General features: G+C 61.6%; 45 protein-coding genes. 18 read left to right on the forward strand and 27 right to left on the reverse strand.

Annotated features, from left to right (window positions below; translation table 11 throughout):
* Window positions 1–3 precede the first annotated feature (3 nt).
* A complete protein-coding gene (locus CQ020_RS04555) occupies window positions 4–939 on the forward strand; it encodes an SGNH/GDSL hydrolase family protein (RefSeq protein ID WP_105690734.1) in 936 nt (311 codons plus the stop codon).
* Window positions 940–1,049: 110 nt separating this feature from the next.
* On the opposite strand, the gene CQ020_RS04560 is transcribed toward CQ020_RS04555, so the two are convergent.
* The 5 genes from CQ020_RS04560 to CQ020_RS04580 all read right to left on the reverse strand — a co-directional run bounded on the left by CQ020_RS04560 (window position 1,050) and on the right by CQ020_RS04580 (window position 7,317).
* Window positions 1,050–2,765 carry an ABC transporter ATP-binding protein gene (locus CQ020_RS04560; protein WP_258141707.1) on the reverse strand — a complete coding sequence of 572 codons (1,716 nt, stop codon included), beginning with the start codon at window positions 2,763–2,765 and terminating at the stop codon, window positions 1,050–1,052.
* A gap of 11 nt (window positions 2,766–2,776) precedes the next feature.
* Window positions 2,777–3,760 (reverse strand): ABC transporter permease, encoded by a 984-nt coding sequence (locus tag CQ020_RS04565; RefSeq protein ID WP_062072945.1) that lies wholly within the window; start codon window positions 3,758–3,760, stop codon window positions 2,777–2,779.
* Entirely contained in the window at window positions 3,750–4,679 is a 930-nt protein-coding gene (locus CQ020_RS04570; RefSeq protein WP_062072947.1) for an ABC transporter permease, read from the reverse strand. Before CQ020_RS04570 ends, CQ020_RS04565 begins: the two co-directional genes overlap by 11 nt.
* A gap of 210 nt (window positions 4,680–4,889) precedes the next feature.
* Window positions 4,890–6,527 carry an ABC transporter substrate-binding protein gene (locus tag CQ020_RS04575; RefSeq protein WP_105690736.1) on the reverse strand — a complete coding sequence of 546 codons (1,638 nt, stop codon included), beginning with the start codon at window positions 6,525–6,527 and terminating at the stop codon, window positions 4,890–4,892.
* Between the two features lie 322 nt (window positions 6,528–6,849).
* Window positions 6,850–7,317, reverse strand: a complete 468-nt coding sequence (locus tag CQ020_RS04580; protein ID WP_105690737.1) for an SRPBCC domain-containing protein — start codon at window positions 7,315–7,317, stop codon at window positions 6,850–6,852.
* Here CQ020_RS04580 and CQ020_RS04585 point away from each other — a divergent pair.
* Window positions 7,316–7,504: a hypothetical protein gene (locus CQ020_RS04585; RefSeq protein ID WP_105690738.1), complete on the forward strand. Its 189-nt coding sequence runs from the start codon at window positions 7,316–7,318 to the stop codon at window positions 7,502–7,504. The genes CQ020_RS04580 and CQ020_RS04585 overlap by 2 nt on opposite strands.
* A gap of 120 nt (window positions 7,505–7,624) precedes the next feature.
* On the opposite strand, the gene ychF is transcribed toward CQ020_RS04585, so the two are convergent.
* The gene (ychF, locus tag CQ020_RS04590) at window positions 7,625–8,710 is read right to left on the reverse strand and encodes a redox-regulated ATPase YchF (protein WP_105690798.1); all 1,086 of its coding nucleotides are present in this window, start codon (window positions 8,708–8,710) and stop codon (window positions 7,625–7,627) included.
* Between the two features lie 111 nt (window positions 8,711–8,821).
* Here ychF and CQ020_RS04595 point away from each other — a divergent pair, with 111 nt between their 5' ends.
* Window positions 8,822–10,096, forward strand: a complete 1,275-nt coding sequence (locus CQ020_RS04595; RefSeq protein ID WP_105690739.1) for a DNA recombination protein RmuC — start codon at window positions 8,822–8,824, stop codon at window positions 10,094–10,096.
* Window positions 10,097–10,183: 87 nt separating this feature from the next.
* On the opposite strand, the gene CQ020_RS04600 is transcribed toward CQ020_RS04595, so the two are convergent.
* Window positions 10,184–11,269 carry a 4-hydroxy-3-methylbut-2-enyl diphosphate reductase gene (locus tag CQ020_RS04600; protein ID WP_024817476.1) on the reverse strand — a complete coding sequence of 362 codons (1,086 nt, stop codon included), beginning with the start codon at window positions 11,267–11,269 and terminating at the stop codon, window positions 10,184–10,186.
* Between the two features lie 50 nt (window positions 11,270–11,319).
* Window positions 11,320–12,183, reverse strand: coding sequence for a hypothetical protein (locus tag CQ020_RS04605; protein WP_105690740.1), 864 nt, complete (start codon window positions 12,181–12,183; stop codon window positions 11,320–11,322).
* A gap of 183 nt (window positions 12,184–12,366) precedes the next feature.
* On the opposite strand from CQ020_RS04605, the gene xseA reads away from it, so the two are divergent.
* Together xseA and CQ020_RS04615 are read left to right on the forward strand one after the other, a co-directional pair.
* Window positions 12,367–13,644 carry an exodeoxyribonuclease VII large subunit gene (gene xseA / locus CQ020_RS04610; RefSeq protein WP_105690741.1) on the forward strand — a complete coding sequence of 426 codons (1,278 nt, stop codon included), beginning with the start codon at window positions 12,367–12,369 and terminating at the stop codon, window positions 13,642–13,644.
* A 73-nt stretch (window positions 13,645–13,717) separates the two neighbouring features.
* Window positions 13,718–13,993, forward strand: coding sequence for an exodeoxyribonuclease VII small subunit (locus CQ020_RS04615; RefSeq protein WP_181151746.1), 276 nt, complete (start codon window positions 13,718–13,720; stop codon window positions 13,991–13,993).
* Window positions 13,994–14,054: 61 nt separating this feature from the next.
* Here CQ020_RS04615 and CQ020_RS04620 read toward each other — a convergent pair whose 3' ends face one another.
* From CQ020_RS04620 to CQ020_RS04660, 9 genes are all read right to left on the reverse strand, one after another.
* Entirely contained in the window at window positions 14,055–14,909 is an 855-nt protein-coding gene (locus CQ020_RS04620) for a polyphosphate kinase 2 family protein (RefSeq protein WP_105690742.1), read from the reverse strand.
* Between the two features lie 53 nt (window positions 14,910–14,962).
* Complete coding sequence (locus CQ020_RS04625; RefSeq protein ID WP_105690743.1) at window positions 14,963–16,183, reverse strand: pyridoxal phosphate-dependent aminotransferase; 1,221 nt, start codon at window positions 16,181–16,183, stop codon at window positions 14,963–14,965.
* 120 nt (window positions 16,184–16,303) lie between these two features.
* A complete protein-coding gene (locus tag CQ020_RS04630) occupies window positions 16,304–17,260 on the reverse strand; it encodes an ABC transporter substrate-binding protein (RefSeq protein WP_105690744.1) in 957 nt (318 codons plus the stop codon).
* Complete coding sequence (locus CQ020_RS04635) at window positions 17,257–18,000, reverse strand: ABC transporter permease (RefSeq protein ID WP_105690745.1); 744 nt, start codon at window positions 17,998–18,000, stop codon at window positions 17,257–17,259. Before CQ020_RS04635 ends, CQ020_RS04630 begins: the two co-directional genes overlap by 4 nt.
* On the reverse strand, window positions 17,997–18,737 hold the full coding sequence (locus tag CQ020_RS04640; protein WP_105690746.1) for an ABC transporter permease: 741 nt from the start codon (window positions 18,735–18,737) through the stop codon (window positions 17,997–17,999). Before CQ020_RS04640 ends, CQ020_RS04635 begins: the two co-directional genes overlap by 4 nt.
* Window positions 18,737–19,831: an ABC transporter ATP-binding protein gene (locus tag CQ020_RS04645; protein ID WP_105690747.1), complete on the reverse strand. Its 1,095-nt coding sequence runs from the start codon at window positions 19,829–19,831 to the stop codon at window positions 18,737–18,739. Before CQ020_RS04645 ends, CQ020_RS04640 begins: the two co-directional genes overlap by 1 nt.
* Window positions 19,832–19,985: 154 nt before the next feature.
* A complete protein-coding gene (gene rsgA, locus CQ020_RS04650; protein ID WP_105690748.1) occupies window positions 19,986–21,170 on the reverse strand; it encodes a ribosome small subunit-dependent GTPase A in 1,185 nt (394 codons plus the stop codon).
* A 211-nt stretch (window positions 21,171–21,381) separates the two neighbouring features.
* Window positions 21,382–21,834, reverse strand: coding sequence for an NUDIX hydrolase (locus CQ020_RS04655; RefSeq protein ID WP_105690749.1), 453 nt, complete (start codon window positions 21,832–21,834; stop codon window positions 21,382–21,384).
* A 29-nt stretch (window positions 21,835–21,863) separates the two neighbouring features.
* Window positions 21,864–23,660, reverse strand: coding sequence for a beta-galactosidase family protein (locus CQ020_RS04660; RefSeq protein WP_105690750.1), 1,797 nt, complete (start codon window positions 23,658–23,660; stop codon window positions 21,864–21,866).
* Window positions 23,661–23,710: 50 nt separating this feature from the next.
* Here CQ020_RS04660 and CQ020_RS04665 point away from each other — a divergent pair, with 50 nt between their 5' ends.
* Window positions 23,711–24,742, forward strand: a complete 1,032-nt coding sequence (locus tag CQ020_RS04665; protein ID WP_105690751.1) for a pirin family protein — start codon at window positions 23,711–23,713, stop codon at window positions 24,740–24,742.
* A 62-nt stretch (window positions 24,743–24,804) separates the two neighbouring features.
* On the opposite strand, the gene CQ020_RS04670 is transcribed toward CQ020_RS04665, so the two are convergent.
* The gene (locus CQ020_RS04670; RefSeq protein WP_105690752.1) at window positions 24,805–25,740 is read right to left on the reverse strand and encodes an N-acetylglucosamine kinase; all 936 of its coding nucleotides are present in this window, start codon (window positions 25,738–25,740) and stop codon (window positions 24,805–24,807) included.
* A 41-nt stretch (window positions 25,741–25,781) separates the two neighbouring features.
* Here CQ020_RS04670 and CQ020_RS04675 point away from each other — a divergent pair, with 41 nt between their 5' ends.
* On the forward strand, window positions 25,782–26,813 hold the full coding sequence (locus tag CQ020_RS04675; RefSeq protein WP_181151747.1) for a nitronate monooxygenase family protein: 1,032 nt from the start codon (window positions 25,782–25,784) through the stop codon (window positions 26,811–26,813).
* On the opposite strand, the gene CQ020_RS04680 is transcribed toward CQ020_RS04675, so the two are convergent.
* Window positions 26,788–27,762, reverse strand: a complete 975-nt coding sequence (locus CQ020_RS04680; RefSeq protein ID WP_181151762.1) for a LysR family transcriptional regulator — start codon at window positions 27,760–27,762, stop codon at window positions 26,788–26,790. The genes CQ020_RS04675 and CQ020_RS04680 overlap by 26 nt on opposite strands.
* A 94-nt stretch (window positions 27,763–27,856) precedes the next feature.
* Between CQ020_RS04680 and CQ020_RS04685 the strand changes: the two genes are divergently transcribed.
* The 3 genes from CQ020_RS04685 to CQ020_RS04695 are packed head-to-tail and all read left to right on the forward strand — an operon-like array spanning window position 27,857 to window position 30,320.
* Window positions 27,857–29,086 carry an MFS transporter gene (locus tag CQ020_RS04685; RefSeq protein WP_105690755.1) on the forward strand — a complete coding sequence of 410 codons (1,230 nt, stop codon included), beginning with the start codon at window positions 27,857–27,859 and terminating at the stop codon, window positions 29,084–29,086.
* A 31-nt stretch (window positions 29,087–29,117) separates the two neighbouring features.
* Window positions 29,118–29,759, forward strand: coding sequence for a TMEM175 family protein (locus tag CQ020_RS04690; protein ID WP_105690756.1), 642 nt, complete (start codon window positions 29,118–29,120; stop codon window positions 29,757–29,759).
* 54 nt (window positions 29,760–29,813) lie between these two features.
* On the forward strand, window positions 29,814–30,320 hold the full coding sequence (locus tag CQ020_RS04695) for an Lrp/AsnC family transcriptional regulator (protein ID WP_024817495.1): 507 nt from the start codon (window positions 29,814–29,816) through the stop codon (window positions 30,318–30,320).
* A gap of 7 nt (window positions 30,321–30,327) precedes the next feature.
* On the opposite strand, the gene CQ020_RS04700 is transcribed toward CQ020_RS04695, so the two are convergent.
* Window positions 30,328–31,563 carry an MFS transporter gene (locus CQ020_RS04700; protein WP_105690757.1) on the reverse strand — a complete coding sequence of 412 codons (1,236 nt, stop codon included), beginning with the start codon at window positions 31,561–31,563 and terminating at the stop codon, window positions 30,328–30,330.
* 173 nt (window positions 31,564–31,736) lie between these two features.
* On the opposite strand from CQ020_RS04700, the gene CQ020_RS04705 reads away from it, so the two are divergent.
* The 4 genes from CQ020_RS04705 to zapE are packed head-to-tail and all read left to right on the forward strand — an operon-like array spanning window position 31,737 to window position 34,848.
* Window positions 31,737–32,252: an Lrp/AsnC family transcriptional regulator gene (locus CQ020_RS04705; RefSeq protein ID WP_181151748.1), complete on the forward strand. Its 516-nt coding sequence runs from the start codon at window positions 31,737–31,739 to the stop codon at window positions 32,250–32,252.
* Window positions 32,253–32,271: 19 nt separating this feature from the next.
* Window positions 32,272–32,697 carry a DUF1761 domain-containing protein gene (locus CQ020_RS04710; RefSeq protein WP_105690758.1) on the forward strand — a complete coding sequence of 142 codons (426 nt, stop codon included), beginning with the start codon at window positions 32,272–32,274 and terminating at the stop codon, window positions 32,695–32,697.
* Between the two features lie 10 nt (window positions 32,698–32,707).
* A complete protein-coding gene (gene corA / locus CQ020_RS04715) occupies window positions 32,708–33,703 on the forward strand; it encodes a magnesium/cobalt transporter CorA (RefSeq protein ID WP_105690759.1) in 996 nt (331 codons plus the stop codon).
* Entirely contained in the window at window positions 33,700–34,848 is a 1,149-nt protein-coding gene (gene zapE / locus CQ020_RS04720; protein WP_258141708.1) for a cell division protein ZapE, read from the forward strand. The genes corA and zapE overlap by 4 nt, the downstream gene beginning before the upstream one ends.
* Window positions 34,849–34,889: 41 nt before the next feature.
* On the opposite strand, the gene CQ020_RS04725 is transcribed toward zapE, so the two are convergent.
* From CQ020_RS04725 to CQ020_RS04750, 6 genes are read right to left on the reverse strand one after another with little or no spacing between them, the layout of a single operon-like run.
* Window positions 34,890–35,420: a ferritin gene (locus CQ020_RS04725; protein WP_024817501.1), complete on the reverse strand. Its 531-nt coding sequence runs from the start codon at window positions 35,418–35,420 to the stop codon at window positions 34,890–34,892.
* Between the two features lie 54 nt (window positions 35,421–35,474).
* On the reverse strand, window positions 35,475–35,846 hold the full coding sequence (gene crcB, locus CQ020_RS04730) for a fluoride efflux transporter CrcB (RefSeq protein ID WP_105690761.1): 372 nt from the start codon (window positions 35,844–35,846) through the stop codon (window positions 35,475–35,477).
* Complete coding sequence (locus tag CQ020_RS04735; RefSeq protein ID WP_105690762.1) at window positions 35,843–36,286, reverse strand: CrcB family protein; 444 nt, start codon at window positions 36,284–36,286, stop codon at window positions 35,843–35,845. Before CQ020_RS04735 ends, crcB begins: the two co-directional genes overlap by 4 nt.
* Window positions 36,273–36,794: a universal stress protein gene (locus CQ020_RS04740; protein WP_105690763.1), complete on the reverse strand. Its 522-nt coding sequence runs from the start codon at window positions 36,792–36,794 to the stop codon at window positions 36,273–36,275. The genes CQ020_RS04735 and CQ020_RS04740 overlap by 14 nt, the downstream gene beginning before the upstream one ends.
* Window positions 36,795–36,822: 28 nt before the next feature.
* On the reverse strand, window positions 36,823–38,493 hold the full coding sequence (locus CQ020_RS04745; protein ID WP_258141709.1) for an AarF/ABC1/UbiB kinase family protein: 1,671 nt from the start codon (window positions 38,491–38,493) through the stop codon (window positions 36,823–36,825).
* Window positions 38,494–38,531: 38 nt separating this feature from the next.
* Window positions 38,532–39,068 carry a PadR family transcriptional regulator gene (locus CQ020_RS04750; protein ID WP_105690765.1) on the reverse strand — a complete coding sequence of 179 codons (537 nt, stop codon included), beginning with the start codon at window positions 39,066–39,068 and terminating at the stop codon, window positions 38,532–38,534.
* A 338-nt stretch (window positions 39,069–39,406) separates the two neighbouring features.
* Between CQ020_RS04750 and CQ020_RS04755 the strand changes: the two genes are divergently transcribed.
* Window positions 39,407–39,754 carry a PadR family transcriptional regulator gene (locus CQ020_RS04755; RefSeq protein WP_105690766.1) on the forward strand — a complete coding sequence of 116 codons (348 nt, stop codon included), beginning with the start codon at window positions 39,407–39,409 and terminating at the stop codon, window positions 39,752–39,754.
* Window positions 39,751–40,278, forward strand: coding sequence for a hypothetical protein (locus CQ020_RS04760; protein WP_105690767.1), 528 nt, complete (start codon window positions 39,751–39,753; stop codon window positions 40,276–40,278). Before CQ020_RS04755 ends, CQ020_RS04760 begins: the two co-directional genes overlap by 4 nt.
* Window positions 40,279–40,332: 54 nt before the next feature.
* On the opposite strand, the gene arr is transcribed toward CQ020_RS04760, so the two are convergent.
* Window positions 40,333–40,743: an NAD(+)--rifampin ADP-ribosyltransferase gene (gene arr / locus CQ020_RS04765; protein WP_105690768.1), complete on the reverse strand. Its 411-nt coding sequence runs from the start codon at window positions 40,741–40,743 to the stop codon at window positions 40,333–40,335.
* 185 nt (window positions 40,744–40,928) lie between these two features.
* On the opposite strand from arr, the gene CQ020_RS04770 reads away from it, so the two are divergent.
* Entirely contained in the window at window positions 40,929–41,537 is a 609-nt protein-coding gene (locus tag CQ020_RS04770) for a TasA family protein (protein WP_105690769.1), read from the forward strand.
* 175 nt (window positions 41,538–41,712) lie between these two features.
* On the forward strand, window positions 41,713–42,095 hold a 383-nt coding region (locus CQ020_RS04775; protein ID WP_146116611.1), incomplete at its 3' end, for a S26 family signal peptidase.

Consider the following 42,095-nt stretch of genomic DNA (forward strand, 5'->3'; position numbering starts at 1 on the left):
CGAATGTTGTTACGTAAACGCAAGTCCAGATGCTGGATTTTCTTTGCCGGGTGCACCATGATGGGCAGCAGAACCAGTGCCACGTGGAGAACAACGATGCGACAAGCTCCGGCCGTGTTCCGCATGCTCGCACCACTGATCGCCGCAGGCGTTCTCCTGGTGGGCTGCGGACCAAGCCCAGCGCCAATCACGGCCCCCTCTGGATCAACCGTGCCCGGGCCCGCGCAGACAGCAGCCGCGGATAAACCGCTGCGGATTGCGCCTGCCCCCAGTTCCCTCAACCTTCCCGTGGGCTCGCTGTACAAGAACCCCGCCAACAACCGCAGTGAACTGGTTCTCGCCGACGTACTGCACACCGCGGTACTCATTGGCGATTCCCAGTCGATGCCGAAGGACTCCTGGCCGCAGCAGGGCATCGCAGCCATGGGCTACAAACTGCATGTAGTGGGCATGGGCGGCACCGGCTATGTGGCAAGCAATGGGAAGACCGGCAACTACATCGATGCGTTGCAACGCGGTGACTGGGTGCTTCCCTTCGGCGATCCACCGTTGATCGTGATTCAGGGTGGCGGCAATGATGCCACCCAACGTGCCACAGACGCGCAGATCTCCAGCAACGCCGAGCGACTTCTCGCTGCACTGAAAAAGAGGTACCCGGGAACCACCTTGGCCATGATCGGAACCCTCGCCAGGGGTGTGGGCAACGGCGGAGGACGTCGTACGGAAATAGATGCCCTCCTGGGACGCATCGCGGCCAAGCACGCCATACCGTTCGTCAGCGCGGGCGACTGGCTCACCCGCTACAACGCGATCGGGGATCTTCAGGACGGCGTGCATTTGAAGCCTGCCGGGCACGCAAAGCTGGGCGCCGCACTGGCTCGCGAATTCACCGCCCTTGGCCTCACGGCACGCCCGGACAGTTCCGAGCCGGCCAAGTAGCCCGCGGCGTCGTCGATCAACCGTCATGGACTAACGGCAAGAGCCGGTGGTTCCCATCCAAAGGGAACCACCGGCTCTGTTGCCAGTCAGCCGTTAACGCTCGACGCCGGTCAGGCCACCTCGGGTGGCAACAGCAGCGAACCACCCGGAATCGCGTCCAGGAGTGCTTGCGTGTAGGCCTCGCGCGGGTTGTCGAAGACGTCATCCGTGCTGCCCGTTTCCACAAGCTTGCCCTTCTGCATCACACAGACGTGGTCCGCGATCTGACGGACAACCGCGAGGTCGTGGGTAATGAACAGGTAGGTCAGGCCAAGGTTGTCCTGAAGATCCGCCAACAGGTTCAACACCTGAGCCTGCACCAGGACGTCAAGCGCGGACACAGCCTCATCGCAAATGATGACTTCCGGGTCCAAGGCCAGCGCACGGGCAATGGCAATACGCTGCCGCTGGCCACCGGAGAGTTCGTTAGGGTACCGGCGCATGGTGGACTGTGGCAGGGCCACTTGATCCAACAGCTCACGGACCTTCTTCTCGCGGCTGGCCTTCGTTCCGATCTTGTGCGTCCTCAACGGTTCTTCAATGGTGCGGAAGATGTTGTACATGGGATCGAGAGAACCGTAGGGATCCTGGAAGATGGGCTGCACCCGGCGACGGAACTTGAACAGGTCCTTGCTGTTGAGCGTCGAGGTATCCACCCCATCAAAGATGATCTTCCCTGAGGTCGGTTCCAACAGGTTCAGAACCATTTGCGCCACAGTGGACTTGCCGGATCCAGACTCACCAACAATGGCCGTGGTGGTTCCACGCTTGACGGCAAAGGAAACGGAGTCAACTGCGGTGAAGTCCGTGGACTTCCCAATGCCGCCGCGAAGCTTGAAGACCTTGGTCAGGTTTTCAACCTTCAGGACCTCCTCCGGGAGCGAAGCCTCGACGACGACCGGCTCTGTGGGAGCCAGGAGCTCCTCCGATTCGATGCCCTGTTCCTTGGCCACCTGGATACGACGTGAAGCCAGCGACGGCGCCGAAGCCACCAGTCGCTTCGTGTAGGGGTGCCGCGGGTTGCGGAGCAGCTCGAGTGAAGGGCCGGCTTCAACAACCTGGCCCTTGTACATGACAACCACTTTGTCCGCACGCTCAGCTGCGAGGCCGAGATCGTGGGTGATGAGAAGCACGGCTGTTCCCAGCTCGGACGTCATCTTGTCCAGGTGATCCAGAATCTGGCGCTGGACCGTAACGTCAAGTGCCGACGTCGGCTCGTCAGCAATGAGCAGGCGCGGCTGGCATGAAAGCCCGATTGCAATAAGGGCACGCTGGCGCATACCTCCGGAGAACTCATGGGGGTACTGTTTTGCCCTGCGCGACGCATCAGGCAGCCCGGCCTCGGAGAGCACCTTGGCTACGTCTTCAGGCCCTGAAGGGAGCCCGTTCGCTTTCAAGGTCTCTTTGACCTGGAAGCCGATCTTCCATACGGGGTTCAGGTTGGACATGGGGTCCTGTGGAACCATGCCAATGGAATTGCCGCGGAGCTCGATCATGCGCTTCTCGCTGGCATGGGCAATGTCCTCGCCGTCGAAGAGAATTTCTCCGGCAGCCACCCGACCGTTCCCTGGAAGCAGCCCAATAGCAGCAAGGGCTGAGGTCGATTTTCCTGAGCCCGACTCCCCCACGATAGCGACTGTCTCGCCCGGCATGACAGTGAGGTGTGCGTTCCTCACTGCATTGACTTCTCCATTGCTCGTGGCGAAGTTGATTGCGAGGTTCTTGATCTCCAGCAGCGGACGCTCGGAGCCAGCGACTTCTTCCTTGATATGAACTGAAGAGTTCATGGCTTCGCCTTTCATCGTTTGCGGGCCTTGGGATCCAAGGCATCACGGAGGGCATCGCCGAGCATGATGAAGCTCAGGACTGTGATCGACAGTGCGATAGCCGGGTAGAGCAGGGGCATCGGGTTGGAACGGAGAGATGCCTGTGCAGCCTGGATGTCATTGCCCCATGACATAACGCTTGGCGGCAGGCCAATACCCAGGAAGGACAGTGTCGACTCAGCAACAATGAACGTGCCGAGGGAAATGGTTGCCACCACGATGATTGGTGCCAGGGAGTTGGGCAGCACGTGACGCAGCAGTGAACGGAAGCGCGAAACACCCAGGGATCGTGCAGCAACTACAAAGTCGGCATTCCTGACTTCAATCACTGCACCTCGGGTGATGCGGGCAATTTGTGGCCACCCAAAGACGATAAGAATCAGCACCAGCGTCCACACCGTACGGTTCGCACGGAAAACGGGGAGCTGCATCATGACGATTGCGCCAAGGATCAGCGGCAATGCGAAGAAGATGTCCGTCAGGCGGGCCAGAAGCGCATCTGCCCAACCACCGTAGTATCCGGCGAGGGCACCAACAATGCCACCGAAAAGAACGACGCCGATGGTAGTGAACAGACCAACGGTCACCGAGGATCGGGTACCGAAAATGACGCGGGCATAAACGTCACACCCCTGCTGTGTGAAACCAAGGGGGTGGCCCGATGCCGGTCCCCCATCGGAGTTGGACAGCTGGCAGGCCTCGTTGGAGGGATCAATTTGTGAGAACAGGCCGGGGAAGAGCGATACAACCACAACGGCCAGAATCATGATGGCCGAGATGATGAACAGTGGCTGCTTGCGCAGGTTCTTCCACGCCTCACCCCACAGGCTTGAAGGAGCACTGTCTTCCTTGACCTTGTCGGTGGCCTGAAGCGGCGTTTCGTCAAGGTCGGCAACAAAGTGCTCGATGTGTCGCCGGGTGGTGTCCTGCCCGGTCAGATTACTTTCAGGAGTCATAGCGGATCCTCGGGTCAAGCCAGGCGTAAAGGAGGTCAACAAGCAGGTTGGAGAGGCAATAGATCAACACCAACACCGTGACAATGGAGACCACCGTGGGTCCCTCACCCGACAAGACGGCTCGATACAGCCTGTTGCCAACGCCGGGGACGTTGAAGATACCTTCTGTGACAATAGCTCCGCCCATCAAGGTGCCAAGGTCTGCGCCGAGGAACGTCACCACTGGAATAAGCGAGTTCCGCAGAATGTGGACGTTGACAACCCTGAAACGGGACAACCCTTTAGCGGTGGCTGTCCGGACATAGTCGGCGTTCATGTTTTCAATGACGCTGGTCCGGGTCAAGCGTAGAACGTAGGCAAACGATGCCAGGCCAAGAACGATTGCAGGCAGGATCAAGTCCTGCACTGGCGCGGCCGCGCTGACAGTTGGTTTAGCCCACCCCAGCTGCACACCGATGAAGAACTGAAGAATGAAGCCAAGAACGAAGATCGGGATACCGATGACGATCAGCGAGGCAATCAGAACGGTGCCGTCGAAGAACTTGCCCTTGCGAAGACCTGCGATGAGGCCGAAGGCGATGCCGAAGACTGCTTCGAAGATGAGAGCCATCACTGCAAGCCGGGCTGTCACAGGGAAAACCTCGCCGAGGACGGCGGCAATGGGCCGGCCGGAGAAGTCCTGGCCGAGGTCGAAGGTGAAGATGCTCTTTAGATAGAGCAAGTACTGAACGATAAAGGGCTGGTCCAGGTTGTACTGAGCCCGTAGTTTCGCGGCAACAGCTTCGTTAACGGGCTTGTCGCCGAACAGGGCGGCAATGGGGTCGCCGGGAAGGCTGAAAACCAGGAAGTAGACCAGCAGTGTGGCTCCCAGGAAGACTGGAATCAACTGGAGGAATCGCTTAAGGATGTAAGTGGCCATCAGCGCATCACACCCCGATCAGCAGGCACCCTGTCCAGGGGTGCAGCGGAGTTGTTCATCGAAGAACCTTTTCGTCTGATGTGCAAACGTTCCCTGCCAAGGCAAAGTAGGCCTGCACAAGGACGCCCAACCGGAGTTGGGCGTCATTGATTTGCAACGTGATACGGCGGCGGACGTGCTCAGCTGAGCACCTCCGCCGCCGTTTCGCGGTTACTTGCCAGTGATGTTGTAGTACAGCGGAACGCCGTCCCAACCGTAGTCAACATTGGTGACGCCAGTGCTCCAGCCACCCTGTGATACCTGGTACCACAGCGGGATGGCGGGAAGGTCCTGCAACAGGATTTCCTGGGCCTTGTTCATTGCCTTGTTACCGTCGGCAACGGAAGGTGCGGAGAGTCCGTCAGAGATCGCCTTGTCAAAGGTGGGGTTCTCGTAGCGGGCGTCGTTCGAGCCAGCGCCGGTCTTGTAGATCGGGCCGAGGAAGTTGTACAGCGACGGGTAGTCTGCCTGCCAGCCAGCGCGGATTGCACCGGTCAGCTTGCCGGTGGTTGCAAGGTCGCGGGCTTCCTTGAACGTTGCGAAAGGAAGACCCTCTGCCTTGATGCCGAGGTTGTTCTTCAGCTGGTTGGTAAGAGCCTCAACCCAAGCCTTGTGGCCACCCTTGTCAGCGTTGTACGCAATGGTGAAGGCCGTGTTCGGGTCCCACTTCTGGATGGCGTCTGCCTTGGCCCAGAGGTCCTTGGCCTTGGTTGCATCGAAGTTCAGGTTGTCCGAGCCCGGGATGCTGTCGCTGTAACCGTCGAGGACGGGGGCAGTGAAGTCCTTGGCCGGCTGGCGGCCACCGCTGAAGATCACCTTAGTGATCTCTTCCCGGTTGATGGCCATGGAGATTGCCTGACGGCGGAGCTTGCCGGCCTCGCCACTCCATTCCGGAAGGTACTCCGGGATAGCAATGGTCTGGTTGCCTGCGTACGGCTTCTCAATGAAGCGATCGCCAAGATCAGACTTGAAGTTCTTGAGGGCGCTCGTGGGGATGACCTGCAGAATGTCCAGGTTGTTGGACAGCAGATCCTGGTAGGCAGCGTCATCGTTCTGGAAGATCTTGAACGTCACGCCACCGTTCTTTGCCTTACGGGGACCGTTGTAATCGGCGTTCGGGACCAGCTGGATCTGCACGTTGTGCTGCCAACCGTTCTCCGCCATCTTGTACGGGCCGTTGCCTACGGGCTTCTCGCCGTAGGTCTTGGGATCGGCAAGTGCTGCCGCCGGAACCGGCATGAACGCCGTGTAACCGAGACGGAGCGGCCAGTCAGATTCCGGCTGCTTGAGTTCGACTGTGAAGGTGGTGTCGTCGACAACCTTCAGGCCGGACAGCGTGTCCACCGTGGAACCCTCTGCACTGGCTTCGTCGTAACCCTTGATGCTCTCAAAGAAGGTGGCGCTCAGTTGAGCGTTCTTTGCCGCTGCACCGTAGTTCCAGGAGTCAACAAAGGTCTTGGCCGTGATGGCGTCACCGTTGGTGAACTTCTGGTCCTTCTTGATCTTGATGGTGAAGTTCTGTGCGTCAGGCGCCTCAATGGACTCCGCCAACTCGTTCACCGGCTTGCCCGAAGGGTCATAGCTGACAAGGCCAGAGAAGATGAGCGTGGCAATCTTGCCGCCGCCGACTTCGTTGATATCTGCCGGCATGAGCGGGCGCTGCGGCTCGGAGCCGTCGGCAATGATGACCTTGTTCGGGTCGCCCGCGGACGTACCGGAGTCGTTGCTGCCGCCGCCACCGCAACCGGTAGCTGCGAGGGCGATGATCGCCGCTACGCCTAGAGCTTTGGAAGTGCGCGAGAAACGCATTCCGCCTCCTATGAGTCGTGGAGTTGAGCAGGGAAAATTCGTGATTTCCCCCAGGCACAGGCACAGTTTCCTACTGTGACGTTGCCTACATGTGAGTGTAAGCCTACCCACATTGTGTCCGGATGATGGGACATGCTGGCCAAACTGTAACCGTTCCGCAACCTACACATGCCTAAATTGACGCGGATTTCAAGTCAAACGCTACTCGGTGGTAATATTCGCTGTCTGACAGCAGGACAGGACGATTTTTAGGCAAAGAAGGGCCCCGGTTCCATGGAACCGGGGCCCTGTCCCACGCTTGGGAAAATCTTTGCAGTAGCGGCTAATGACGCTCGGCCAAAGTTGCCAATTGTCCTGTCACCAAGCTCCAGCCCTCCTGCAAGCCCAGCTGCTCATGCTGGGCGCGCGACTCCGGATCCCCGTGACGGGCGACGATCCGGTACAAGGTTCCCTCTGTGTGATCGGTGAAAGTGACCTCCCCCGTCACCGCGACGGGCATGGGGCGGGCGGGCCTAAGGCTGCTGTCTACAGCATTGGTAAACACCAGGCGCTCCCCCTGATCAACTACGAGGAAAGCTGCGTCCATGTGTGGAACGAACGTAGAACCGTCCTCGCTCATGGAAGTTACGAAGCCGCCCCCGGCATGCGGTGCGAACGACTCCACCCTGCACGTGTAAGGCTCGGGAATCCACCACTGCTCGAAGAGTTCAGGCGTTGTCCAAGCGCTCCAAACGGTGGCCCGGGACGCACGAATGACCCTCTCGATCACGAGGTCAAGATCACGATTCATGGTTCTCCTTGAAGTTGCTGGTACTGGAGGCCGCTACGTCCTGACCTATTATGCTGGGCGGATGTCTACTGATGAAGAAAAGGATCCGCCAGTCCCGGCTGATGTTGAGGGCAAGATCCCCAAAAAGACGCATGACAATCCAGACACCGAACAAGAAAAAGACGGCATCGAACCCGCCGACTCCTAACGGACTCCACGCCGGGCACAGCTGCAGGCCCTCAAACAGCGAAGGCCGCAGGCAATGAAGTCTTGAACTTCATCGCCCGCGGCCTACTGCGCTACAGGTCTCTTTACTCGCTGAACCAGGTCACACGTTGAAGCGGAACTCCACCACATCGCCGTCGGCCATCACGTACTCTTTGCCTTCGATGCGGACCTTGCCGCGGGACTTGGCCTCAGCCATGGAACCGGCGTCAATGAGGTCTTCGAAGGAGACAACCTCAGCCTTGATGAAGCCGCGCTGGAAGTCGGAGTGGATCACGCCGGCGGCCTGCGGTGCGGTGTCACCCTGGCGGATGGTCCACGCGCGGGTTTCCTTGGGGCCAGCTGTAAGGTAGGTCTGCAGGCCAAGGGTGTGGAACCCCACGCGGGCCAACTGGTCCAGGCCGGATTCGCTCTGGCCGTTCATTTCCAGCATTTCGCGGGCTTCTTCCTCGTCCAGTTCAACGAGGTCGGATTCGAGTTTGGCATCAAGGAACACCGCATCAGCAGGGGCCACCAAAGCACGCAGCTCATCCTGCTTTTCCTGGTCACCCAGGATGCCTTCATCGGCATTGAAGACGTAGATGAAGGGCTTGGCAGTCAAGAGCCCGAGCTCCTTGAGGTGCTCCATCTCCAGCTTGTCGCTCTTGATCGAGGAGAAGATGGTGTCGCCGCGTTCCAGAACTGCCTGGGCTGCCTTGATGGCGGTCAGCTCGGCTGCCTCACGCTTCTTGATCTTGACTTCTTTTTCGATGCGCGGGATCGCGTTTTCGATGGTCTGAAGGTCCGCCAGGATCAGCTCGGTGTTGATGGTCTCCATGTCGGAGCGCGGATCAACCTTGCCATCGACGTGGATCACGTCGGGATCATCAAAGACGCGGACGACCTGCGCGATGGCCTCTGCTTCGCGGATGTTGGCCAGGAACTTGTTCCCAAGGCCTTCGCCTTCCGAGGCGCCCTTCACGATGCCGGCGATGTCCACGAAGGACACCGGAGCCGGCAGCAACTTCTGCGAACCGAAGATCTCCGCCAGCTTCTCCAGACGGGGATCCGGGAGGTTGACCACGCCGACGTTGGGTTCAATCGTTGCGAACGGATAGTTCGCAGCGAGTACCTGGTTACGGGTCAGTGCGTTGAAAAGAGTTGATTTGCCGACGTTGGGCAGTCCGACGATGCCAATAGTAAGAGCCACGAGCATTGATTCTACCCGTTGTAACCACGTCCAGGGTTGTCACCACCTGCAAACGGCGCCCACGCGTGCAGCCTCGCTAAAACTGTCGTACCCCTATGACAGGGTTGCCACATGGATGGATTTGGATTGGTATTGGCCCTGCTCATGCTGCTGATTGGCGCCGCGGTTGGTCTCGCGGCCGGCTATGTGGTCTTCCGACGCCGGGGCGCTGGCTTGGAAGAGGACTTCGACGCCGTTTCGTCGCGGCTTTCAGAAGTGACCGCACAGCTAGCAGCAGCCGACGCAGAGCGCCGGCTTTTGTTTACACAGAACCGGGAGTTGAGCGCAGCAAGGAATTCTGACGGCAGCGTTTTGCGCGCGCTTGCTCCCGTGGCCGAAAAGCTGACAGCGGTCCAGCAGCAGGTTTCGATCCTTGAGAGGGACCGGGTGGAGCAGTATGGCCAACTGGCCCAGCAGCTGCAGGATGCGCGGTCGTCCGATGAGCAGCTTTTGCGGTCAACGCACGCCTTGGCCTCAGCACTCCGCTCCAACAGTGCACGCGGCCAATGGGGCGAGGTTCAGCTCCGCAGGGTGGTGGAGGCCTCGGGAATGCTGAGGCACGTGGATTTCCATGAGCAGGTGCATTCGGGACGTAACGACAACACCCTGCGGCCAGACCTGGTGGTCCAGCTTCCCGGTGGTAAGCAGTTGGTAGTAGATGCCAAGGTGCCTTTGGCCTCCTACCTCGCTGCCCAGGAACAACTCCACGGAGACGGTTCATTCGGCGAATCCGTGGGCCCCGCCGTCAACCAGGATTCCAAGACTCTGCTGGCACAGCACTCAAAGGCCCTGAAGGCCCACATCGATGCTCTGGCGGCCAAGAAATACTGGGACATTCCGGGGAACTCCCCCGAACTGGTGATTTGCTTCCTTCCGGCAGAGTCCATCCTGGCGTCAGCCCTTGAGGCTGATCCCACACTGCTGGAACACGCCTTGTCCAGGAACGTGGTTCTGGCGTCACCCGGCACCTTGTTGGCGGTCCTGAAGTCGGTGGCGTTCACCTGGCGACAGGATGTCCTCACCGATAGCGCCCATGAACTCTTTGAGCTCGCAAAGCAGCTCTACGAACGCATGGGCACACTCGGTGAGAATGTCAGCAAGCTGGGCAGCTCGTTGAAGACCTCTGTGGATCGCTACAACGCCATGGTGGGAACTCTGGAGGCACGGGTGCTCCCGACAGCGCGCAAGCTCAACACGATGGACGATGCTGGTCTCGCCGCGCCGTTGTCCGTCGAGGTGGTCCCCCGCGCTTTGGCAGCACCGGAACTGCTGGCCGTGGACACCCACGGGCATCAGGACACAGCCCGCGACCAAGACGACAGCGAGGACCAGGAGTCGGCAGCCTAAAAGATTTGCCGCTTAACTGAACTGGCCCGCAGTGGAGACCTTCCGGGGAAGGCAACCACTGCGGGCCAGTTGTGTAACAAGTATTTGTTAGGACGTCTGTCGGTTTCCACGGCCGCCAAGGGCACGTGTCACGTCTCCGGCCTTCTTCAAGGTGGCCCGCAGTTCCTTCGGAAGCGAGAAGAGAAGGTCTTCCTCAGCTGTCACCACTTCCTGGACCTCGCCGTAACCGTAGTCAGCCAGGAGTCGCAGGACATCCTTGACGAGCACCTCTGGAACAGACGCACCTGAGGTCACACCTACGGTGGCAACACCCTCGAACCAGGACTCGTCCACTTCATTGGCGAAGTCCACGCGGTAAGAGCTCTTGGCACCGTATTCGAGGGCTACTTCAACCAACCGTACGGAGTTGGACGAGTTGGCCGAACCCACAACGATCACAAGGTCAGCCTGCGGTGCGATCTTCTTGATAGCCACCTGACGGTTGGTGGTGGCATAGCAAATGTCATCGCTGGGGGGATCCTGCAACGTGGGGAACCGGTCCTTGAGGAGGCGAACGGTTTCCATGGTTTCGTCCACACTGAGCGTGGTCTGCGAAAGCCAGATGGTTTTCTCCGGATCACGGACGGTGACCTTGTCTACTTCGTGCGGTCCGTTGATGATCTGGATATGCTCCGGGGCTTCACCGGCTGTTCCTTCGACTTCCTCATGGCCTTCGTGACCAATGAGCAGGATGTCGTAATCTTCCTTGGCGAAGCGCACGGCTTCCTTGTGCACCTTGGTGACCAGAGGACAGGTTGCGTCGATGGTGCGCAGTCCACGGTCCTCGGCTGATTGCACCACTGCAGGAGAGACGCCGTGTGCGGAGAAGATCACCAGAGCGCCCTCGGGAACCTCGTCAGTCTCCTCTACGAAGATGGCCCCTTGCTCCTCCAGGGAGCTGACCACGTGCACGTTGTGAACGATCTGCTTGCGTACGTAGACGGGAGGCCCGTAGTGCTCCAGGGCCTTCTCCACAGCAATGACAGCCCGGTCCACGCCGGCGCAATAGCCTCGCGGAGCTGCCAACAGAACCTTCTTGGGCCCCGTGACGGGCGCCGCTGCCTGAACCTCTTCCGGGGAACGGCGTCTGCGGGGCACCGTGGGCATAGGAATGGAAACTGCTGTGCTGGTCATTCCACCATGCTACCGGCCCGGACTTTGCCTCCCTGCTATCGGCCGGGACTTTAGCTGCTGGCCGAACGTGACCCTCGTCGCGCTGACACGACGGAGCCTATGACGCCTGCCACAAACACTGCACCGGATACCACCGCAGCGATCAGGATCCATTCTCCGAAACCGGACTTGGCTGCCGTGAGGAACTCCTGTTTAAACAGCTCGGCCACACCATTGGCGCTGGACAGATTGCCAACCACTCCCCTGGCAAGGTCCGCACCAGCCGTCCAGAGCGCAGCAAGCGCCAATCCGCCAAGCCCCAGGAAGACCAGCACCAGGGAGCGCCGGCGCGCGGCAACAAGGGCCAGCAACAGGGATAGCAGAGCACCGAGGGCCGCTACCCACCACAGGGGCGCAAAAGCAGCCACCCGCTCCACCAGTTGGCGGTGTGAGGGCTCTCCCAACGACACCAGGCTTTCGGCAGGAACATCAATCCTGATCCGGGTTGCCTCGGCGAAATGATCGCGGATGAGCCTGACCAACGGGCTGATATCAAGGACCAAAGCAGTGGTGGCGGCGGTCTCCTCGCTTTGGTTCACCGCGCCGAAGTTCAACCTGTGGCTGTTGCGAACTGTCTCTTCCCACGCTTGGGGGTAGTCGCTCCACGATTGCATTCCCGCTGCAGCGCTTCGGAGCGCGTCGGCCGCCAAGGACTGGATAGGTCCTGGAAGTTCCACGGAGGACTCGAAGGTCCCCACGGCGGCTGCCGCCAGCCGGCTTTGGAATTCAGGATCATTGCCCAACCCACCTGCCAAGTGGACAAAGCCCTCTTCTTTGACAATGTTTTGGTCAACCCACGCGATCGGAACAGCAACGGCTGTGAGTAGTAAAGCGAGGATCACTCCCAATGCTGAAACAAAAGTACGCAAGGTCATCCTCGGGGCTCGGGGGCTATGCCACCATCCTAGGTCTGTCCACATGAGAGAAAAAATGTCGGAGGCCTCACCCAAGCTATGGATAGAGTTGGAAGGCCGGTTGGCACTCACAGCCGCACCCCTGAGCGAGGACTATGACAATGCAGGTACAAGCACGGCGACTGAACCAGGCCCGGAGCGCCCATGTCCGCTGAAGCGAGGCCGGAATCCACCTTGCCTGGGACCGCGGCAGAGACCAGCCCGGATAACCCCTGGCCCCTGCAATTGCTGTCCCGCAAGCTCAAAGCACACATAGAGCGGGCACCGGCAGCATGGATTGAGGGTCAGGTCATTGAACTGAACCGCCGGGGTGGCAACGCATTTCTGACACTGCGTGATGTGGACGCTGAAATCTCCCTGCCCGCATCAGTCTGGTCAACAGTGCTTGACCGCCAGAAAATACCCCTGGAACGCGGCTCTCGTGTGGTTGCGCTGGTCAAGGCGGACTTCTGGGTGAAGACCGGACGCCTGAACATGTCTGTGAAGGACATTCGTCCGGTGGGCCTCGGCGATCTGCTGGCAAGGATTGAACGGCTGCGCCAAGCACTGGCAGCCGAGGGCCTGTTCGCGGACTCCCGGAAACGGAAACTTCCTCTCCTCCCTCATCGCATCGGCCTCATCACCGGCAGGGATTCCGACGCCAAGAAAGACGTCATGCGCAACGCGGCCTTACGTTGGCCGGCTGTTGAGTTTGACGTCCACGAAGTAGCTGTCCAAGGCAACACCGCCGTTTCACAGATCATCGGAGCGTTGAAGAAACTGGACGCCGACCCGCACGTGGATGTCATTGTCCTCGCCCGCGGCGGCGGCGCCTTGGAAGATCTCCTGCCGTTCAGCAATGAGGACCTCATTCGCGCCGTGGCCGCAGCCACCACGCCGGTTGTCAGCGCGATCGGCCATGAAGCCGACCGTCCCATCCTGGACGATGTCGCGGACTTGCGGGCGTCAACGCCGACTGATGCCGCCAAGCGCATCGTTCCGGACGTGGCCGAGGAACTGGCCATGGTCCAGCAGGCCCGGGACCATCTCCGCAGAAGTATCAGCCGCATGGTGGACCGGGAGACGGATCGGCTGCACGCGTTGAGGTCCCGGCCCGTGCTGGCCACTCCTGCCTCAATGGTGGACGCCCGCTCCGAAGACATTCACCGCCTCCAGCGAAGGACTCATTCTGCAGTCAGCACCGCGGTTCTCCGGGCCTTGGACCAGGTCCACCACTTGCGTGCGCAGGTCCGTGCCTTGTCACCGCAAAAGACGCTTGACCGTGGCTATGCCGTTGTTCAGCTCACGGGTGAGGACCAAGCGGGTCACCACGTGGTCAGCAGCCCCGAAGAGGCTCCGGACGGAACATCCCTGAGTATCCGTGTAGCTGAGGGCCGTTTCAGGGCGGTCTCCGCTGGGGCAGGTCAGCTCATGGAACGCTGACAGCTCGTCCAGCATCCACCGCTCATTCCACCTTGATTCGCCGGTTACACCGCCACAACCACAAAGGACCATCATGACCGAAAACAGCCAGGCAGCATCGACTCCTCAGGCCGCAGTGACGCCGGAATCCCTTGATGGGCTGAGCTACGAGGAAGCCCGCGAACAACTTGTGGCGGTAGTGGGACGCTTGGAGGCAGGCGGAGCCAGCTTGGAAGAATCGCTGGCGCTTTGGGAGCGCGGCGAGGCACTGGCCAAGCGCTGCGAGGACTGGCTTGAAGGCGCCCGTAAACGCCTGGCAACCGCCCGCGAGGCAAGCGAGGACGGCGGAGCCTCGTCAGGCAGCAACTAGGCGCACACGTCACCGTGGCGCACAGCACCCAAATATGCCCGGCAAACAGCCACCTAACGGCTTAGGACTCCATGACGAGGGCGCGCTCCTCGGCTACGTCAAAGGTTGCCTTGGGCCAGTCCAGCTGCAGCCCCCCGAGGGCATCCAACAGCAGTTGCTGCACTGCGATGCGCGCATACCACTTCTTGTTGGCAGGTACCACGTGCCAAGGAGCAGTTTCCGTTGAGGTCTTCTCGAAGGCCACGCTGTAGGCGTCCATATAGTCATCCCAGAAGGCCCGCTCAGCGAGGTCCGTCCGACTGTATTTCCAGTGCTTGGTGGGATCGTCAAGCCTGGCAATGAGTCGCTTCTTTTGCTCGTCCTTGCTGATGTTGAGCATGACCTTGACCACGGTGGTTCCCTGCTCGGCTAGACGGGCCTCGAAGTCATTAATCGCGGTATACCGGCGCTCCAATTCGGAAGCGTCGGCCCATTCGTGGACACGATGAATCAGGACATCCTCGTACTGTGAACGGTCAAAGACTCCCACCATTCCGGCAGCAGGAACTTGCTTCTCGATCCTCCACAGGAAGTCGTGCGACTTTTCCTCGTCAGTTGGGGCCTTGAACGCGGATACTTGAACGCCTTGCACATCCATGGCGCCCACTACGTGGCTGACAATGCCACCTTTCCCGGCGGTGTCCATGGCTTGGAGTATCAACAGGAGGCGTTTCCCGCTGCCCGCCCGCCCCTCAGCAAAGAGTTTTTCCTGCAGCTCCGCCAGCCGAGCATCCTGTGCCTCCAGCAGCGCTTTGCCATCCGTTTTCCCGCCGGTGTAACCGGGGGTGGATTCAGGATCCACGCCTGACAGCGAAAACCCAGGTCCCACCCTCAGGACCTCGGCCGGACTTTTCGCGAACTCAACTGCTGCAGACATTGGCGTGCCTTTCTGCCAGGCCGCGCCCCCGTGGCGCGGCCATGGACCTCAGGCTAGTTGCCCGGGTACCTCGACAGGAAGTCCGCCATGCGCCCAATGGCTTCTTCAATGTCCTTGACGTTGGGCAAAGTCACCATTCGGAAGTGGTCCGGGCGAACCCAGTTGAAGGCCCGTCCATGGGACACCAGTATTTTCTGTTCCTTCAGCAGATCGAGGACGAACTTCTCGTCATCCCGGATATGGAAGAACTCCGGGTCCAACTTCGGGAACAGATACAGGGCGCCCCTGGCCTGCTGGGTGCTGACCCCTGGGATCGCATTCAGGAGGTCGTAGGCCTTGTTGCGTTGCTCCAGGAGCCTGCCGCCGGGAAGGATGAGATCGTTGATGCTCTGGTAGCCGCCCAGAGCGGTTTGGATGGCATGTTGCGCAGGGACGTTGGCGCACAACCGCATGTTGGCCAGCAGGTTGATGCCCTCGAGGTAATCCGCGGCATCCTTCTTGGGACCGGAGATAGCCATCCAGCCGGCGCGGTAACCGCACACACGGTAGGCCTTGGACAATCCACTGAACGTCAGGCACAGCACGTCATCCCCGGTGAGCCCGGCAAGGTTCACGTGGACGGCGTCTTCGTAAAGAATCTTTTCGTAGATCTCATCAGCGAAAAGAACCAGCCCATGCTTTTCCGCCAAAGCCACAATCTTCTTGAGTGTCTCCTCCGGGTACACGGCGCCGGTGGGGTTGTTGGGGTTAATCACCACAATGCCCTTGGTCCGCGGCGTGATCTTGGATTCCATGTCCTCAAGATCGGGCTGCCATCCGGACTCTTCGTCGCAGAGGTAGTGCACGGGACGTCCCCCGGCAAGGGCTACAGACGCGGTCCACAGCGGGTAGTCCGGAGTAGGAATCAGTACTTCGTCGCCGTCATCCAGGAGCGCCATGAGGGACATGGTGATGAGCTCGCTGACCCCGTTGCCCAGGTAAATATCGTCAACATGGATGTTCTGGATGCCACGTGTTTGGTAGTACTGCGAGACTGCGGTCCTGGCAGAGAAAATGCCACGGGAATCGCTGTACCCCTGGGCGTTCGGCAGGTGGCGGATCATATCCACCAAAATGGCGTCGGGGGCTTCAAAACCAAAAGGTGCCGGGTTTCCGATGTTCAGTTTGAGGATCCGGTGACCCTCCGCTTCCATTTGCTGGGCGGCCTGAAGAATCGGTCCACGGATGTCGTAGAGGACATTATGAAGCTTGGTGGACTGCTTGAAATTCGCCATCCCTCAAATATGCCACACGGGTGATGGAGTTCAGCTGAGACTTGACTCACAGATACGACGACGGCGGTGACGGTCCCGCACGGGTCCGTCACCGCCGTCGTACACGGTTTTGTTCAGGTGTTACTTGACGATGCCCTTGTCCTTCAGCCATGCAGCTGCTGCGTCCTTGGGTGCCTGCTTCTGGTCGCCGCTGACGGCCCGGTTCAGGTTGATGAGGTCATCAGTGGTGAGGATCTTGGAGACGTTGTTCAGCGCTTCCTTGGCCTTGTCCGTCATCTTGGCTTCCTTGACCAACGGCAGAACCTGCTGCGCCTTGAAGTTGTTCTTCGGATCTTCAAGGACTACCAGGTCATTGTCTGCGATGGACGGCGTGGTGGTGTAGATGTCCGCCACCTGGACCTTGTCCTCAAGGAGGGCCTGGAGCGTCAGGTTGCCACCGCCGTCGTTGAAGGGCTGGAGGCCCTTGAGCTCGCAACCGTAGTTGGCCTTGAGACCCGGGAAGCCGTAGGCGCGGGTCTCGAAGGTTGCCGGTGCAGCCATGGTGAAGTCCTTGCAGACCTTGGCCAGGTCCTCGATGGATTTCAGCTGGTACTTCTCGGCCGTAGCCTTGGTGACCACCATGGCATCCTTGGACTCGGCCTTGGCCGGCTCCAGGACTGCCAGGCCGTCCGGAAGCTTGCCCGGCAGTGCCTTGAAGACGTCCTCGGCGGAGACCTCGGTAGCTTCCGTATCCACATAGGACAGGAGGTTGCCGGAGTAGTCCGGGACGAGGTCAACGGAGCCGTCCTGGACAGCCTTGAAGTAGATCTCGCGCGAGCCGATGTTCGGCTTGGACGTTGCCGTCAGACCAGCGGCGTTGAGGGCGCCAACATAGATCTCTGCGATGACCTGGCTCTCCGGGAAGTCAGCCGAGCCAACCACCAACGAGCCACCGTCGGCGGAACCGCTGGGTGCCGAGGTGGAAGGCGTGGCCAAGGGGCTGCCGCCGCACGCGCTCAAGGCGAGGGCCACACCTACTCCGGCGGCGAGGCCGCCGAGACCACGGCGCGTAAGGGTCATGGGGACGGTGTTCTTCATGGTGTACCTCCTTGAACGGCAGCCCCGGCGGGAACCGGTGCTGTGAGATCGTCGGCTGCCTTCTGGCGGCCGCTTGAGTCGAGGGTGAGTCCGGGCGAAATCAGGAGCTTTTGCACGCCGGCGAGGACCAGGTCCACGGCGATGGCCAGCCCCGCGATGAGCAGGGAGCCACCGAGCATCCTGGGAAAATCCTGCAGGACGAGGCCGTCGAACAAGTACCGCCCCAGCCCGCCCAACGGAAGGTAAGCGACCACGGAGACTGTTGCGATGACCTGCAGAACCGCCGTGCGGATACCACCGAACATCACCTGCAGTCCGTTGGGCACTTCCACCCGGAACAGGATTTGGAGTTCGGTCATGCCCATGGCACGGGCAGCGTCAACCACGGTGGCTTCTACGCTGGAAATGCCGGCATAGGTCCCGGCCAGAAGCGGTGGCACTGTGAGGATGACCAGCGCCCACACGGGAGGCATCAGGCCGCTGCCGGCCAGCAAGGCAAAGAGGACCAGCAAGCCGAGTGTCGGGAGGGCACGTAAAGCGCCGGCCACGGCAACCGCAACCACGCGGCCACGGCCGGTGTGCCCGATGTAAAGGCCGATGGGCACTGCAATGACTGCGGCGATCAGCAGGACCAGGCCGCTGTACTGCAGGTGCTCCAGCAAACGGGTGGGGATTCCTCCGGTCCCGGTCCAGTTCTTGGGGTTGATCAGCCAGGCGATGGTTTCAGCAAAGATGTTCATGCGGACGCTCCCGGGTCCGGGCGGAGTCCCGCTGCGGATACCGCAGATCCGGCCTTGGGCTCAGTCAGAAGGGCGTTGGTGTCCGGGCGCGACGACTTTCCACCCGCCGCCCTGGTCCACGGAGTCAACAGCCGCTCCAAGACCACCAGGACTGCATCCATCAACAGTGCCAGCACCAGAATGGCGATGATGCCCACCACCACTTCGGTAATGAACGTGCGCTGGAGTCCATCCGTAAACAGGACACCAAGGTTGCCTACTCCCAGAAGTGCCGCCACGCTCACCAGGGAAATATTGCTGACCGAAACCACTCGAAGTCCGGCAAAGAGCACCGGCAAAGACAACGGAAGGTCCACCTGGAAGAAGCGCGCCAGGGGTTTGAAGCCCATGGCCACCGCAGCGTTCCGGAGGTCGTCGTCCACGGAGTCGAAGGCGTCCATCGCGGCACGGACCAACAGGGCCACCGCATAGATGGTCAGCGCCACCACCACGTTCAGGGGATCCAGGATCCGGGTGCCAAGGATCGTGGGAAGAATAATGAACAGGGCCAATGACGGAATGGTGTAGAGCAATGACGTGGCTGTTGCCACCACTGACCTGAGGGCGCTGTTGCGTCTGGCCAGTTGGGCCAGCGGAACCGAAATCAGCAGGCCCAGGATCATGGGGATGATGGCCAGCACCATGTGTTGACCGGCCAGTCCCAGGACCATGCCACTGTTGGCAAGGAACCACTCCATCAGTTGGGGTCCTCCCTGTGGTGGCGGACTTCTTCGATCAGTGCCAGAACTTCCGGCGCCTTCAGGACGCCGGCCACCCGGCCGTCGTCGTCCACCGCAACGCCAAGGCCCGACGGCGACGACAACGCCGCGTCCAACGCGCGCCGCAACGTGTCTCCCTTGCGGAAAAGCGAACCCCCGGGGATCAACCCGGCACCATCGCGTGGCGAAGACCACCCCAGTGGACGCGAGTCGCCATCCACCACCAGTGCCCACTCCCCCGATTGCCGGCCCGCATGCTGGCCATCGGAGGGACTCACCATGGCCACCGGGTGCAAGGTCACGGCGTCTGCGGCGTTGAAAGCAAGGTGCCGGAAGCCGCGATCGCGACCCACGAAGGAAGCCACAAAGTCATTGGCGGGTGCTCGAAGAATCTCTTCCGGAGCCGAGTACTGCGCCAGCTTCCCCCCGACGGCGAAAACAGCCACTTTGTCGCCAAGAACCGTGGCTTCGTCGATGTCGTGGGTGACAAACACGATGGTTTTGGCCAGCTCCCGCTGCAGGCGCAGGAGTTCCTGCTGCAGTTCATCACGGACCACAGGATCCACGGCACTGAAAGGTTCGTCCATCAGCAGCACCGGCGGATCAGCAGCGAGCGCCCGGGCCACCCCGACACGCTGCTGCTGACCACCTGAGAGTTGGGACGGGTACCTTTTGCCCAGGACAGAAGCCAACCCGACGACGTCGAGCAGTTCCGCAGCGCGTTTCCGCGCCGCCGCCTTGGGAACGCCGTTGAGCCGCGGCACCGTGGCGATGTTGTCCAGGACGGAGCGGTGCGGCAGCAGGCCCGAGGACTGCATGACGTAACCCATGGAACGGCGCAGCTTGGCCGCGGGAACCTGCGAGACATCTTCTCCAGCAACAGTGATGGTTCCGCTGGTGGGCTCCACCATCCGGTTGATCATGCGCAGGGAAGTTGTCTTGCCGCAGCCCGAGGGGCCGACGAACACGGTGATGGCGCCCTTGTCGATGGACATGGTGAGGGCATCCACCGCCGGTTGCCCGCCTTGGTATTGCTTGGTAACGCTCTTGAACTCAATCATGGCTTCGGCCATACCAGGGCTTACCTATCTGTGGTGGAGAACATCGGTAGAGCCAGATGATCATATGCACTCTTATTACTTGGCTGCAAAGCAATCTTCACCCAGCGTAGCCAGCACCACCTACGATGTCAGCGCCGCCACGAGTTCCGTAATGAATCGGCAATGTTCAGCGTTTACGTCTCTTGCCGCTCTTCGCCGCCCGTTCCTCGGCTTGATCGTGCCGGTATCGCTCCGCAGCGCGCTGGCCCCGCTCCGCCGACATCACCTTTTGGTGCCATTCGCGCTGATACGCCCGACGGGCAGCAGCATCATGTTTCCTGGCCAAGGCTGCCAGTTCGCGTTGCAGCTTGAGGTAGCTGGCCCAACGCCGGGGATCGAGGGTTTCCTCCGCGAGCGCCTCCTGAACTGCGCATCCCGGCTCTGCCTGATGCGCACAGTCCGTGAACCGGCACTTGGAGAAAAGTTCCTCAAGGTCGCCGAACATTTCCTCCATTCCCTCATCTGCGTCGAAGAGCCCGAAGCCGCGGACTCCCGGCGTGTCCATCAGCACCGCGCCACCGGTCAAAGGCACCAGCTCCCTGGAGGTGGTGGTGTGTTTGCCCTTGCCGTCACCGGCCCGCACCGCGCCTGTCTGTTGGACGTCCCGCCCCGCGAGGGCATTAATGAGCGTTGATTTCCCGGCACCGGAGGGACCCAGCAACACCAGCGTTGCACCTTGGGGAATGTGCTGCATCAGTTCCTCGAGGCCGTCACCCTGCTCCGCGGAGGTGGTGACAACATCCACGCCTGCGGCCTGCAGGATCACCTCCCCCACAACGTCGTCCGCGAGGTGGGCGAGGTCGGCTTTGGTGATGACCACAAGTGGAGTAGCACCGGAATCCCACGCAGCCACCAACGTCCGTTCAAGCCGATTGTGGGTCAGCGGACGATCCACGGGGACCACTACAGCCACAATGTCGATGTTGCTGCCCAGAATCTGCTCCTCCGAAGAGGCTTCAAACGCGCGCTTACGGCTCAGCGCTGAATGCCGGGGAAGGACCTCGACGACGGCGGGCTCACCGGCGCTGTTGTGGCCGAGCCATACCCAGTCCCCCGTCGCGGGTACCAGGCCATGGGTTGGGTAGGGCAGATGCAGTTGCCCTACGGCCGAGGCTACGAGCACCCGGTTCCGGTCAAGGCGCACTACGCGGCCGGGAATGGCTGCGTCCTGGGCATCCGGCGCTGTGTTGGCACGGAAAAGCTCCGCGGTTTTGTCTGTGAAGCCGTACTCCACTGGTCCAACGAATTCCTGGGTGGGACGTTGCTTGGTTGAACTGAAGGAAGGGTCGCTTGAAGAAGCGTAAGTGTTCAATGAAATGCCTCTGTTGAGGCCCGGCCGCCTAGTTTTGGCAGGCTGATACCGGGGCAGGAATGGTGGGCTGATGACGGCGCGCCGCAACTGAGTGCAGGGCGCGTAAGGTCTGGGCAATCATCAAATCCACCTCCTCGGCATCCGGGCCGGCAACTGGAGAGCCGGCAACGATGTTCAGCGTAGCCAAGAAGAAGTGCTCTTGGCTAGGCCTTTATCTTAGCTTTCCGTCGGCAGGACGCTCCTGGCGCAAGCGGAGTGCCGTATCCACCAAGGAGACGCGGTTGAGGTTCTGTATGTCCTCCAGCGGGATCCATGCTGCGTGGGTGGTGCTGCCATCCACCTCATGTGTAAGTTCGCCGCCCACGACCGTGGCCTCGTAGACCAGCCTGAGGGCTTGAAAATCCTTCACCGAACCGTCGGCGCGGATCTCGCCCGGCCAGTGACCGACGTCGATACCCAACATTCGGTCAATCCGGGCTTCGTATCCGGTTTCCTCAAAGACCTCACGCCTGCAACCATCCACAGGATGTTCTGCCAGATCCAAGCCTCCGCCCGGCAGCGTCCAGCCTTCTTTGCCGTCCTGCTTCCAATACGCCAGCAGGATCTTCTCTTCCTGGACAATCACGGCGTAAGCGGCTGGGCGGGTATCGAACTGCAGGGTCATGGAGTCAGCATAATTCCTTGCGTCGAGCGCTAGGGAAGTTCGGCGGCCTCGATGGGACCCGCTTCTTCGGGACCCAGATCCGGCACTTCGCGGAGTTCGACGACGCCGCCGGGCTTCACGAGTTCCAGCACCTTAATGCTGTTGCGGCCGGAGTCCAGCAGTGGAGCCGGAGCATAGAGAGTGACCTGCGGCCCCTTCTCCCAGTAGCGGCCCAGGAGGAACCCGTTGAGCCAGACGAAGCCTTTTCCGGAATCCGGCAAGGCAATGTAGGTATCGGCCGGCTCGTCCACCTCAAAGTCGGCTCCTGCCAAGCCTTCCAAGTCTTCAAGCTTCCAGTCGGCGAGCGCCACGGGGGTCTGCGTCCAGTGGAAGGTGTAGCGCTGGTTGACGAGGACACCGCCCAGAATTCCCTTGCCGTGTCCCGTCAGGGGGCCGTAGTTGATGCGGCCCAGGTTCTCCACCAGGATTTCCAGCTTGACGGCGACGCCAGTTCCTGTAACGGCGAGGCCCTCCGCTCCAGTGACGTCATCCAGGACCCCGGCAAAGGTGCCGTCCACCCAAACGTAGGCACGGTCGTTGAGTCCGGTGATCTTCAACCGGCTCTCCGTGGGAGCATCGGCCCGACCGGGAAGGATGGCTTCGGAGGCATAGAGGACCATGCCGGCGTCGAGTCCCAGCTGTTCGAAGCCAAGTGGCTTGACGCTGGTGATCGGCGTTCCGGCGGAGCGCACCAACTCCAACAGGTCCGGACCATCGCTCAGGGGCAAGGACTGGGCGGGCAGCACGGGAGCGTCAGCCAGTAACTCAGCGGGCAGGCCGGGCGGCTCTTCGATTCCTTGCGCGCGGTAGAACTCCTTGCGGAAGGCATGGAACTTGGCAGTCAGCGCGCCATTCTCTGCAATGGGCGCATCGGAGTCGTAACTGGTGACAGTCGGCTGGAGCTTGGTGCCGTCGTGATTGCTGCCGGATCCCAGGCCAAAATTGGTCCCCCCGTGGGCCATGTAGGCGCAGATCGATCCCCCAAGGTCCAGCATCTTCCGCGCTTCAACCGCAGCGTCCTCTGCGTCGCGGCGGTGATGGTGTTCGCCCCAGTGATCGAACCAGCCGCCCCAGAACTCGACGTTGAAGAACGGCTCGCCGGGCCGGCGTCGCTGCCATGTGGCCACGGCTTCGTCGCCCCGGCTTCCCAGCGTTGCCGTCGCCCAGGTTCCCTCGATGGAACCGCCGTCGAGGAAGTAGTCCGTGCCGCCGTCGGCTGTGAAAAGGAGTTCAGTGATGCCGTGCTCCTCCAAGACCCTCCGGTTCCAACGGATGTACTCGTGGTCATCGCCGTAGCTGCCGTATTCGTTTTCAATTTGCACGGCCACTACCGGACCGCCCACGGACGCCTGCCGCGAGGCGACGATCGGGAGGAGGTGATGGAACCACTCTTCGATTGCAGCGGTGAACACCGGGTCCATGCAGCGCAGGCCGATGCCGGGAATGCCGGTCAGCCAGGCGGGGAAGCCGCCGTTGTCCCACTCGGCGCAGATGTAGGGTCCGGGGCGGACTATGACGTCCAGCCCTTCCTCGGCTGCGAGGTCTATGAAACGGCCCAAATCCCGCCAGTCACTGAAGTCCGGCGCCTGATCGCGTTTAGGCTGGTGGAAGTTCCAAGCAACGTACGTGTCCACCGTGTTGGCGCCCATGGCTTTGAGTCGACGCAGCCGGTCCTGCCAGAGGGCCGGGTGAACGCGGAAGTAGTGGATGGCTCCGGCGAGGATGCGATACGGTTCACCCGAACGGTAAAGGACGGCGTCGTGGTAGCTCAGCAGGGCGTTGTTCACACGGAACAGATTAGCTCAATTTCCAACATTTATGCACAGGTGATGATCGCATGACCAATCTTGACACTTCTCCCGCACAGGAAGTCTGCCCCGCAGCGCCGGAAGGTCAAGGTCCCTGCGTTCAGCTGTGGCCCGAGCGCGAGGTCCCTTTGGGCGGTGTGCGGGCCATGAACGTCATGAGGACGCTGCCCCAGCGAGGTCTGCCGACCGTGGGCGCCTGGTGCTTTCTGGACAGCTTCGGTCCGGACAGGGTGGCCATGAGCGTACTCCCCCACCCGCATTGCGGTCTTCAAACCGTCACCTGGCCCCTGGAAGGATCCGTACGGCACCGCGATAGCGTGGGCAGCGATGTTGTGGTCCAGCCGGGTGAGCTGAACATCATGACCGCAGGCCACGGCATTTCACACTCTGAATTCTCGGTCCTGGCGGCCAGCGCCGACGGCGGGTCCGCTGCCTTGGTGGAAGAAATTCCCATGTCCCGTGGGCTCCAACTGTGGGTTGCCCTACCGGAGGAGCACAGGCACCGCGCGCCCTCTTTCGAACAAGTGAAGGAGCTGCCGGTGGCCTTGGGCGAAGGCTTCAGGGCCACCGTGATGGTGGGAGAATTTGCCGGCCAGCGCTCCCCTGCCACCATGTTCAGCCCCATTGTTGGAGCGGACATCACCGGCACGGGAGCCCTTGAACTACCGCTGCGGCCGGACTTTGAGCATGCCGTACTGGTCCTTGATGGGCACCTTGTGATCGATGACCAGGAGATCGAGGCCGGACCGCTGGCCTACCTGGGCGCCGGCCGGTCCAGCCTTGCCGTCCAAGCGCGGCCGGAAACCCGCTTCATGCTCCTCGGTGGCGAACCGTTCGGCGAAGACCTGCTCATGTGGTGGAACTTCGTGGGCAGGACGCACGAGGAAGTGGAAAAGGCGCGCGGGGAATGGGAAGCCGAAGGACTGCTCGACGACGACGCTGCCGCCACCTCACGCTTTGGCTTCGTTCCCGGTCATGGTCCTGACGCAGGGCCGGAGGCCGGACGCATTCCCGCCCCGCCCCTGCCGGGCGTGAAGCTCCGCCCACGAACCCGCGGCTAAGTTTTGTACAGCTAACGCCCCTAAGAGGCCATTTTGAGGGCGTTAGCTGTACAAAAACTCCACTAACGTCGCTGTTCCGCTACGAGCCGGGGAACACCGAACACGGGGTCCTGCTGAAGAATGCGCACATCAGTGATCCCGGTTTCGGCCAGCTTGGCTTTGAACGCTTCCTGAAGCCGGGGGACGTTCATGCCGAGTCCGCTTCCGAGGATCACCGGACCGTCGAGTCCCAATTGGCGGACGGCCTGTTCAGCGAGGTCAGCCAGGTCCCGGCCCGCCTGCTCCACGAGGGCTGCGCTGACTTCGTCGCCAGAATCGGCCGCTTCCACCACCAGCCGGGCCTGTTGCGCCCAGTAGCGGCGGCCGGTGTCCGGTGAATGGAACAGTGCTATCAGCTTGCCGGGCTCTTCAACACCTACGGAATCCAACAGTGCACGGCTGAGCTGATCAGCCTCCAAGCCTTGGTTCATCCGGCGCAGGCTGTGGCGCACTGCCTCGCGCCCCAGCCAGTAACCGCTTCCTTCGTCGCCCAGGAGATACCCCCAGCCGCCTGCGCGGGCTTCCTCGCCGGCGTCGTTCCTGCCCCACGCGGCTGAGCCGGTGCCGGCGATGACTGCGACGCCCGTGCTTGCTCCCCCTGCCGCCAACAGAAGGCGAGAATCGTGGACCACGGTGATGCGCGCACCGGGCGCATGGGGCGCAATGAGGTCAGCGAGCGCCTGGGCGTCTTCGTCGGTATCAATCCCGCCGGCGCCGGCGTACACCTGGTCTATGTGGCCGCCACCGATCTTCCCGAACAGCTCAGCAAGGTTGGCCGCGGCCACCTCACGGCTAACGTTCTGGACATTGGAGCTGCCAGCGCTCTCGTCACGAATTGGCGACCCATTGTGGAACCGCACGCCGCGGGTTTTCGTACCGCCGATGTCGAGCCCTATGACGGTGCCGCTCACGACTTCCGGAGGGACGTGGGAATGCTGGGCAGAGTCAGGATTGTTCACCGTGAAAGACTAGCTTGGAGCGTCCGGAGGAGAAACCGCACATGCCCGAATCCTTTTTTGGTACACCGTTTATTGCAGCTCCCATGGCAGGAGGAACGTCCACGCCGGCGTTGGTGAAGGCAGTTCATGAGGGTGGCGGGCTGGGATTCATAGCCGCCGGCTACAAGAGCACCGAAGCCATGGTTGCCGAAATGGCTGCCACGCGGGAACTCAACGTTCCGTTCGGCATGAATATTTTTGTACCAGATGCCCGTCAGCTCCCGCCACGTCCAGAAGCACAGGCGCAGATTGAGGCATACCGTGCCGAATTGGAACCCGAGGCAGCCCGCTACGGCGTGACCCTTCCTCCCCTTCGGCTTGATGACGACGACGCATGGCAGGACAAGATCGATGCTTTGCTGGCCGACCCCGTGGAGTTTGTGAGCTTCGCGTTTGGCCTCCCGGGAAAGTCGGTGGTCGATGCCCTGCGGAAGGCGGGAAGCCGGGTTATTTCCAGCGTCACCAGTGTTGAAGAAGCTCTGGGTGCTGCGGAGGAAGGTCCTGACGCCCTTGCGGTGCAGCACAGTTCCGCGGGCGGCCACACAGCAGCTTTCCTACCTGTACGGCCGGGACCAGCAGCCCGTACAACGGCGGAGTTGGTGGCCCAGGTGCGTGGCGCCGTCGGACTTCCGCTCATTGCGGCAGGCGCCATCATGGACAACTCCGCGCTGCGTGACGTGCTGGCAGCGGGTGCCGAGGCCGCGCAGGTGGGTACCGCCTTGGTGCGCACGGAAGAGAGCGGTGCTCGGAAGCCTCACAAGGACGCGCTGGGCGATCCCGCATTTACGGAGACGGCCATGACCCGCGCTTTCACGGGACGATGGGCACGTTCCCTGGTGAACGAATTCGTCCGGGACCACCGGGACGCGCCGGAAGGCTATCCCGCAATCCACCATCTCACCAGCCCTGTCCGGGGTGCAGCATCTGCTGCCGGAGATCCTCACCGCCTCAACTTATGGGCCGGGACAGGCTGGCAGCAGGCCAGAGCAGGATCCGCGAGGGACGTGGTCAGGGAGTTCCTGAACGGGCTCTGACAAGTTCGGCGAGCAATTCCCCGCCCTCAGTGGCCACGAGTTCGCGGAAAAGCCTCACGGCGTCAGGCTCAAAGCTTCGCTCCCGCCAGGCGATACCGATCTGCCGGAATGCCAAGTCCGATTCGATGGCTACTTCGACCAGCCCTAGCTCGGCCTCCGGAAGGAACTGCCCTGTCCCTGATCCGGGCCCTGCCGGTGGCAGGATGCTGAACCCCAGCCCAGCGGAGATCAGGCCACGGGCCGAGGTGGACTCCTGGACTTCAAAGGCAATCCGGGGACGGAAGCCCGCTTCCCGGAGCAGCGCCTCCCCTAGCGCCCGCAAGCCCACGCCCTCGGGCAGGGTGATGTAGGGCTCGTGGCGGAGCTCGGAGAGGTGCACGCTGGACCGTTCCGCCAGGGGATGTCTGTAGTGCAGCACTGCCCGCAAGGGTTCACGGTAAAGCGGCATGGCGTGAATACCCCGCCCCTCCGGAGCGATGGGTGCTGTCAAAGCAAAGTCCATGTCCCCGTTGGCCAGTTGCGCCAGGCAATCGTCCCGGGGACCCTGCCAAAGTTCGAAAACTGCGTGGGGGTGGCGGCCGCGGAAGGCGCTGATGAGAAGGGGCAGCGTCGCTTCACCGAAGGTGTGTTGGAAGGAGACCCCGATTCGCCCCCGGACCACGTCCGATTCGTGCCGTACCCTGTCCAACCCGGCCTGAAAATCCTGCAGTGCTGCCTCGATGTAGGGCAACAGAGTCCTGGCTGCAGGGGTCAGGCGGATGCCCCGACCATCCCGGATCAGCAGGTCCATGCCCACAATGGCGCTTGCCCTGGCCACGGCCCGGCTCACTGTTGACTGTGGAACGCCGAGGATCTCCGCGGTTTCAGTCATGTGTTCCGTGCGGCCAAGTTCAGCAAGGACGGGCAGCAACGGGAGGAGCTGAATGAGTTGTTGGTGATCCGGCTCCACTGCATTCCTTCGTTGCTGATTCATGCGTATCTGCATCAATCGTAGATGACCTATGCATTGGAATAAGGAATTCACTCCGTCCTAATCTGGCTCGGTGAGCAAAGCAATCTCCGTGACCAGTACCGATTCCTGGGACGGCCATGCCAAGGGCTCGCGCGGCTACAGCCGCGTCCTGGCAGCATTGGCCCTTGCCGGTGTTGCTACTTTCGCGCAGTTGTACTCCACCCAGGCCGTTCTACCGCTCATGGCAGCTGACCTGCAGATCACGGCAGCCGAAGCCGCGTTGAGCATTTCCCTTGCCACTGTGGGCCTGGCTGCCACTGTGCTTCCATGGTCTTTCCTGGCGGACAGGATTGGCCGGGTCCGCGCCATGGCCCTTGGCATTGCCATCGCCACGTTGTTGGGATTATTGGTGCCACTTGCGCCCACCGTGCCCGTGCTGTTGGGACTCCGGACCCTGGAAGGCATGGCTTTGGGCGGCATCCCCGCAATCGCCATCGCGTATCTCAATGAGGAAGTCACCAAAGTCCACACAGCCCTCGCAGCCGGAACCTATGTTGCCGGAACTACCCTGGGCGGATTGGCTGGGCGCCTGGTGGCCGGGCCCGTTGGAGAGCTTTGGGGATGGCGTGCCGCAGCCCTGGCGGTGTCCCTGCTGGCCACGCTCTCAGCTGTCTTGTTCCTGGTGCTTGTTCCCAAGCAACGTCGATTCAGCCCAGCCCCTGCCTTGGGATTTCGCGGAGCTCTCCGGACTCTGGGTGGGCATTCCAGCAATCCCAAGCTGCTATCCCTGTATTTGCAGGCGTTCCTGCTCATGGGTGGCTTCGTGGCCGTCTACAACTACCTCGGATTCCGTTTGCATGCAGAACCCTTTGGGCTTCCTGCCACCGTTGTCAGCCTTATTTTCCTGGCGTATTTGTCCGGAACGGTCAGTTCGCGCTGGGCAGCGGGCTTGACCACCAGGTTTGGCCGGCGGAACGTCCTGGTGGCGGGTATCGCCATCATGTCGGCAGGTTTGGCAATGACGTTGGTGGAGAACCTGGCAGCCACCCTGGCCGGACTGGTGATCTTCACAGGCGGCTTCTTCGCCGCCCATAGCGTTGGTTCGGGATGGACAGGAGCCATCGCCACAACAGGCCGCGCGCAAGCAGCGTCCTTGTACAACCTGTCCTATTACCTGGGTTCCAGCGTCATCGGTTGGGCGGGCGGTCTTGCCTTTCAGGCATTTGGCTGGCCGGCTTTGGCATTGAGCGTGATCGCGCTGTCATGCACGACGGCAGCAGTTACCTTGATAGTTCACCGATCACCGCGCCACTCCCGCTGATTTCGCCAGGACTGCCCCTAGAATCGGAGGCATGACACAGGTCACGAAAAGCCGGGAGCTGTCGTCGCCGGAGCGTTTGCAGGCGTTTACGGATGCCGTGGTGGCGATTGCTTTGACGTTGTTGATCTTGCCTCTCATGGAAAGCGTGGGAGAACTTGCCGACCATGACGGCACAACGGCTGAGTGGTTGGCCGAGGAACAGTATGCCTTGCTCGGTTTTGCCCTCAGCTTCATCCTCATCGCAGTGTTCTGGGTGCACCACCACAAGTTGTTTCGCAGCGTCAAGCGCGTTGACGGGGGCTTGCTGTGGCTGACGGTGGCATGGATGTTCACCATTGTGGTGATGCCCGTGGCCACATCACTCTCCACCCAGATGGAGTCCGACTGGGCACAGCCACTCGTCTACATAGGAACCTTGTGCGCCACCAGCCTGATGCTTCTTCTGGCCCGCATCTATCTCCGGTCCCACCCTGACCTCCACGACATGGCCGACGATGACGCCGTGATGGGCATTCGGGCGAGTTGGATCGTTTCCGGGCTCTTCCTTGCTGCACTCGTTCTGGCCGTTGTCATTCCCGGCGCAGGAAACTGGCCCCTGCTGTTGATGCTCCTCAGCGAACCGCTCCAGCGATTGGACCGGCGGCGAGCACATCGCTCGCCCGCGAAACCATAGTCACCTGAAGAATTGACCGCATAAGATGGTTCAAAGGCAATTTCAGGAGGATCCGTGAGCAACCCCACGAAGAATGTTCGGTCAACCACGGGCAGCGCAGAGCCGCTGGACGCGATCGATGAACGGATTCTCGCAGCGTTGGTGGACGACGCCCGCATATCCAACAAGCAATTGGCCGAACTCGTGGGGATCGCCCCCTCCACGGCCCTGATGCGCACCAGGGCCCTCTCCGAACGCGGGATCATTGAGGGCTTCGAGGCTGTGTTGAGCCTGCCGGCAATAGGCCGCTCTGTTCAGGCCCTCATTGCGGTCCGCCTCCGCGCCCATGACCGGGACCAGATTGACCGCTTCACGGCGCGCGTCCCCAAGCTTCCGGCGGTCATTTCCACGTTCCACACCACCGGCTCAGTGGATTACCTTCTCCATATTGCTGTGGCCAACACGGACGACCTCCGCAACTGGCTCCTGGACAACCTCGCCACCGACCCCGTGGTCGGTCACACCGAAACCACCATGGTCTTTCAGCACATTCCCGGCAACCGGGGTCCGTTGCCGGAGTAAGCGGCTTTCAGCCCCGCAAGGACTTCCGAAGAGACACTGCCGCGAGCATCAGGGCTGCCATGCCGCACAAAGCGGTGAAAACCACGACGGCGGTCTGCAGGCCGAGTGCCGTGACAGCCAGTCCCAGCCCAATCACCGGAACAGCGCTGCCCAAGTAGGTGATGACGTAGACGGTGCTGATGACTTGGGCGTGTCGTGCCGCTTCCACCTTGCCGGCAACCTCGTTGAAGACCTGCCGGAAGGCAATGCCTTGACCTGCCCCGGCCGTGATGCAGGCAGTCACCAACAGCCACGGGCTGGACCACGCTGCCGCGGCCCCCAGCAGAACCACGGAGACACCCAGCACGCCAAGGGAAACAGGAACAACGAAGCGTCCGCGGGCACCCAGTAGCTGGCTCAAGGCTGAGGCCCCCAGAGTGAGGCCGGCAAGGACGCCGATCAGGGGCCTGGAATCTGCGTGGACCACGCCGGCGAAATAGCCCGGCGCCAAGGACAGGCAGAAGCCGAACACCGAGAAGCTGAGGAACCCGGTGGTGGCAGCCATCCAGAATGCTCCGCGGGCATCCCGTGAGATGGATGGCCTCCTGGGGGCAAGGACCTTGAGGGGTTTCGGGCCTTCCGCCGGAGCGATGGCAGGCCTGGCCTTGAGGAGCCACAGGGGAATAAGGGCCGCTATCAAGACTGCCGAATGGACGTAGTACGGAGTACGCGTGGGGTCCGGCAAAAGCGACAGGACGCCACCGATTGCCGGACCGGCCGCTACACCTCCGGCTGAGGAAAGCAGCGTAAAACGGGAGGCCCAGTCGGGCCGTTGGGGAAGCAGTTCGCGCAGCGCGGCGGAGCTGGCTCCCGTGGCGAGTCCAACGGCCACGCCCTGCAGTGCCCGGCCCAGGGACAACGACACCAGCGAATCCGCGTTCGCGAAGATCACCCCGCCTACCAAGCCGACCAGCACAGCAAGGACCAGTGCTGCCCTCCGCCCGATGTGGTCCGACCAATGACCTGCCACCATGAGAACCACTATCAAAGCAAGGACGTAGCTCGAAAAGCCAACAGTGACGCCCAGCGAGGACATGCCCAGCCGGGATTGGAGCAAGGGATACAGCGGTGTGGCGAGATTGGCGCCGACCAGCAGCGTAAAGATCACAACCCCGGCCAGGACCAGCCTGGCGGTGGTGGAGGCGTCCCATCCCCAGCGATCGGCGGTAGCCGGACGCATGCGGAGTTCGCTCAAGACAGTCATTTCATTGCCTTCGGGCTCGGTGGCCGGGCTGCAGGTTTCCTTGTGGGAAGCGCAGCCCCGCCTATTAGTGATGGCAACAGAATGCAATGGCGCTGATCTCAAAGAGCGATAAGGATGCAAGAATTGAGCAAAATACTCAAAGTAGTGAGAGCCAAGTGAGCTGGAGTGACCATTTGAACACCCTTGACCCCATGGACCTGAAGATCCTTTTGGAACTCATCAAAGATCCCCGGATCCAGATCGCCGAGTTGAGCGACGAACTGGGCATAGCGCGCAACACGGCTCAAAGCAGGGTCAAACGCCTTCTCCGGTCCGGGGTGCTTCATGCAGCCGGACGGGAAGTGGACCTCGAGAAGGTGGGCTACGACGTCGTCGCCTTCGTCACGATTGAAGTCACCCACCGCGAACTCGACGGCGTTATTGGCGCCTTGCGCCTGATCCCCCAGGTGTTGGAAGTCCACGAGATTTCCGGTCGCGGTGACCTGTGGTGCCGGGTAGTAGCAACGGATACCCACAACCTGCAGTCAGCCTTGCGCTCGGTGCTCCGCACCAAGGGAGTCATCCGGACCGAAACCGTGCTGGCCCTGCACACCCATATCCCCTACCGCACCGAGCCGCTTATCGGCAGGATGGCGGCAACTCCAACACGGACCAGGCAGGAAGGCCGAAGCGGCGGACCGGAGGCCTGAACACACTAGGCTTTTAGGCATGGATTGGCTCTCACACATCTCCCAGATCAACTGGCTCGCCGTACTTCTGGCTTTCGTTTCATCCATGGTGATCGGCTTCGTCTGGTACATGCCGGCCGTGCTTGGCCGCAGATGGATGCAGGCAATCGGCAAAACCGAAGAAGACCTCAAGAACATCGAAGGCGGAGCAGGCATCTGGGTTCCCATGATGGTGGCAGCGGCCGCGACCAGCATCCTCCTAGCTGTCCTTATCAGCGCCCTGGAACTCAATACCCTTGTTGCCGGAGGACTCTTTGCCCTGATCCTTGCTCTCGTCTTCCGTGCCGGCGGCCATGTCATTCATAACGGCTTCGCCGGGCGGCCAACGGCAGTGACGCTCATCGACTCCGGCCACGATCTCCTGGCAATGACCATCGCGGGCGCCATCCTCGGAGCCATGCAGTAGCGTTCAACCAGTGACCATCATCGATAACGCCGTATATGTGGACGGCGTCCGCACTGCCACCCCTCAAAACCTCGAACAGACGTTTGAGACGCTATCGGAACACGGCGGCATGGCGTGGATCGGGCTGTATCGTCCCACCAGGGAAGAGATGGCCGCAGTTGCCCAGGAGTTCGGGCTTCACGAACTCGCCGTGGAGGACGCCGTTTCAGCGCACCAGCGGCCCAAGCTGGAGCGCTACGACCACAACCTCTTCACGGTCCTCCGGCCCGCCCGCTACCTCGACGAGACCGAAACGGTGGAGTTCGGCGAACTCCACGTCTTCACCGGACCAAACTTTGTGGTGACCATCCGGCATGCCGAAACAGGTGGCGTGGCCCGCGTCCGACACCGGCTGGAGACACGTCCCGACCTTCTCTGCCATGGGCCTGAAGCCGTGCTCTACGCTCTCCTGGACCAGGTGGTGGATGACTACGCCCCCGTAGTGGCAGGTCTTGAAAACGACATCGATGAGATCGAAGATCAGCTCTTCAGCGGCGACAGCACTGTGTCGCGTCGCATCTACGAGCTCTCCCGTGAAGTGATCCAGTTCCAGCGTGCCATCCAGCCCCTCCCGGACATGATGGCGCTTCTGGAGAAGGGGTTCGAAAAGTATGGCGTCGATATTGAATTGCAGCGTTCCCTCCGCGACGTGGAGGACCACGTGCAGCGCGTCATCTCCCGCGTGAATTCCTTTCGGGACCTGTTGCAGAACGCCCTCACCCTGGATGGCACACTGACCGCAAACCGCCAGAATGAGGCCAGTGCCGCCCAGAACGAGCAGGTCAAGAAGATCTCGTCATGGGCTGCCATTCTCTTCGCGCCGTCCTTCGTGGCCGGTGTCTATGGAATGAACTTCGACCATATGCCTGAGCTGCACTGGGACTTCGGTTATCCCCTCGCGGTGGGGCTGATGTTCGGGGCAGCGCTGCTGATGTACCTCATTTTCAAGCGCAAAGGCTGGCTGTGACGCCATCCTTGGGACGTCCCCGAGGTCAGCGGGACACCGTGAGGACTTTGCTTGAGGGCATGGCGCTCTACGCCAGCCGGTCAGGTTTTGAGCTTGAACCCAGTCAGCGGCTAGCAGCCGAGCGGTTGGCAACCTTTGGTGCCCAGCTGACCGGTCGCCGTCGGGCGCTACCCCGAAAGCTGCCACGAAGCCTCTATCTCCACGGACCCGTTGGCCGCGGAAAAACGTGGCTGATGGACAGCTTCTACGTGCGGCTGGAGGCACGGAAACGGCGTGTCCACTTCCACGATTTCTTTCGCAGGCTTCATGGCGGCACCCATGGGTTGGAGTCAGGCAACGGCACGGCGATCCAGCAGTCGGTGGACGCCGTGCTCAGCGATGTTGACGTGTTGTTCTTCGACGAGTTCCACGTCCACGACATCGGCGACGGCATGTTCATTTCCCACCTGCTCCGGACCGCCGCGCAGCGCCGGGTTTCCCTGGTGGTCACCTCCAATTACGCGCCGGATGACCTCCTGCCCAATCCCCTCTGGCATGAGCATTTCCTGCCCACCATCGAGGCCATCAAGGACATGATGGACGTGGTGGAAATCAGCGGTGGCTCGGATTTTCGCCGCTATCCGGCCGCTGGAACACACCCTTCCCCCGGCACCGGGGCGTTCCGATCAGGACGCATCATCTCCCCCGGCGCACCCGGACAGCTGGGGCGCCTCGGCCTGTTCCGGCCGACGTCGTCCCAAGGCCGCGTTGTGCAGCCCACAACCCAGCCGATCGTGGTCAAGAACTCGGACCCGGACCTTCTGTGGGTTGGATTTGATGAACTGTGTGGTGGGTTGACCTCGACGCCGGACTTTCTGGCCTTGGCCGAAATGTTCAGCACGTGGGTCATTGACGACGTTCCGTCGCCGGTAGACGGTGACGCAGCATCCGCGCCCGCTTGGCAGCGGTTCAGCAACGTGGTGGATGTGCTCTACGACCAGGACGTCACCTTGTTCCTGATCGGCTCCGGCCCCCTTGACTGGGACGTTGAGGGGAGCGGGAGCGTTCTGCCCGTGGATCTCGCGCGCATCGCCAGCCGCCTATCCCTGCTCAGCCGTTCTCATCCGGACGACGAACTGGAACGCGAAGAGGCCGCTGGAAGCTAAGCTTCCAACGGCCTCCTGAAACAGTTGCCCCAAGCGGGCTGTTAGATGACGCCGCCGGCGGCGGAGGGCGCACTGGCGTCGTTTCCGCCGTCGCCTACGGTTTCGCGGGCAACGTAGTTCTCGATGTCGAAGAGGTTCTCGGCACGTTCGGTGATGTTCAGCAGCGTGGTCATCGAGGCAACTTCCTCAACCTGCTCCTTCAGGAACCACAGCATGAACTGCTCACCCAGGGCGTCGCCCTCTGCACGGGCAACACGGAACATCTCCTCGATGTTGCGGGTGACTTCCTTCTCCTGCTCCAACGCGAGCGCGATGGGTTCCTTGGCGTTGGTGAAGTTATTGCGAACCGGTGCGATGCCTGGAATCTCCACGTGCACGTTACGGTCCAGCATGTACTGGACCATCATCATGGCGTGATTGCGCTCCTCGAGTGACTGGCGATAGAAGTGACGGGCCAGCTGCGGCAAGTCTTCGCCATCAAAGTACACAGCTACTGCGATGTACTGCTGGGAGGCCGCAAACTCATTGGCGACCTGGGCGGACAACAGCTCATTGAAAGTCTTCTTAGCCATGGCTCGATCCTACAGGCGGGGCAAGACACTTTTGTTGGTGAGATTGGCCACTCCTCAAGGCAGCAACAGGCTGATACCCACACCGGCCGCAGCGGAAATGACGCTCGCTGCCATGGAGCCCAATCCGTTGATGAGCGCCAGGCCCGTCTTTCCACTTTGGATCAGCCGGATGGTCTCCAGGCTCGCCGTACTGAAAGTGGTGTACCCGCCCAAAAAACCTGTCCCCAGGATCAGGAACAGTGACCCAGGCGCATGGCCCCGCATCACCAGTCCGGCAAGGAACCCGAGAGCAAATGAACCCGTGACGTTGATCAGCATGGTTCCCCAAGGGAAGGCAGTCTTGACGCGCTGCCGGATCAAACCGTCCACCATGAACCTGACCGCTGCGCCGACTCCTCCAGCAAGCGCAAGGAGAATCACCGTCACGGCAAACGCCTGGTCACGCGGCGGTGATGCCAAGCACCCAGCCAGATGCCTGCAGTAGTGGCCACGGCCCCGCCAAACAAACTCGCTGCGAGGTACCCTGCAGCTCCGGGCGCCGCCTCCGCCATGAACAGGTGGACTGCGTCCAAAGCCAAGGTGCTGTAGGTCGTATAGGCACCCAGGAACCCCGTCCCCAAAGCAAGCCGCAGAACCCGGCGGCTTCCGACGTCGGGCCCCCTTCGGGAGAGTCCTTCCAGCAGTGCCCCCAGCGCCAACGCGCCGGACAGGTTGATGACCAATGTAGGCAGCGGCCAGGCATCCGGGGCTGGGATCACCAGTCCAAGGCCGTACCGGGCGAGCGCACCGAACACGCCGCCGGCCGCCACGATGCCGATGAAACCCCAGTGAAGGTGAAGTGGCCTGTTCGCCTCAGTCGTCGTCATCGTCGTCCGGGACCCGGGGGTTCACCGGGACCACGAGGACCGGCACCTCTTGGCGATGGAAAAGGCGGCGGGCCACGGAGCCTGCCGTCAGCTCCTTGATCGCGGCCGTCAGTTTGTGCTCACGTGTGCCCACCACGATCATGGAGGCGCCGATGCTCGCGGCCTCGCGGGCCAAGGCGTGCGCCGGCTCCCCCGCAAGCGGCACGATGGACCATGCAACGTCCCAGCCAGCCAATTGTTCGGCGACGCTGGCCGTCAATGACTCCGGTATCCCTTGGGCTCCTTCAACACCATCCGGGTCGATGGGAGCGGCCGGCCCTCCGGTGGTTCCATCCACGGGATACACCGTGGCATCGGCGTACGCGCAAACAAGCCGAAGTCCCGCACCAGCGGCAACCTGCGCTGCCTGCTCGACGACGACCCGCTGCTGCCCGGGCATCACGCCTACCAGGATGGGTCCGGACATTTTGCCGGAGGCCTCGGGATGGGGTGCGGGGGTCTCAGTCACAGCGCAATTCTACGACGACGAAGTTGGCTCATAGATTGCCGCGGCCGGGCCATAGACCGTAGAGCAGCGGAACAGCCGACGCGATCATCATCATGGTGCCGAGCACAAGGTCCTCGGATCGAATCACCGAGCCAGCCACCAACAACGCTGCGAAGATCACCGCAGCTACTGCTCGCCGGGCCAAGACGATGAGCCTGCTCATTTGGCGTTCAAGCCGTCGGTTGGATACTTGGAGCGTTCCATCTTCGAATCTGGTGACCAGCCCATCAAGCCGTTTCGGTAAACGCAAGGCGACCGCGGCGGCGTCGAACGCCTGCCCCGCGACGTCAGTGACGAGGTTGCCGCGTTCATCCCGCAGCAGTTGTGCTGCGTACGGTTCCACCGAATCCCACAGGTTGAACCGGGCATCCAGCGAACTACATACACCCGACGTCAGTGACATGGCGCGGATGATGAGCAGGAAATTCTCCGGTAACTGAAACGGAAGCGATCTGATCACGTTGCCGAATTCCGCACCAAAGTCGCGGAACTCCCGCGGGTCCACGTCGCGAAGCTCGGCAAAGCCCATACCGCCAAAGCGTGCGAATAGCTGCGTCATGGCCCGCTCCAGCTCGGCCGTGTCAGCCGACGGCATGAGAACACCGACATCGCTGATAGCGGCCACCAGACCTTTTCCATCCCGCGAGGCGGCGGCAATCAGGAGCTTGCGCAATCCGCTTCTGGTTTTCGCCGGAACCTCGCCCATCATGCCGAAATCGATGAACGTCAGCTTCCATTGCCGTTCCGCCGAGCCGGAATCGGGGGTGACAAAGATATTGCCGGGGTGTGGATCGGCGTGGAAGAAGCCCTTGGTGAACAACTGGTCAAACATCACGGAAGCAAAAACGGGGGCAACCGATGCCGGGTCAATCCCAGCCATTCGAAGCGACTCGGCATCCGTGATCTTGATAGCGGTGACGTCTTCGAGCGTGAGCACCCGGCGCGTGGTCCGTTCCCAGACCACCCCCGGCACCGTCACCCGGTTGTCATCAACGAAGTCGGCTGCAAAGCGCTCTGAGTTTGCGGCCTCGTTCAGGTAGTCGATCTCTTCCAGGCTGGTCTGGGCAAACTCCTTGATCAGTGCCGGAACATCGGCTCGGTTTGAGACGATGCGGATACGGCTGAGCCAACCGCCCACCCGTCGCAGGGCGGCCAGATCGACGTCCACGATCGTGTCGATGCCCGGCCTCTGCACTTTGAAAACCACGCTGCTGAGGCCAGTATCCTCCGCGTTGCCCGCGAGAAGTTTCGCCCGGTGAGCTTGCCCGAGGGATGCCGCGGCTATGGGCACCTCCTCGATCGAAGCGAACACGGATTCCAAGGGCGCTCCCAGCTCCGCCTCGGCGAGGGTCCTGATGGCCGGGAACGGAACCGGCGGCACTTCGTCCTGGAGCCCCTCCAGTTCAGCCGTAATCTCAGGCGGGAGCACGTCCAGCCTGGAGGACATGAACTGGCCCACCTTGATCATCAAGCCACCGAGCTCCACAGCAAGGCTGTGGAACCGGCGGGCAAATCGCCGCATCCTCTGCGGGCGGTTGCGCTCTGTCAGTCTCCGGAGACCCACACGAGGCAGGAACAACTCGAACCACCAGGTCACCAGCAAGTGCCATGCGGCAAACCTGAGGATTCGACGATAGCGGGCACGGGTCTCCCCAGCCATGGGATCCATCTGGTCGCGTCGAGGCGACGTCACTCCCTTCAGTCCCGGGCGAGGATCGAATACAGCCGACGACGAGCTTCTTCCAACACCGTCACGGCCTCTTGCACCTGCTTTGGAGTTCCGGTCCGCCCCACTTGGGCCGCGGCTTGGGCAAGCTCCACCCCGGCCTTGGGCAGGGCAGCGAAACCTGAAGAGCTGCCGGCGGATTCCCACGGCGCTGCCGTTTCGGCGCTTGCAACGTCCTCGCGGCCCGCCTCGGTGAGGGAGTAAATTTTGCGGCCATTGGATTCCTCAGTACTGACAAAACCCTCATCTGCCAGCAGCTGAAGTGTTGGGTATACCGAGCCGGCGCTTGGCTTCCAGCTTCCACCGCTGCGCTCTTCGATTTCACGGATGATCTGATAGCCGTGCATGGGGCGCTCAGCCAGGAGAGCCAGAATAGCCGTCCTCAACTCCCCGCGGCCCGCCCGGGTGCCCGAGCGCTTTTCAAACCGGGATCGAAACTCCTCCACGGCCTGCCACATGCCGTCCAGGTTGTTTCCCATAAAACCGTTTGCAGGGAATGAATTATGCATCAAGCTCACCTCGGTATGTCGCGAACGATACTGAACGATAGTTAACGATATACACGCTTGGTCGCCGAGACAATGGCTCGCTTGCGCAGGGCCGGACAGCACTTCTGGGTGGTGCCGTCCGGCCCCTGCCGCGGATCCTGGGGCAGCTCCGGCCAACGAGGGGGGTCGACGGCCGGTGCGTGGATCCGCTGGGTTCAGTAAAGACGAGTCGGCAAACAGCCGCACGAGTAATCGGTACTCGTCTTTTGCTGCTCGCGAAGCGTGCACTACCTACCTGGCGAGGGGTGGACATCCGGTCGTTGCTTGCGAAGTACCACTATTAATGTTTCAGTAATACTATGTCCCGAATTCAGGCGCAGCAGGATGCACAGATGGTTCGCTCGGTCCTGCCATTACTAATACTCACCTTGATCGCGGAGGAGGAATCCTATGGGTACCAACTGGTTGAGCGGCTTGACGCCATGGGCCTTGAGGTCACAACCGGCCTGGTCTACCCCGTCCTCAGCAGACTTGAACGCGACGGTCTGGTCAGCACGCGGATGGTTTCATCACCCAACGGTCCTCCACGGAAATACTTCGCCCTGACAACGGCCGGAGAACAAGCAAAAGCAACTGCCATGGAACAGTGGCGACTCGTAGCCTCTGCCGTCCGGAACGCCACAGAAAAGGACTCCGCCAAGCCATGAACACCGTAGAACCGGCAGCATCGCCCCGCAGGTCACTTAGAGACCGGATACAGACCGACGCGTACCTCACCAGGCTCGACTGGCACCTTGAAGCCGTACTAACAGGCAAGGAACGTCGGGCAATTGTCAAGGAATTGCGGCAAGCACTAGCCAGCGACCCCCGGGATACAACATCGAGCCTTCGAGACCTCGGGTCGCCCAGGACGCTCGCCCGGCAGTACGGCGCCGACGGAGACCTCCGGCCACTATGGTCCATCGGCGTCATCACCGCAGGGCTGGCACTGCTCCTCTACTGGGCCCTCTTCCTGGCCTTTAGCTTCGGCATGGTTGCCGCCGTCGACTCAAACACCCCTATGGAGGCCCACGACACATTCCTGTTCGTCAACGTCACCGCATTCTCTTCGGCCGACTCCATAGGGTTGGGGTGGACAAGCAGCTGGGCTTGGCTCACAGTCCCTGCCGTCATCAGCGCCGTCGCGTTTCTCCTGGGTGCACGATCCTGGCGGATCATCAATTCCCGATGATCGCGAGGACGTCAAAGAGCCGCGTCCACTACCTGCTTGTTGAGGGGAGCGCGTTTAGTTGATGATCTCTCCGCGTTCGTCCGCAACGATTGCCGCCAATCGTGCCCGCCACTCCTGCAGCGCCTCGGGAGTTAGGCGAGTCCATTCGGTCACTTCACCGATGATCTTGAGCGGGGAGCTGCTGCGAAACGACCGGGTGGGATTGCCAGGAAACTTCTTGTCGGTCACGTTCGGGTCGTCCTCGAACGCGCCAGTGGGCTCAACGGCATAGACGCGCGGTTCGCCATCACCAGCGGCGAGCTCTGCCGCCAGCCCCGCACCGTCACGAAGTGCTGTGAAGTAGATGTGATTCATCACGACCTCAGGACGATAGTTCGACCTGAAGCCGGGGCTCAGGAGATCACCTTCCCGAAGATTGGCTTTTGTGCCGTGATAGAAGGGACCCTCGTCCAGCGCTTTATTCACGGCTAAAGCCTACTTCCAGCCACCAGGCAAGTGCGGGAGTCTTGAGGTTTTCCTGAGGAAGTGTTGCGGGTATGCAGGATTTGTTCTTGATCCGGGCCCGGCACAGTAGTTCTTGTCAGCCACACAGGCTGAAAGAGAACGGCCGGCCGGTCTCACGGTGGCCTCCCGAAAGGAAACTGATTCCCATGGCCATCAGCCTCAAAACCACCTCCGGCAAGATCCTCGCTTCCGTCGCACTGGTGGGCACCGCAGCCGCCGTCGCCGGCATGGGCACCTACGGCGCATTCACTTCCTCCACCTCGGCCTCACAGGCCGTCACCGCAGGCACCGTCACCATCGCCCTGGGCGCCCCCGGACCGGCCAACACCCTCAACGTCCCGGTCGCAGGCCTGCTGCCCGGGGACAAAGTCGAAAAGCTCGTCACCCTGGCCAACACCGGCAACTCCGACCTGAACAACGTCACCCTCACCACCTCCGCCGGCGCCACAGCCTCCCTGCTCACCACCGACGCCACCAACGGCCTGCAGCTGACCATCGAAAACTGCTCCGTGGCCTGGACCGGCGCCACCGCCCCCTACAACTGCGCGGGCACCAAAACCACTGTCCTGGCCTCCGGACCCGTGATCGCAGCGAACAAGGCCCTGAACAACCTCACCTCCCTGGCCTCGACCAAGACCGACAACCTCAAGGTCACCACCGCGTTGCCGGCCGCCGCGAATAACGACTTCCAGGGCGCGACGTCCACCGTTGCCTTCGCCTTCACCGGCACCCAGCGCACCGAAACCACCAAGTAAACAACACCCATCACCCCACGAAGGTGATCCGATAGGCCCCAGAGGCCGGCCTGTTTGCCCTTCAGGCCGGTCCCTGGTCCATTTCCTGAGCAAGTCTTGAGGCCAATCCGCACCAAGCCTTGAGCCGGGCCGGACACACTAAAACCACAACAAACACTTGAAAGGAACGCCAGGCATGAGCGCACTGAGCACCATCACCACCCCCGCCGTCCACGGCCGGCGTTCCGCCGCATCAAGGCCCGTCCAGGCCTCCCAGACCGCCGCTGTGAAGCAGCCCGCAGCGGCCACCACTGAACCGCGCGCCTTCCGCCGGGTTGCCGGCAAAGTTGTCAAGGGCATCGGTGTGGGCCTGCTGGTTCTGGGCGCGTTGGTGTTCCTGTTCCTCGCCATCGGACCCCGGGTCCTGGGCTACCAGACCTCCACCATGCTCACCGGCTCCATGGCGCCGCTGATCAACCCGGGCGACGTCGTCGTCACTATCCCCACCCCCATCACCGACGTCAAGGTAGGCGACATCATCACCTACCACATCCCCGTCGAAGACCAACGAGTGGAAAC

Source organism: Arthrobacter sp. MYb23 (assembly GCF_002979775.1).
Taxonomy (GTDB): domain Bacteria; phylum Actinomycetota; class Actinomycetes; order Actinomycetales; family Micrococcaceae; genus Arthrobacter.

What these genes read in the sequence shown, in the direction of transcription:
- CQ020_RS04555 (WP_105690734.1), top strand. Translation starts at nt 4, where the DNA reads ATGTTGTTACGTAAACGCAAGTCCAGATGCTGGATTTTCTTTGCCGGG.
- CQ020_RS04560 (WP_258141707.1), bottom strand. Translation starts at nt 2,765, where the DNA reads ATGAACTCTTCAGTTCATATCAAGGAAGAAGTCGCTGGCTCCGAGCGT.
- CQ020_RS04565 (WP_062072945.1), bottom strand. Translation starts at nt 3,760, where the DNA reads ATGACTCCTGAAAGTAATCTGACCGGGCAGGACACCACCCGGCGACAC.
- CQ020_RS04570 (WP_062072947.1), bottom strand. Translation starts at nt 4,679, where the DNA reads ATGGCCACTTACATCCTTAAGCGATTCCTCCAGTTGATTCCAGTCTTC.
- CQ020_RS04575 (WP_105690736.1), bottom strand. Translation starts at nt 6,527, where the DNA reads ATGCGTTTCTCGCGCACTTCCAAAGCTCTAGGCGTAGCGGCGATCATC.
- CQ020_RS04585 (WP_105690738.1), top strand. Translation starts at nt 7,316, where the DNA reads ATGGTTCTCCTTGAAGTTGCTGGTACTGGAGGCCGCTACGTCCTGACC.
- CQ020_RS04580 (WP_105690737.1), bottom strand. Translation starts at nt 7,317, where the DNA reads ATGAATCGTGATCTTGACCTCGTGATCGAGAGGGTCATTCGTGCGTCC.
- CQ020_RS04595 (WP_105690739.1), top strand. Translation starts at nt 8,822, where the DNA reads ATGGATGGATTTGGATTGGTATTGGCCCTGCTCATGCTGCTGATTGGC.
- CQ020_RS04600 (WP_024817476.1), bottom strand. Translation starts at nt 11,269, where the DNA reads ATGACCAGCACAGCAGTTTCCATTCCTATGCCCACGGTGCCCCGCAGA.
- CQ020_RS04605 (WP_105690740.1), bottom strand. Translation starts at nt 12,183, where the DNA reads ATGACCTTGCGTACTTTTGTTTCAGCATTGGGAGTGATCCTCGCTTTA.
- xseA (WP_105690741.1), top strand. Translation starts at nt 12,367, where the DNA reads ATGTCCGCTGAAGCGAGGCCGGAATCCACCTTGCCTGGGACCGCGGCA.
- CQ020_RS04615 (WP_181151746.1), top strand. Translation starts at nt 13,718, where the DNA reads ATGACCGAAAACAGCCAGGCAGCATCGACTCCTCAGGCCGCAGTGACG.
- CQ020_RS04620 (WP_105690742.1), bottom strand. Translation starts at nt 14,909, where the DNA reads ATGTCTGCAGCAGTTGAGTTCGCGAAAAGTCCGGCCGAGGTCCTGAGG.
- CQ020_RS04625 (WP_105690743.1), bottom strand. Translation starts at nt 16,183, where the DNA reads ATGGCGAATTTCAAGCAGTCCACCAAGCTTCATAATGTCCTCTACGAC.
- CQ020_RS04630 (WP_105690744.1), bottom strand. Translation starts at nt 17,260, where the DNA reads ATGAAGAACACCGTCCCCATGACCCTTACGCGCCGTGGTCTCGGCGGC.
- CQ020_RS04635 (WP_105690745.1), bottom strand. Translation starts at nt 18,000, where the DNA reads ATGAACATCTTTGCTGAAACCATCGCCTGGCTGATCAACCCCAAGAAC.
- CQ020_RS04640 (WP_105690746.1), bottom strand. Translation starts at nt 18,737, where the DNA reads ATGGAGTGGTTCCTTGCCAACAGTGGCATGGTCCTGGGACTGGCCGGT.
- CQ020_RS04645 (WP_105690747.1), bottom strand. Translation starts at nt 19,831, where the DNA reads ATGGCCGAAGCCATGATTGAGTTCAAGAGCGTTACCAAGCAATACCAA.
- CQ020_RS04655 (WP_105690749.1), bottom strand. Translation starts at nt 21,834, where the DNA reads ATGACCCTGCAGTTCGATACCCGCCCAGCCGCTTACGCCGTGATTGTC.
- CQ020_RS04665 (WP_105690751.1), top strand. Translation starts at nt 23,711, where the DNA reads ATGACCAATCTTGACACTTCTCCCGCACAGGAAGTCTGCCCCGCAGCG.
- CQ020_RS04675 (WP_181151747.1), top strand. Translation starts at nt 25,782, where the DNA reads ATGCCCGAATCCTTTTTTGGTACACCGTTTATTGCAGCTCCCATGGCA.
- CQ020_RS04690 (WP_105690756.1), top strand. Translation starts at nt 29,118, where the DNA reads ATGACACAGGTCACGAAAAGCCGGGAGCTGTCGTCGCCGGAGCGTTTG.
- CQ020_RS04700 (WP_105690757.1), bottom strand. Translation starts at nt 31,563, where the DNA reads ATGACTGTCTTGAGCGAACTCCGCATGCGTCCGGCTACCGCCGATCGC.
- CQ020_RS04710 (WP_105690758.1), top strand. Translation starts at nt 32,272, where the DNA reads ATGGATTGGCTCTCACACATCTCCCAGATCAACTGGCTCGCCGTACTT.
- CQ020_RS04725 (WP_024817501.1), bottom strand. Translation starts at nt 35,420, where the DNA reads ATGGCTAAGAAGACTTTCAATGAGCTGTTGTCCGCCCAGGTCGCCAAT.
- CQ020_RS04735 (WP_105690762.1), bottom strand. Translation starts at nt 36,286, where the DNA reads ATGACGACGACTGAGGCGAACAGGCCACTTCACCTTCACTGGGGTTTC.
- CQ020_RS04745 (WP_258141709.1), bottom strand. Translation starts at nt 38,493, where the DNA reads ATGGCTGGGGAGACCCGTGCCCGCTATCGTCGAATCCTCAGGTTTGCC.
- CQ020_RS04750 (WP_105690765.1), bottom strand. Translation starts at nt 39,068, where the DNA reads ATGCATAATTCATTCCCTGCAAACGGTTTTATGGGAAACAACCTGGAC.
- CQ020_RS04755 (WP_105690766.1), top strand. Translation starts at nt 39,407, where the DNA reads ATGTCCCGAATTCAGGCGCAGCAGGATGCACAGATGGTTCGCTCGGTC.
- CQ020_RS04760 (WP_105690767.1), top strand. Translation starts at nt 39,751, where the DNA reads ATGAACACCGTAGAACCGGCAGCATCGCCCCGCAGGTCACTTAGAGAC.
- CQ020_RS04770 (WP_105690769.1), top strand. Translation starts at nt 40,929, where the DNA reads ATGGCCATCAGCCTCAAAACCACCTCCGGCAAGATCCTCGCTTCCGTC.